This is a genomic window from Methylobacterium sp. E-046 (assembly GCF_022829625.1).
Classification (GTDB): Bacteria; Pseudomonadota; Alphaproteobacteria; order Rhizobiales; family Beijerinckiaceae; genus Methylobacterium; species Methylobacterium longum.
This window is the reverse complement of sequence record NZ_JAKSYP010000183.1, coordinates 224977-277433: the sequence shown is the minus strand read 5'-3', so window position 1 is coordinate 277433 and position 52457 is coordinate 224977. Positions and strand designations below refer to the sequence as shown.

The following is a 52457-nucleotide window of genomic DNA, read 5'->3' as shown; positions in this document are numbered from 1 at the left end:
GGCCGCTCCGACACCACCTACGCCGAGCGCGTCGCCCTCGACCTCGACTACGCCACCCGCTGGAGCCTGCGCCGGGATCTCGCCATCCTCCTGCGCACAATCCCCGCCGTCCTCGCCCAGCGCGGAAGCCGCTGAGCCGGGGTCGCGCCGCGACAGCATGCGGCGCGATCCGGTGAACCGGCCTCGGCCTTACGGATCGACAGATCACCCGCCCTCCCGCTGTTCAGCCGGCATCGAGTCTGGGGTGGATCGGCTCGATGCCTCGCCGTCAACGCGCGTCGAGGATGGTGTTCCGACATGCCTGCGCCGCCCGCAACCGTCGGCGGTGCCCTCGGCTTGAGCCCGCGCCATCTTCTGGGGCGACCCGAAGGCCACCTTTCGGGCGGTCGGTGCTCATTTCTGAGTCAGTCGTCAGAGCAGGTCAGTTCCGCTTCGACACCCTCGTTCGCCGTACCGGTAGTTTGCGCGTCGACGACCCGGTGCACGGCCCTGTGCCATGGCGTGACAGTGCGGGTGGTAAATGATTTGCTAAGATCGGGTGTCGCGTTCGTTGACGGCGGCGGAGAGGATCCTGACTTTGGAAGAGGGTGATCCGAACGGGGGTTCCGACCCACTTTGGTACGATTGTGCCGAGGTCGATACGCCCCCGGGTCTGGTGCTGAATACCGCAGCCTACCTGTTCCTATGGGCGGTGGCCGGTCTCATGCTGTTACCGCGCCTCTACTGGCTTCCGGACCGTCTGTGGTGTCGGGTCGCCAGCCACGTTCAGCGCCGTCGTGAGATGGGGGACAAGCGTCTCTGAACCGAGCGCGACGCCGGCGTCACACGGATCCTCGCACAGATCGCCCTGTTCGCGCGGTCTCTCAAGCGCATCGCGTTCCAGAGCCACAGGTTCCAGACCTTCGTCGATCATGAGTGGTGCCGTGCGACACAGGCGCCAGAACTCGACGAACCCGGCAACAAAGACGGCGATGATCACGACTGACCAGGACATGATCGTCAGTTCCCAGTGCCGAAGGCGTATTCAAGATCGCACGAAAGCTTGACGTTTCCACAATACGTTCAGCATTCGGCGCGCAGGTGCTGATGTAGTGTCACGAAGCACCGGCGTCAGCGGCGCGGACGTTAGATTCTTCGGCTGAACGGTATCCGCGACGATCTGGCTCCTTGGAGCCGAGCCTGCAGGTCCCAGGGTCGAGAGATCTTCGCATCGTCACTGGACGGCGAGATCCCCGCATCGGCTTCGCGGCGCCAATAGAGAATCGACATTTCGACTGAGCTTGACCGACACGATTGGCGGGCCGGACACGAGTGTACGCTGCTCGATCGGAGCAGTGCGAGCGTCCCGAAAGCTTTCTCCGGCACGAATGATCGCTCCTCCCTTGCGGGAGAAGCGATCATGATACGTCAGGATTGCGGGCGATCGGCGCGCCGCGCGCGAGTTCCTGGACGGTCAGTGAAACGCGCCGAAGAACCACCACGGCACGATGATTGGCAGCGGGAAGCCGAGCAGCCGGAGCAATCCACTGCGCAGCATTACACCCTCACTCTGCCAATATTTGCACGACTGTTGCCGGTTCTCGACAAGTCGATCGCGCTGCTTTCGGAAACTGATGCGTCGATCAGCGAAGAAACATGAAGCAATGCAGCAGAGTAGGTGCGCCGGCGCGCGTGTACCGGTCCGGAGGTGGCGCCGATAGGGCCGGACCTACGCGGTTCTGGGACCCGGTCGCGGGACACGTACCTCGACCATCTGCCCGGTAAGCGGGTTGAGGATCAGCATGACTGCGCGTCTCCGATGGGTGCACCTGGAGAACGCGGTCGTCTCGCTGAAGGATCACTGCGTTCCGTGCAATTGCGCACAAGTGGTGAACGATTTGTTTACCCTGCGGTCCTTCGCCTGAAGCACGCGGTCTTGGAAGAGGGCCAGCCCGCCACCGGTGGTCGCGCGGGGCTGAGCGGACTACGGCGGATACCCTCGGCTCGCCTTGATCGGCGCCGGGTTCGAACAAGTGTCAAGCGGCTGGGACCGGGCGGGGACGCTGAGGATCCAGCCGGCATCCCCGGTGTTTCTCCATATACGGCTTCCAGCAGGAGCATCGCCATGGGTCTGACCGCCTTCCTCGTCTTCATCGTTCCCTGGGCACTTCTGGCCCTCTGGCTGACGCGCACGCCGACCGCTCTGCGTCTGGGCGCACCCGCGGCTCCGTGGCGGGTTATCCCGACCCATCGGGATCTCGCCCGCGCGCAGCGCAGCGAGACCAACCCGCACGGCAAGCGAGCGGCCGATAGCTCGGGGTCCACGAACGGGGGCAGGCTCGACCGAACTGAAATGTCGGACGGTGGCGCCCTACACACCAGCGTCGAACCCACCGAGCCTACCGCTTAGGACAATCATTCGCGCCGGCCGCTCGAACCGGCCACATTGCGGCCGGTAGAATTGTGGGGCTCCGTTCTGCTACCGGCGAGGCTCGTCGCGCGACGCAGATCCCTTTCCGGCGCGGATGAATTTTCCGATGAACAAGCCGACGGGAAGCGAGATCAGGAACCACGTCCGTACAAACCGAAATGCCTTGTGCATGGCTCGCTCCTGATGGCCGCGCGTGGTCCGGTGGCGCCCGCCGGACGTGAGACAGGGTATCCCGCAAGGTCTGCCATCGTGGTGCGGTGACTGCCATCGCGGAATGGCGGGTTTGGTGCGCGGCGGGCGCTCTCCCTCGCCGAACCGCCGGAGCGTTGCCCGCACGCGATAGGGAATACCGCTGCGATCTCGATGATCCCGGCGGTCGGCAGCGCGAAAGGCTTACCGGCCGCGGGTATGGTCAGATGGGGGAATGCGCGCGGTGGCCGGACATATCTCACCGGTGCCGGTGACGCGCGATCCGCTCCCGCGCCGGCCCGTTGTTGCGGTCGCACCCGATGCAGACGCGCGGATCCCAGCGCAGATCGACACCCAGGGGCTTCACGCTGAGCGTTCCGAGCGTGACGGTCCCGGCGCGCTCCACGGGCGCGCGGGCAAAATGCGTCCCGGCGGCGACGGCAGGCACTTCGAGCGCGTGAGCACTGCCGCAGGCCGCGAGCATCAACAGGCTGCACGCCGACCATCGCATCATCGTTCGCCGAGCCGACATCGTTCTCCTTCCCAAGGGGCACGTCTCGTCCGACAACGTCCGGCGAATGGATCGGGTCGCTAAGCAGTGTCTGCGCACGCACAGCCTGATACGCCCATCCGGCAACAGAGTGGTCATGTCTCTCAGCCGGAACTGCCGGCCTTCCGCGACGGATCAGATTTAAGACAGCTGGCGGGTCCGGCGCGGATCGTCCGCCATCGTCCCCGACATCTCCGCGCCGGTCGGCGCACGTCGACCCGCAGGCGGGACCAAAGCGGCCCTGAAGCGCGTGGAACGTAGGATGTCCGGAGGCCGTCGAGAAATCGTCGCCCACGGACCAACGGCCGTTCTGCGATCCCGATCAGCTGGCTGGTCGTTTGTAAGCCGTCAGCCCGTCACGAGGTACGGAGGGACTAAGTCTTGGTGGGCGCACTAGGGTTCGAACCTAGGACCCGCTGATTAAGAGAAAGCGAGATAGTGCCGCCCCTGTCCACTACTGTCCGCTAAAGGCCCAGGGATCACTTCGGTAACATACTGCATTATATAGAATATTTTTCGAGACCACATTTATTATGCGGTCAGGTGGAGCCAGCTGATGCCACTAGCGGAAGCGTGTGCTAGCGTTCTCTGCACCCCTATTGCACCCCAGACGCCATGCCCCGCCGCGCTGCAACTGAGAACTTGGTCCGCCTAACGAAGGCGCTCATCCCCACGCTGTGCGTCGCCGAAGGGCAGAGCGAGCGCGTGGTATGGGATAGCGAGACTGTCGGCCTTGGGCTGCGCCTGCGACATTCTGGCAACGCTGCCTGGATCGTCCGGCCGCCTCGCAAAGGAGGCGCCTCTCGGATCATCACGCTCGGATCGCTCGCGTCCGTGCCGCTCGCCGACGCCCGCAAGGCTGCCGCTGATCGGATGGCGACCGCAATGCTCGGGGTCGACCACCATGCCGAGCGCGAGGCGTCTAAGGCTCGTGCGGCCGTCACCTTTGGCAATGTCCTGGTACGCTACCTAACGAGACAGGAAGCGCGTCTTAGGCCGTCAAGCTTCCGCGATACCCGGCGCTACCTCGACGTACACGCCAAGCGGTTGCACAGCCTGCCGCTGGCAGACATCCGCCGGGCCCAGGTAGCAGCGTTGTTGGGCGAGATCGCAGAGCGTTCCGGCCCGTTTGCGTCGAACCGCGCTCGCGCCGCTCTCTCAGCCTTTTTTGCATGGGCGGTCGGCGAGGGACTGGTGGAGCTGAACCCGGTCGTGGGGTCGAACAAACATGCCTCAGAGACTGCGCGGGACCGCGTGCTGACCGAAGGCGAGCTGGTAGCGGTCTGGCGAGCCGCGGACGGTGATGCCTTCGGCCCAATTGTCCGGCTGCTCTTGTTGACCGGCCAGCGGCGAGAGGAAGTGGCTGCGATGCGGTGGCCCGAATTGGACCTTCAGGCTGCGCTCTGGCGACTGCCTGGGGAGCGAACCAAGAATGGTCGGCCCCATGACGTGCCTCTGTCGGTTGCCGCGTTGAAAATCCTCGCCGCCGTGCCAATGCGTGATGGGCGAGACCACGTCTTCGGTGTTCGTGGCGGTGGCTTCTCTGGTTTTTCTAAGGCGAAACGCGAGCTGGACGAGCGTGCCGGGATCGAAGTCGCATGGCGTCTCCATGATCTCCGAAGAACGACAGCTACGACAATGGCCGATAAGCTGAACATTCAACCGCACATTGTTGAGGCGATACTCAATCATATCTCGGGTCATAAGGCGGGCGTGGCCGGTATCTACAATCGGGCGGCATACGCTGCAGAGAAGAGAGCCGCTCTTGATGCTTGGGGTGCCCATGTCCTGGCCTTATTAGAGGCTCAAACGGACTGCTCTCTCTGACCGCTTGCGGCTGCCCAGGTCGCTTCTCAGCACCCAGCGGCCTTGTACGTTTCGTACCGAATAGCTAAGTCACCACTGGCACCACCCCACCAGGGATGCGCTCGTAGCGACATCCTCGGTCAGCCCTCTGCGGATGAGCCCTATTGTCGAACGCTGTGCCGGCGTTCGTCGCGCTCCTGCGGAGGCATACAGTGCTGGAGCCACCACCCTCCCCTGACTACAAGGTCCTGCGTCTCGCTGAGGCGTGCGCCGTAGCGCGCATGTCCGTCCGCACCATGCGTCGGTTGCGTGAGGCCGGCCGCGGGCCGCGCGTCGTCCGCCTAAGCGACCGCCTGATCGGCGTGCGCCACGCCGACCTACACGCTTGGCTAGAGAGCCGTGTCGACAAGATGTCCGAGTGTGACTGCTAGTACTTCCTGATCTTGTTGAACGATAGGAAGCCGCTGAACTTCATGCCTATTGTGAATGGTGCGGGTGTTCCTATCTAATAATCTGCTAGTCTGGATACTAGCGAAGATCAACGGGTCTACATCATGAACAGTCCAAACGAGACGCTCATCAGCGTCGCGAAGGCGGCTCTGCGTCTGGGCGTCAACCGCAACACCATCGCTCGACACTTCCCGATCGTCCGGATTGGCGGCCGGATGCTCGTCCGAACCTCGGATGTCGAGGCCAAGATCTTGGAGGGCCGCACCGATGTCGCCGCGTGAGCCATTCATCATCGGAGAAATGGTTCATCACACCCCCGAAGGGGACGTTGTGGAGCCCATGGCCCCGGTGATCCAACGTCGCAAAGCTAGACGCGGAACGTACACCTTCGTAGTGGTCGGCTGCCCGCTCTGTGGAGAGATGCACGAGCATAGTGATGGTGATGGTTCCAGAGTGCCTCACTGCGTAAACCGTGAGCCGTTCTCCAAAGAATACTGCATAGTCGGCGCCGATCAGCCTGCCGTACCGGCAACTACGCCTTACCCAAAGCTGAAAAAGCGGCCACAGACGAAGAAATAACCATACAAACAAAAGGGGTCAGGTGCGACCAACACCTGACCCCGGATAGCACTTCAACAGAATTTCATAGGACGACTACAGCCATGAATATGACCATTCCGACCCTCGAAAGCAACGATACCAAGGGCTTCCTCAACGAATTTTTCCAGGGTGCTGAGGCGGGCTTCATCACGATGTGGCTCAAGCTCAGCAAGACCGAGAGCGAGACCTATACGTTCCCCGTGACCGACCTGGAGGGCGCTGCCGCGAAGCACGACGAGCTGCGCGTGCGCGGTGATGTCTATGTCTGCCGGGGCCTCCAGGAGAAGGCGCCGGCAGCCCGCGAGCGCGGGAAGGAGGCGGGCATCATCTTCGTCGGTGGCCTGTTCGCCGACATCGACACCCGCGAGGGCCCGCACTCGACCCGGGCGGCCGAGCTGCCGGCCGACGCCAACGAGGCCCTGAAGCTCATCGCGGAGGCCAAGCTGCCCCCGCCGACGCTCCTGATCCACACGGGTGGCGGTTGTCACCCGCACTGGCTCTACGCCAACCCGGCCATGATCCTCACCCCGGAGGAACGGGCGGCGGAGAAGATGCTGTCCAAGGCCCTCCAGAAGCGCCTGCGCGACACGTTCAAGGCCAACGGCTACGTCCTGGACGGCACCGCCGATCTGACCCGTGTCTGCAAGGCGCCGGGCTCGCTGAACCACAAGACGGCTCAGCACCCCAAGCCGGTGACCCTCATCCACCAGGGTGAGCGGTACGACCGGGTCGAGCTGGCCGAGATGCTGGCGCCGGACCTCGCCATGGCGTCGCGTGGCGTCCCCGGCGCCGGTAAGGGCACCGTCGCGGAGATGATCCGCGCGGAGGCGACGAAGGCGCACCTGGCCTCTGGCAGGGCCAAGCCCGACGAGTTCGCCCCCGTCCTGGCCGGCTGTGCCTTCATCCAGCACTGCGATGCATTGCAGGAGAAGCTGATCGAGCCCTGGTGGTACAAGATGGTCGGTGTCGTGGCCCGCACCGTGAACGGTCGCCGCTGGGTCCACGAGATGTCCAAGCGCCACCCCGACTACGCCTTCGAGGAGACCGAGAAGAAGATCGATCAGGCACTGGAGGCCGCGACCGGGCCGACCTGGTGCAGCACCGTGGCAGATGGCGACGCCACCTCCCCGCCCTTCGAGGGCTGCGCGAGCTGCCCCTTCCGGGCCGCCATCCGCACCCCGCTGGCGTTGGCCAACCAGGGCCGCGCCATGGTCGCCATCCAGCAGGGCGCGGTGTTTGTGGTGAAGGGCCGTAGCTACCTGCACCTCGCCAGTGGCGAGAAGCTGGACCCGGAGGAGTTCGGCGACAGCGTGAAGTCCAAGATCGGGAACGCCCCGCACAGCGCCCTGATGCTGTCCCCGACCATGCCGAAGGTGATGCACCGGGACTACCGGGCCGGAGTGGCGCAGCTCATCCTGCCCGAGCCGGACGGCACTTTCTCAGTGAACCTCTGGCAGCGCGGCGGCGTGATCCCGGCGGCTGGTGACTACCAGCTGATCCTGGATTTCTTCGCACGGTTCCTCCCGGACACGCGCTCGCGTGAGCACGTGACCCAGTACCTGGCGCACCTGATCCAGTACCCCGGCGAGAAGATCGAGCACGGCATCATCGTCACGGGTGGTTTCGGCACCGGCAAGGGCACCCTGCACCGGATCGTCGCGACCATGTTTGGCGACAAGAACGCGCGCAAGATCGAGGGCGTCGAGCTGGGCCAGCAGTGGACGGCTCGCCTGGTGGACGCGCAGGTGCTGATGATCGAGGAGGCCCACCACGGTGAGCGCCTGGAGGTGTTCGAGAAGACGAAGGAGTTGCTGACGGCGGAGTTCTTCTACGCGGAGGACAAGAACGTGCGCCGCTTTCGGGGCCGGACACCGCGCGGCATGTTCCTGGCGTCGAACGACGCTGCCCCGATCGTTCTGCCCCGCGGTGACCGCCGCTGGTTCGTCTGCGCCACCCCCGAGACCCCCGAGACGGAGGAGGAGAAGAAGGCCAACCGGACCTTCTTCAAGCGGCTCCACGACCAGCTGGACCAAGACGATGGCACGGTGGCGGCCTTCGCCGAGTACCTGCGCACCCTCTCGCTGAACGGCTTCAACGCCAAGGGGGCTCCGCCCATGACGAAGGCGAAGGAGGTGGCAACGGAGGAGAGCCGCACACCCGTCGCGCAGATGCTGGCTGAGCTGATCCAGGCCGGCGGCATCCCCTTCCACCGGGATGTGATGTCGGTGCCGGAGGTGATCCACGCCCTCAAGACCTCGACCTGGGCGGACAACCTGGAGCGGCTGAGCCCGAAGAAGGTTGCTCGGGCGATGCAGGATCTCGGCGCGCGCAAGGTGAATGTGGATGGTGAGGATCACCTGGAGCTGGTCATTGGTGGCGGGAAGCGGCTTTACCCCTGGGCCATCCGCAACACCGCCCACTGGCGCACTGCGACCCGTGAGGAGCTGAAGGCTGAGGCTACCCGTCCGGTCACCGAGCAGATCGTGGCCGACTTCAACGAGACCCGGCTCAGGAAGATGATGGAGGAGGCGGCCCGGAAAGCCCACGCCTAATCGCACATCGCAGATCGCAGTACATTCAGAAAAGGATCTGATGTCTGCGCTGCCTCATCACCAGGAAGGAGGGCCAGGGCGGCAAGTGCTCTGGACCTCATAAAGATAAGAATAACGTCCGGAGAATTTAAAATGTACTGCGATCTGCGATCTGCGATTTCGGAGGGCGCTACTATCATTAAGCCCCCCGCCGCCTTGAACCGGCTACCGCAGGCCTCCGAGGTGGCCTTCCCGGGCCAGTTCGCGTGGTCGCCGATCTCCACCGGCTCCCTGACCGCCGCCCTCCGCCTGGACCGCGGCCTGTGGGCGACTTGGAAGTGCCGCGGTATCTGTCCGGCCGAGATGCCTTCCACCTGGTTCCGGCCTGCACCGGGGCGGCCGGTCTATTACCGCGTGGACCAGGTCCTCAGCTGGATTGCGGCCCGCCGCGGAGAACAGCTCGACCCCCTCACAACCTGGCAGCTCAGCCTCCAGCGCGACTTCGAGACCGAGACCGATGACCCGGACCAGGTGCGGAAGTGGGCGCACCTCTACGCCCAGGCAGTCGGGCCCCACCTCCCTGGTGGTGGGAGTTTCACCGTACCAGGGTTCCGAGACTACCTCGCTTCCTTGTTGTCATGCAAGTAAATCCCGAAATTCCCGGAATTATAAATGACAGATAGTATTGAGTAAGCCACGCTTTTCCGCTAAAAAAAGTACCCACTCCCCCTTAAGCTTCTCAGTGTCAAACAATTTATCTTAGTTATTCATGTAAATATTTGGTTGGCCATTGCGGCCAAGCTCTGCCATCTCTGTCACGGACCAATCAACGAGCGTCGATCGGTCCGTGACAGAGGTTTGGTCCATGGCGCTAGGTAGGTTCGTGGTCTACCTTCGGGTCTCCACTCAAAAGCAGGGTCGTTCTGGCCTCGGGCTGGAGGCGCAGCAGCGGGCGGTCACCGACTACCTGAACGGCGGGTCGTAGTCTGTGGTGGCCGAGTTCACCGAGATCGAGAGCGGTAAGTCCGACACGAACCGGCCTCGGCTCCAGCGCGCGATCCAGGCGTGTTGGGTCTACGGAGCCAAGCTCCTCATCGCGAAGTTCGACCGGCTCAGCCGTGACGCTCACTCCTGCTGGGCTTGGAGAAGGCCGGCATCGAGTTCGTCGCCACCGACGACCCGCATGTCAACCGGCTCCCGGTGGGGATCATGGCTCTGGTCGCGGATGAGGAGCGGCGCGCGACCTTGGCGGCACCAAGGCCGTGCTCGCGGTGGCCAAAGTGCGCGGTGTGAAGCTAGGGGGCGACCGGGGTGCCACCCTCTCCCAGGAGTTCGAGGCCCACAGGCGAGCCGCCGACCTCGCCCCCATCATTGCCGAGATGCACGCGACCGGGGCTACCAGCCTCCGCTACCTGGCGGCTGGCCTCAGCAAAGCCGGCATCGCCCCGCCTCGGGGAACCACCTAATCACCGATGGCGATGAGCCGCACGCTTACAAGGTTCGAGGTCATAAGGTGAAAAGCAAGAGTAACTCGCCGGCGGTTAGCTAATCTGCGTCGGCCCGTAGAAGGTACGTTTCGTACAATAGAAAAAACGAAGGCTTATTGAGCACCAATCGTGCTCGATGAAAAGAGCATTTTCCGATCGTCTGCCGTGTCAAAAATGCGCGGCCGAAATACAAATTTTACATTATGAGAACGCCGCAGCGGAAACATGGTCGTTAATTTCAGGTGCGAAATTTATGCTTGAGAACACTGAAGAACTCGATGCTTTCAACATCACAATAACTGACAAGATGCAGATCACGATTAATCCAGAGCGAGGTTTGCTGCACAAGACGAGAGCTATGAAAAACTTTAACGGTGTTGATCCGGTAAGCTATATTGCCCGCGCCCTGCCTCGGCATATCAAACAGAACAAGGCTTGAGCGATGGACAAGGTCGCGGTCCCCCACGAGATTGATGAGTTCCTCCTCGAGCGTCTCGAAGCTCGCGCCCGGCAGTTGGGCCTTAGCCGCGATCAGCTAATGGAGAAGTATATTAGAGAATGGATTGACGCGAAGCGGCGGGAGGTCCGGCAGATAAACTTGACCCGGGATCAGATCCTGGATCGGATCATCGAAAAGGGCCTCAATAGGCTCAACTAACCCCTACAAAGCTGCACACCTCAAGCTTCTGGAGACTGCAATCCGATCTTGATTGCGGCGTCGTCGGGGCGAAGGTGTCGCCCCCTTGGTGCTGCACCTCTATTCCGCCCTGGCCCAGAAGGAATAGGCTTTGGTCGCGGCGTGCATGCCTGAGAGGCCTGACGTGTCGCTGGAATTTTTAGGGCGGAGAAAGGCAGAACGCGCTGGAGCACAGGTCGGCTTTAGTAGGCCAGCATTCCTGTTGTGTGATTGACCGGCAACACTGTGAACTAAGATGTTACCAAATGTTTCGTGGCCATTGACCCATCGGCTACCGACAGCGAGTGTGCGGCCGCCAAGGTTCTCACGTTCCTGTGATCGTGAGCTAAGAGGGAAGCCGGTAGGCCCTGACGGGCGATGCCGGCGCTGCCCCCGCAACTGTGAGCGGCGAGCCGCTGCCGACGACGGTCACTGGTGCCTCGCACCGGGAAGGCCAGGCAGAGGTGTTGACCCGCGAGCCAGGAGACCTGCCTCGGCGGTGGTTTTCGTCTCGCGGGCGGGGTGTCCGGTGGGTCGCTGGTCGACACGGGCAAACCTCGCCTTCTGTCGCGCTCGCGCTCCATCGACACGCGGCCCCGGCAAGCGGTGGGGCTCGCCAAGTGGCAACGCGTTCGTCTACTACCACGCACCTAAGGTGCCGTCGCCCGAGACGCATCTTCATCAGCACCGGCATATTAGCGCTCGCGGTGCTGGGTACGCCGGCACTGGCGCAGGACAGATCAATCACGCTGGAAACGCTCTCGGTAGAGGGAGGAGCTGGTAGCCCGATCGATGGCGACGTTCTCGGCCGCTCCGTTGATGCCATCAGCTTGATCGGGCCGACCCCGGGCTTCCGATCTGACCGGGCGGTCAGCGCTACCAAGACGAACACACCTCAGCGCGACGTCCCTCAGGTGGTCACCGTCGTACCGCGTGAACTCATCACGGATATCAACGCGACCCGCGTCGACCGCGCATTCGACTATGTCCCCGGCCTCACGCAGACCAACAATTTCGGCGGGCTTGGCACCTTCGCCTACGCCATCCGCGGCGTAACCACCGCCGAGATCTACCGCAACGGCTTGGCCGCCAACCGCGGCGGGCCGCCACCACTCATAGACACGCAGAATATCGAGCGCATCGAGGTTCTCAGGGGCGCCGGCGGAGCCCTGTTCGGACGAAGCGATCCAGGCGGCCTCGTCAACATCATCACCAAGCAGCCCACCACCACCCGCTTCGTCGAGATGGGCGGCCTGTGGGGCTCGTTCGAGCAGTTCCGCGGGACCGTCGACGCAGGCGGCGCACTCAACGACGAGGGGACGCTGCTCTACCGCTTCAACTTCGCGGCCGGCCGCGAGAACAGCTACCGCGACTTTGTCGGCTCCGACCGGCTGTTCGTGGCGCCGGTCCTGAGCTGGCAGATCACCCCCGACACCAGGCTGACGGTCGAGACCTCAGTCACGCGCAACAACGTCATCGTCGACCGCGGTGTGGTCGCGGTGAACAAGCAGCTCGGTTTCGTGCCGGTCACTCGCTTCCTCGGCGAGCCCAGGCAACTAACCCGTCAGAGCGATGAGGTACTGCCGGTGCGCCTCGACCACCGCTTCGACGCCGACTGGCAGATGCGGCTCGCTGCGCAGTTCAACACCGGCACGCTTAAGGGCGAGAGCGCCGAGGGGCGTGGCCTCCTATCCGACAACCGCACGGTGCTTCGCGACCGGAACTACCGCGACTACAGCTACGACACGGCCATCGGGCAGGCCGAGATCGTCGGCCGCTTCCGGACCGGCGATATCGGTCACACCGTCCTGTTCGGCTTCGATCACGAGAACTTCGACAACCGTCAGCTCTACCTGCGCTCGAACTTCAACGCGTACCCCTACGCAATCGACATCTACGCGCCGCGCTATGGCCAGCCCCTGCCACCGCTGACGCGGGCCTCCAACACCCTGGAGAGCGTGTCCGATACCGGGTTCTACGCCCAGGATCTCGTCGACCTTGCCCCTCAGTGGAAGGCGCTCGCTGGCGTGCGCTTCGACGTGTTCGAGCGCTTCTTCCGGCAGCGCGTCACGGGGATCAATGCCGAGGACACGCGAGCCGCCGCATCGCCCAGGGCGGGGCTCGTCTACCAGCCGATCCCGGAGGTCTCGCTTTACACCAACGTCAGCACCAGCTTCCGGCCCAACATCGGCACCGATGCCGGGCTTGGTGCCCAGTCGCGGCCTTTCGCGCCCGAGACTGGGCTGGGCTACGAGGGTGGCGTCAAGGTCGAGCCGTTCGGCGGCGCGCTCGTCCTGACAGCGGCGGCGTTCCGGATCGACCGCCAGAACGTGCTCACAGCCGACCCCAGCAACAGCGGCTTTCAAATCGCCGCAGGTGGCGTGCGCAGCCAGGGGTTCGAATTCACCGCGGCCGGCCAGCTCACGCCGGAGCTGAAGGTTATCGGCGGCTACACCTTCACCGACGCATTCATCACCAAAGACAACGTCCTGCCGGTCGGTGCTCCGCTGCTCAACATCCCCGAGCACAGCGGCACGATGCTGGCCGTTTACGAGGTGCAGGGCGGCCTACTGCGCGGGCTAGGCATCGGCGGCGGTGTGCGCGCGGCCGGCGAACGGGCGGGAGATGCCGCGAATTCCGGCTTCAAGCTGCCGCCCTATGTCGTCGCCGACGCGCTGGTCTACTACAAGACCGACAACTTTCGCTTCGGGTTCAACGTCGAGAACGTGTTCGACACCGTCTATTATACCGGCTCGGTAAGCCAATTCCGGGTCGACACCGGCTCGCCACGTCGCTTCACCGGCAGCCTGCTCGTGCGGTTCTGAGGGTCTGATGCGACGCGGACGCCGGATGAGACACCTCGCTGCCGCGGCGATCGAGCGGAGCGTGCCAGGACATGCCTTGCCCGGGCTGCACTCAGGTATCGCGGGACTGGCACTCCTGGCCGCTGTGTCGGCCGCGGGCGCGGAGCCGACGCGCTACCCACTAACCATCGAGAACTGCGGGGCCCGTCTGACCTTCGCCTGGGCGCCCCGCCGCGTGGTCTCTATCGGCCAAACTCAGACCGAGTTCCTCTTCGCGCTCGGCCTCGCCGACCGCGTCGTCGGCACCGCGGTGTGGTTCGGGCCGGTTGCCAAGGGCTTCGAGACCGCGAACGTGACGGTGAAGCGCCTCGCCGAAAACAATCCGAGCTTCGAGGCGGTGCTCGGCCAGGACCCCGACCTCGTTACGGCGATGTTCGCGTGGCACATCGGTCCTCACGGCTCCGTCGCCCGGCGCGAGCAGTTCACCGCCCTCGGTGTGCCGGTCTACGTCGCTCCCGCAGATTGCGTCGGCAAGGACAATAGCGCTCCCGGAGATGGCGTGCGCGCGCAGCCCTTCAGCACCGAGCTTGTCTATCGCAACATCCGCGAGTTCGGGCGCATCTTCGACGTGGTTGAGCGGGCGGAGGTCCTGGCCGACGACCTGAAGGCGCGCGAGGACACGGCGGCCGCCTCGGCACGCGTGCAATCCGAGCGAGACTTGCCGGTCGTGGTCTGGTTCTCAAGCCGTACCCTGACGGGTGACGCCTTCGTGGCGGGGAGCAAGGGCGTCCCGGCCTACATCCTCGGCAAGGTCGGCGCCCGCAACGCGGTCACGGCTGACGAGGAGTGGCCGCTCGTCAGCTGGGAGCGCATCGCCGCCCTCGACCCCGAGGTCATCGTGGTGGTGCGAATGGATCGGCGCATGTTCCCCGCCGACGACGTAGAGGCCAAGCTGACCTTCCTGCGGACCGACCCGGTCGCGAGCCACCTGAGGGCTGTGCGCCAGGGGCGTATCATCGTCATGGAAGCGGCTGCGACCCGGCCTGGTCTAGGCGTGACCGACGGCATCGTCGCCCTCGCCGACGATCTACGAAAGATCGGGCTCGGGCAGTGAAGGGAGCCCTGGGGCCTGCCCTCAGCTCGCTCTCGCTGCCGCTCGCGGTGCTGGTCTCGGCCGCGACGCTCCTTCTGGCGATGGCTTCGGCGGTGACGGTCGGGGAGATGGCGATCCCGCTCCCGACGGCCTTGCGCGCGCTCGGCAACGGTGTGTTCGGCCTCGGCCTCGACGTGAGCCCCATCCAGCAGGGCGTGATCCTCGACTATCGATTGAGCCGCGCCCTGTTCGCGGCCCTCGCCGGGAGCGCACTGGCGGTCTCGGGGGCGATCCTCCAGGCATTGCTGCGCAACCCGCTCGCCGAGCCCTACCTGCTGGGCATCTCGGCCGGTGCCTCGACGGGTGCCGTGACCGTGATGGTCCTCGGTCTCGGGGCCGCCGCACTCGGGGTCTCCGGTGGGGCGTTCGTCGGCGCACTCCTGGCATTGGCGACCGTCGCGCTCCTCTCGATGGGTGCAGGCGGATCGAGCGAGCGCGTGATCCTGGCCGGGGTCGCCGCCTCACAGCTGTTCAACGCCGCGACGGCGGTCGTCGTGACGACCTTCGCCAGTGCCGAGCAGGCCCGGGGCGTGATGTTCTGGCTGCTCGGGAGCCTCGGCGGCGTGCGCTGGCCGGACGTTTGGATCGCGGGCCCAGTCCTGCTCGTCGGCTGCGCGGTAAGCCTCCTTCACGCCCGCGTCCTCGATGCCTTCGCCTTCGGTGAGGATGCCGCCGCCGCGCTTGGGGTGTCAGTGACACGGGTACGCATCGTGCTGTTCGTGATCACAGCCGCGATGACCGCGACAGTGGTCGCCATCGTCGGCTCCATCGGCTTCGTCGGCCTCCTTATCCCCCATGCCGTACGCTTCGTTGTCGGCCCACGGCACGCCCGCTTGCTGCCAGTCGCGGCGGTGGCCGGCGCGGTGTTCTTGATCCTCGCTGATATCTTGTCCCGGGTCCTGGTTCCGCAGCAAGTCCTCCCCATCGGCGTGGTCACGGCTCTGTTCGGGGCGCCGGCCTTCGCCCTACTCCTCGCCCGCGCTCGGCGGCCGGCATGACACTGGCGGCGCGCGAGCTGCGCTGGGCCGCCGGTGGCCGGATGATCCTCGACGGCGTGACGCTCGCGGCAGAACCCGGGCGGCTCCTCGGCATCGTGGGCCCTAACGGCTCGGGCAAGTCGAGCCTGCTGCGGCTGATCTGCGGCTTGCGCAAGCCGCGCAGTGGCGTCGTCACGCTGGATGGCGGCGCCCTCGCCCATCTGACGCGTCGGTGCGTCGCCCGACGTGTCGCCTTCGTCGAGCAGCAGGCCGGCACTCAGGTGCAGCTCACGGTGGACGACGTGGTCCGCCTCGGCCGGACCCCGCATCGCGGCGCGCTCTCACCCTGGGCCGCGGCCGACGAGACTGCCGTGGTGACGGCTCTAGGACAGGTGGGCCTCGAAGGTCTCCGCTGGCAAGCCTGGGCAACGCTCTCGGGCGGCGAGCGCCAGCGCGCCCTGATAGCACGCGCGCTCGCCCAGGAACCGAGCGAGCTGATCCTCGACGAGCCGACGAACCACCTCGACGTGCGCCACCAACTCGACGTCCTCTCGCTCGTCCGCAGGCTGGAGGTGACGTGCATCGTCGCCCTGCACGATCTCAACCTCGCTGCCCTGTTCTGCGACGAGGTCGCCGTCCTGAGCCGGGGCATCCTGGTCTGCGCCGGGGCACCCTCCGACATCCTGACAGCCGCGATGATCCGCGACGTGTTCGCAGTGCGGGCCGAGGTGAGGATCTCGGCGCACAGCGGCCGCCCGCACATCGAGTATCGTCCCGACTGACACGAGAGGAGCTTACCGTGGCCACATCGGCGACTGAGGCGGCCGTGACCGCCTACTGGGATGCTCGGGCTCCGCACTTCGATGGGGTCGCCTCGCACGTGCGTCTGCAGGAGGTTTGGCGCGAGGTCCTGGCTGCCGCCTTTGCCGTGGATACGCCCTGCGACGTCGTCGATCTCGGGACCGGGACGGGCGCGTGCGCGATCATCGCCGCTGCGCTCGGGCATCGGGTGCGCGCCTTCGACGGGTCGACGGCCATGCTCGCCGTCGCCCGTGCGGCCGCGGAGCGAGCAGGACATCAAGTCACCTTCGTGCAGAGCCGGATCGCGGATGCGCCGATTGCCCCCGCGAGCGCCGATATCGTGACGCTCCGCAACGTGCTGTGGACGCTGGAGCGGCCCGCCGAAGCCTTAGAGGTGGCGCGGCGAGCTCTGCGACTGGGCGGTCGGGTCGTCGTCTCGGATGGCCTATGGTCCCACGCGCCCGACGACCGCTCCGACTACACGCCGGATGTCGCTGCACGGCTCCCACTTCATGCCGGCCTTTCCGAGGCTGACGCCAGACGCCTCCTGCACGATACCGGGTTCGACGGCATAAGTTCGTGGCAGCATCTTTTCCGCTCCGAACCTTATCCGGGCGGCGTTCCGGCCTTCGTCCTCTCGGCACAGCCCCGCGATGCGGCGTCGCACGACGCGGGAGGTCGTGCCATCGGGTGGGACAATCGCATCGATACCGACCCTCATCCATCCGAAGACGGCGCGCCGTGGCGTCAGGACACCGCCTGATCACACTTCCGCCTATCAGGACGATGTGCCTGTCTGCCGACAATCGATCGGCGCAGAAGTCTCTGCGCATCCGCCGATGTCCAAATCACCCCGCCGCGCGGTTTGCGCACGGCGCGGCGCGTCAACTCCGTCGCGACGGCGCGAGCGGTGCGACCCCGATCGCGTATGATCTCTCTCAGTAGCGGTTCCATATCGACGACATAGCGCCGTGCCCGGTCAGCCGCAGCGCGCCGGCCAGCGTCACCGCAGCGCTCGCGGTGGACGACATCGCCGCTCAGGCCCAGCGTCGCGTACGGGCCCGGATCGTTCAGCACAGGTTCTGACAGCGATCGCCACATCAGAACTTCCCGGCGATGGTCAGGCGCACCGCCGTGGGCTCGACGGGGTGGAACACCCGGTCGATCAGGCCCTCGGTGGGCTCGCCGGGCAGCCGCGAGACATACGCGTAGGTGATCTGGTCCGACTTGCTGTTGGTCAGGTTCAGCACGTCCAGCGAGACGCTGACCCCGCTCTCAAAGTTGTACCCGACGCGACCGTTGAAGAGCGCGGTCGCCTTTGAGCGGATCGAGTTATCCTCGATGAGCGGCCGCGGCCCGAAATAGCGCAGCCGCAACGATCCGAACCACCCCAGCGGCTCGCCGAAGGTGACGCCGGCCGAGGCGATCGTCGTGGGCGCCTCCGGCACCCGGTTACCTACCGGGTCGTAGTCCGAGAAGCGGGCGTTGGTGATGGTTAGATCGCCCTCCAGCGAGAGCCAGGGCGTCACCGCGTAGCGGTTCGTCCACTCGACGCCGAAGCGCCGGGTCGGCCGGCTCGGTTCGGTCGTGCCGGTATCCCCCTGGAACAGGTTCTCCGAAGCGAAGTCAAGCCGGAACAGGGCGAGGCTCGTCTCCAGTCCGGCGATCGAGCGGTTGCGGATACCCACCTCGTAGCCCGTAGACGGCACCAGGAAGGGCGAGCGGGTGGTGTTGAACAGCGCGCTCTGCGGATCGACCGTGGCGGTCACACCGCGCACGTCGTTTGAGTGAAAGCCGCCGCCGTAGTTCACGTAGAATTCGGTGTCGAACCAGGGCCCGAGAACGAGGCCGAGCTTCGGGTTGACGATGCCGTCGCGCGCCTTGCCCGAGTTGGCCGGCGTGTCAGAGGCGACGCTGGCGTAGTAGCCGTCGGCGCGGAAACCGAGGCTGGTGCGCAGCCACTCGGTCCAGCGCACCCGGTTGTCGAAGTAGAACGCGCCGCTCGTCTCGAGCACGCGGTCGTCCAGCACGCCGGAGCGGTACTGCCGGTTCGTGGTGTTGAACAGGCCGACCCGGATGCTATCGGTGCGGGTCTGGACGCCGATCTCGTTCTCCATCGGCAGCCCGAACAGGTCGCCCTGGAAGATGTGCAGGGCCTCGCCGCCGCCGAGGATGCGCTGGTCGAGCTGGTGGAACTGGTCGCCGTTGACCGGATCGTTCAGGAAGTAGGTGAAGTCGTTGAACAGATTAAGCTGTGACCGGATCACGTAGGCCGATGCTCGCGTCACGCCGGTCCCGTCTGTCGCGCTGAACTTGCCTGAGAGCGAGAACCGCGACGTGTCCCCGCCGTCGGTCGGGTTGATCGTACCGTAGCGGCCGATCAGCCCCTCGGTGACTGCCCGCTCGGGGATCTGGTTGGTGGCCGTCCAGCGGGCCGCATAGGCCATGCCGGTGACCGAGAAGCCGTCCAGCGGCGTGCCCTGACTGTAGCGCGCGACCCCGTTGATCTTGCGCAGGGCGTCCGGAACCACCCAGGGCCCATCGTAGACCTGGGCTTCGCCTGCCAGGAGGAGGTTGCCTTCCCCGAGCGGCACGGTCGTGATCGACAGGGCCCGCTTGTAGCCGAACGAGCCGATCGAGGTCAGGGCGAGGTTCTTGGCGGTCGTGTCGAGGTAGTCGATCCGCACCGAGCCCGCCGAGGCGAAGTCGCCGTCGCGCACGAAGTACGGCCCCTTGTGGAACTCCACTGCGCCGACGAGTTCCGGGATCAGGAAGTTGATGTCGGCGTAGCCCTGGGCATGGGCATTGGTGCGCATGTTGAGCGGCATGCCGTCAAGGAACAGGGCCAAGTCGGTGCCGTGGTCGAGGTTGAAGCCGCGCAGGAAGAACTGATTGGCCTTCCCCTCACCGGAGTGCTGCGTGACGATCAGGCCCGGCACCGCTTCCAGCACCTCGCCAGGCCGGGTCACCGGGCGGCTGTTGAGCTGAGCGCCTGTGATCACGCCGGAACTGGCGGAGGCCACAGGTGTGCTGATCCCGCCGATGCCGGTCACGCCGCCTACGTAACCCGCGCTGGCGGCCGGACCGACTTGGGGGGATGCAGCTGCGGCGGTCTCGGAGGTGACCGAGATCTCCTCTAGCGTCGTCTCAGTGATCGCCGCACTCGGCGCGGAGCGGTCCTGGGCTACGGCAGCTGACGCAAGGGCGGCGAGGCCCACGCCCGACAGGGTCGAGAGCGTTCGGGCGGTGGGACAGAAGGGCACGGGACCTCGGGCGACGGCAGTGGCACGTCACCGCGAATGAAGTCTCGCCGACCGCGTGAGTGCACGGCCGTCTCGACACCCCCCAGGACACCCCGCCCGGCGCGGTTCGCGTGTGACCACGGCTGACGGCAGGTCTCCTGGCTCGCGGGTCGTCGCCCTCGCACCGTCTTCCCGGGATGACCCAGTGACGTGGTGGTGAAGGGCTCGCCGCTCACAGTTGCGGGGGCAGCCGCGGCATCGGGGCAAGCCCTTCACCGCGTTCCCTTTTGATCCCCGAGGGGAACCGTCACGGCTACGCTAGGTGATTAATTCATGCCTCGTCAACGCGACGAGACATCTTCTTGTGAGGTGTGCCTTCTGGGCTGCATTCCGGCTGCGCTGTTCCACAGCGCTTACCCAATCGGAGCGGTCACGTCCCCGCCTAATAGCTCTATTCCTCGAGGCCTATCGGAACGCTGCCGCTTCTATCTGCCTTCAGGAACAGCGTGAACCAGCTCCAATCGGGGCGCCAACCTCGCGGAGCTGATCGATACGGCGCGCCGCGGAGACGAGATGGTCGTTGTACCGCGGGCAGGCTGGGGGCCTTCGTTGCAGGAGAATGACCGAGACCCTCGGCTACATAGTCGAAGTGACCGGCTTTCTCCGGGAGACACAGCCTTGAGCCAGACATTCGAGGGCGCGTCCGATGCCGCCCGAAAAGTGATGCGTGCCAACAAGGGCCGGGACACCAAGCCCGAGTTGATCGTCCGCCGCCTCCTGCACAGCATGGGGTACCGCTTCCGGCTGCATCGGCGGGACCTTCCGGGCACGCCGGACATCGTGCTGCCGCGCCATCGGGCGGCCATCCAGGTGCATGGCTGCTTCTGGCACCAGCACCAGGGATGCCGACATGCCAACCTGCCTCGATCCCGATCGGCCTACTGGCATCCCAAGCTTGCGCGAAATGTCGAGCGAGACGCGCATGCCATTTCGGCTCTCGAAGCTCTTGGCTGGCGCGTTTTAGTGCTGTGGGAGTGCGAGCTGCGAGACCCCGAGAGCACGCGCGCCCGGCTCAGCTCGTTCCTATTCGGCTGCGATCAGCTTGCCTGAGCTTCGCAGTCGAGCTGCCACCCCGTAGCCCAAGCCGGTGCCCGGATGCGCTTCATGCTGGCCGCGCAGGGCATGATAGGCCTTCGGGACCTTCGCGACACGTGCCGGAGGAGGCGTGGGCACGGATGCCGCCCGCACCGACAGCCTTGGCTCTTCGGTCTCCACGGCAAGACGCAGAAGCTGCTCGCGCATCGCCCGGGCAATAGTCTCCGCCAGTAGCGATGGCACCGCGTTGCCTAGCTGTCGCTGGGCGTCTGCGAGCGAGCCGGTGATCAGCACATCGTCTGGGAAGGTCTGAAGGCGAGCCATCTCGCGGGCCGAGAGCCTGCGGCCGGACCAGTGAAAAGGCCCGGTCGCCGGTCCGGGCTGCGCCGCGAGCGTCCAGGACGGCTGATCCTTGGCAAGCTTGAGAAGGAAGGACCAGTACCGGCGCCTCCACCCGAATAGCGGCTCGCCCCCTCCCCGCGCGGTGTGCCAGAGATAGTTCTGACCTTCAGGGATGGAGGGCATCAGAGCCGCCCATTTGCCCCTCATCTGCAATGCCGGATCGTCGTCGTTAGGCAGGTCGTGGAGCGCGTCCCATGTCGTTCGCCACCGTTGACCATTGGTGGCCCAATCGAGGGATGTCGGATCGGCATGCGTAGGCGCTGGGAAGTGCAGCTTGCTGCCATTGCGAGCCCCCACGATGAAGAGCCGCCGCCTTAGCTGCGGGACGCCGTAATCGGCGGCGTTGAGCACGGCCATGGACGCCGAGTAGCGGGAGCCGGTGGCGGCATTGATAGAGGCCAGCGCCTCGGTGATGAGTTTCAGCCCCTCGTCCTTGCCTCGGAAGCCGAGACCTTCCACGTTCTCCAGGAGGAAGGTGCGAGGCTGAGCCTCAGCGAGCACCCGCAAATACTGCCCAAGCGTCGAAGCACGCGGATCATCGAGACGCCGCGCCTGTCCAGTCGCCCAGAAGCCGGCCTTGCTGAACGGCTGGCACGGCGGCCCCCCAATCAGGGCGTCGGCCTGTCCGATCTTGATGCCCGCGACGCGAAGAAGCTCGCTTGTAGGCACCTCCGCGATGTCCCGCTCGATCACCGGCCACGGCCGGCTCGCACGTAGGGTCTCGGCGCAGCAGGGGTCGACTTCGAGCGCAGCCGCGATCCGGAACCCGGCCGCCTCGAACCCGTGGTCCAGGCCGCCGGCACCGCTGAACAGGCTGATCGCGACAGGCGTCCTCATCGGCCACTCATACTCTGCCGTAGGCGGCCTCGAACACGGGGCCGGGATCATCGCTCCACAGCGTATCTACCACAACATTGCTACCAATCCGTCCTGGGCATCTCGCGTGCCCGGGGAGTTGTCGAGGCAGGACGTAACGGAAGACCCATCGCTCCTCCACGGCGTGGAGGCAGCCCGCCACCACGTCGAAGTCGCCTGGGGTGTAGTAGCGCGAACAGGGGTCGGCCTTGGAGGCCCGCGTTCGCTGGAAGTCGATGCGCGCAAGGCCCGCAGCGTTCCGCTTGCGAAGGACGTTCTTGCACTCGATCGTGAGAGGCGGGCCGCCCTGCCAGCGCAGCCTGAGATCAGGCCCTCCCTCCTCGTCCAACCGCTCGCAATCGGTGACACCCACGGTGGCGGCTAGCCTGTCGCGTAGCTTCTCTTCCGCGACCCAGCCGCGCACTGCCATCTTGAGCCGGCGAGCGCCCGCGATCAGCTCTAGGATCTGATCGGGCGCCAGCTCGAACTCCGCAGCAAGCGGGTGCAGCGCAGCCATCTCGGCCGCTGCCGGCGGCTCGCCCGGCAACGGGGCCTCCGAGAACAGCTCGTGACGCTCCGCGAGCAACTCACGGTCGCCTTGCGCCAAGCCGTGGGCGCTGCGCTCGAAGCGAACGAGATTGAGCATGCGCTCGCGAACGCCGCCGATCAGCACCTCGGTCGGCTCTGCGAGCGGCCCGTGATGCGCTCGCTCCCAGGCGTGCCAGCCTGCGTGCTGGATGGCCTCGGCATGATGGTCCTTGAACTCGACGCGAATGAAGAATTTCGTCGGGTTGTGCATCTCTGGATCAAGCGAGACGAAGTAGCCTCGCTCCGGATCGATGCCGACCAGGAGGGTCGTGAAGAGGCCAAGCGGATCCTGCCAAAGCTCATGCAGGACCGGCAGCCCATGCGCATCTAGCTCCCTCGCCCCATACTTGATCTGAAAGCTGCGCTCGTCAGGCGGCCGGCCCTTGGTGGGGGTCCTGGTGGAGAGGAAGGCGTAGGCCACGACACCCATGCGCTCGCCAGCGGGCGTCTCGAACGTGATGACGAAGGGTGCCCTATCTGGAGGCGACGCGAAGATGATGCGGCAGCCAGCGTCTCGCAAGCCGTCGACCATGAACCTGACGAGCGGCTCGCGGTCCGCGGGTTGGACCCGGTATTGACGAAGGCCGAGGATCATACCCGACGCAAATCGCTAGATTTCATAGGCTAATGCAGTAAAATTGTCGCGCGGCCCGGACGCGATGGCCATCTCTCTTAGCTTAGACAGAAATCCGTCGAGATCCGTCTCGTTCTTTGATAGTTCAGCTATCTGCATTTTGTGTACACGAGTGTAAACGCCATCCGATACGAGAAGGACACGATCTCGCTCTCTTACTGTCGCGGAAGAGCTGTAGATCTCGTACTCATTCTGTGGTGACAGCGCATAAAGTAATACGTTCTTCCGAGAATACTTTTCAGCCTGCCTTCGCGATAATATACCTTTGCGTACCAGCTCGGCTAATTCAGTTTGATCTTGGGACAGTGTTGCTAGTCCACCGTCTCTCAGATGGTAAACTCTGGTATCGCCAACATGACAGACCGATAGCTCGTCGCCCTTCAACGTTGCTGCAGAAAGCGTCGTAGCCATCTTGGCGTATCGGCCATCCTGGCTCGATGCTGCCTGCATCCTTTTCACGGCCTCTGCGAAGAGGGTGGGTAGCTCTGCATCGCCGCTGAACAGTTCCGAGAGGGTTCCTATCGCGATCTCTGCCGCCAGCTCGCCTCCCGCTGCGCCCCCCACTCCATCTGCTATGGCCAATAGGACCCTTCCATCTCTCTCGATGGGCAGCAGCAGGCGATCCTCGTTCGATTGACGGGGCCCAACCTCTGTGAATGATGCAAACCTAGGCATCGGAAGATAGTTTGCCTCTAAGGATTTCGTGAAGGTCGGCGGGTGTAGCGCTGATTGACCGACAAACATGTGCAATCTCGCGGTCGAAATCTATCTTCAAGACATCAAGCTCAACTGATATCCGTTCAGCTAGGTGCCTCTCTATGTCGTTCCCTGCCATAGTTAGGAACTTTCGCTCAACAAACCACCTATTGTGATTTGTCCCCAGCTGCAGCATCGCAACCGCTATGCTAGATTTCAGTTGTATGTCTCCAAGATCATAAAACATCTGGGCTTTACTCGCCAGAATGTCGCAGTAATCAAAATCGAACGAGAATTTTCGGCAATAATCGGCGAAATGCTTTCCGAGAGGCAGGAGCAGATCAGAATGATCTGCGTTGATGTGAAGTATGTGTTCTCGCTGAAGCGCACGGAAAACGTTGGCGCAGCTGGTAAGGTTGTTCTCCCGCGCGTCGATAAATTCCAGTATGTGATCCCATTCCTCGGCGTTGGGAAACTGCGCGCTTGTGAGAAGCTTGGTGACAGCTTCTTCTTCGCCTGAGGAAAACGTAAATTCGAATGTGGTGAGAGCGGCAAAGAGAGCGTCTCTCAGCTCCTCAACGTTCTTGTAACGCCTATGGCCGCTTCTTTTTGTACACTTCTCAATAACAGGACCGACCTCTCCAGGAAGAGTGAGTTCATCATGGGGAAGTCGACGCGGGTTCGACGAGAAAATATCATATAGCAGAGCGCCGAAGGAATATATATCTGAACGATTGGTGGCTCTCTTAAAATTAGTCGCGCACTCTGGAGCTTGGTAAAGGGGCGTTCCTCCGCCCATGCCGCTCGGCGTAAGCGTAGAGACGCCGTCCTCACCTACAGCCATCAACCCGAAATCAGACAGAGCATAGCGTGTGGCGCCTGCTTCGTCGGTTATCTGGAGGACATTGGCGGGCTTCAGGTCGCGATGCAGATACCCACGACGATGTATCTCTTCGAGGCCTGATAGGATGTCGAACAAGGCCTTGCGCGGATCGCCACCGAGCGATCTGTCGAGGCTCATCTCGTCTTGGAGGCTGCCTTGGGCGAAGGGCATCACGAACCACGGCGGATCTGCATCCAAGTCGTGATCGATGATCCGGACGACGTTCTCGTGGGCGATGGCGCTTTGGTACTTCACCTCACGATGGAACCTCGCCACGAGAGGTGCGGGCTCCATGTGGGTTGGCACGGATAGCGTCTTCTTGGCGTACAGCGAACCGTCATCGGCGCGGACCAGCTCGACAACGCCGAACCCTCCCCGGCCGAGTTGGCGGATGGTCGTGTAAGTCATCCCGTGAGGCCCCATGGCAGGGTGAACGGCTCGTGTGTAAACTATCGCGCAGCAGGCTGCCACGAGCCTCACGCACCCTCGGAGACCTCCACCCTCCCCATCAATGGCCCACCGAAGATTGGGCGGATCGCGTTGTCTGTGCGGCTCCGCGATCCCAGCGCGCTGGGGTGCAGTCGAGTGTGGCCACAAGAAGCAGGGGGATCGTCAAGCCCTATCGCGAGGCGTCGCGAGGGTGGTAGATGCACCGCTGCACCCCCATTGCACCCCCAATCGAGAGGGCTGGGGTGCACAAGCGGTCTAAGTCTCTGGAAAGCTTGGTGGGCGCACTAGGGTTCGAACCTAGGACCCGCTGATTAAGAGTCAGCTGCTCTACCAACTGAGCTATGCGCCCGATCGCGTCTGCGACCGCCCGGTGGCCACCAAGTCCGTCCGGGGTGGCGGGCTAGTACCAACGTGGCCGGAGGCTGTCCACCCCCGGCCGGTGATTTTCTCATTCGGCAGCCGCATGCTGTGCATGCACGCGCACGGAATGAGCCGAGAGCTTGTTCAGCGCCGAGAGATAGGCCTTCGCGGAGGCAACCAGCGTGTCCGGGTCGGCACCGCGCGCGGTGACGCTGCGCTCGCCGTCACGCAGGCGCACCGAGACTTCAGCCTGCGCATCGGTGCCGCCGGTCACGGCGTGCACCTGATAGAGCTCCAGCTGCGCCTGATGGGGCACCAGCGCCGAGATCGCGTTGAACACCGCGTCCACCGGCCCGTTCCCGTCCGCTTCCTCGATCCGCGTCCCGGTCTCGTCGGCGATGCGGAGGGTCGCGCGCTGCGGCCCCCGGGTGCCGGCGATCACCGAGAGGGAGACCAGCCGGATCCGGTCGTGGGCCGTGGCGAGGTTCTCGTCGACCAGTGCCTCGATGTCCTCGTCGTAGACGTGCTTCTTGCGGTCGGCGAGCGCCTTGAACCGCTCGAACGCGTCCTGGAACTGGTTGTCGGACAGGTGCAGGCCGAGATCCTCCAGCTTGGAGCGGAACGCCGCCCTGCCGGAGTGCTTACCCATCACCAGGGAGGTCTTGGTCAGGCCTACCGAGGCCGGCGTCATGATCTCGTAGGTCTCGGAATTCTTGAGCATGCCGTCCTGATGGATGCCGCTCTCGTGCGCGAAGGCGTTGCGGCCGACGATCGCCTTGTTGAACTGCACCGGGAAGTTCGTGGCGTGGCTCACGAGCTTCGAGGCGCGGGTCAGCATCGTCGACTCGACGCCGGTCTCGTAGGGCAGCACGTCCGCGCGGGTGCGCAACGCCATCACGATCTCTTCCAGAGCCGCGTTGCCGGCCCGTTCCCCGATGCCGTTGATCGTGCACTCGACCTGCCGGGCCCCACCCTCGATTCCCGCCAACGAGTTGGCGATCGCGAGGCCGAGGTCGTTGTGGCAATGGACCGAGAACACCGCCTTGTCGGCGTTCGGCACCCGTTCGCGCACGTTCGCGAACATGTCGCGATATTCCGTGGGCGTGGCGTAGCCCACGGTGTCGGGCAGGTTGATCGTCGTGGCGCCGGCCTTGATCGCCGCCTCGACGCAGCGGCACAGGTAGTCCAGCGGCGTCCGCGTCGCGTCCATCGCCGACCATTCCACGTCCTCGACGAGGTCGCGCGCCTGCGCCACGGTCTTCAGGATGATCGCGATCACCTCGTCCTGGCTCTTGCGCATCTGGTGTGCGAGGTGGATCGGCGAGGTGGACACGAAGGTGTGGATCCGCGCGCGGTTGGCGTGGCGCACGGCCTCGCCGGCCCGGGCGATGTCGGCCGGGATGGCGCGGGCGAGGCCCGCGATGGTCGCGCGCTTGGTCCGCCGGGCGATTTCCGAGACCGCCTCGAAATCGCCGTTCGACGCAATGGGGAAACCCGCCTCGATGATGTCGACGCCCATCGTGTCGAGCAGTTCGGCCACCGCGAGCTTCTCGTCGAAGGTCATGGTTGCGCCGGGGCACTGCTCGCCGTCGCGGAGCGTGGTATCGAAGATCAGGATGCGGTCGCGGGCGGTGGTGCTGGTCGTGGTCATGGCGTTACCCTGTCGCGGGCCGCCCGGCTCCGATTGGCGCGGCGCGGCGTAATGCCCTCACGGGCGGATTCGCGAATGAAAGGCATCCCCTGAAGGCCCAGGCGCGCGCCCGGACGGCCCTCAGGGGCGGGTAAGCAGAAGCGGGAGGGCAAGCCCGACGCGGCGCGCACGCGACCGCGACGCCGTCATGACGGCGCGGGCGATCTTAGGCGCTGAGCCGGCTCTGGCCAAGGCTCGTCTCTCCTGTCGGCGGCCCGCGCGGAGTGGTCTCACGGCGCGGTGCTGCCCGTAGGTAGCCTCGGAGCGGTCGGAACACAAGCGAGACCCGCGCCTCCGGCCGCACCGTCAGGCGCAGTCGGGAACGGCGGCGTCTGGTGGGTCCGCCAGGACCACCGCCGCGAGATCGTCGTAGAACAGCATCTGGCCGGCGGCCCAGCGCTCGAATTCCAGCAGTAGCGTCGGGTCGAAGGCGGTCAGGCGGCCATCGGCGATCCGGATCCATCCGGCGGCGTCCACCTCGCCGAGCAGATTTCCGACATGCGCCCGCGATACGTCCAGCCGCTCGGCGAGGCCGCGCAGGCTCAGCGGTGCCGCCGCCGGCGCCCGCGGTATCGTGGCGGCGTAGTGGGCACCGACCAGGGCAACGAGCAGGGGGTAGCCGCAGTCCCGGCGGGCGAAATGGAGGATCCGCGGAAACGGTGCGATGAGCGCCCCGTGCCGCAGCACATGGGCCGCCGCCCGGCGGACAAGTTCGCCGAGCCGGTCGGGAGCGGCGAACCCCGCGGCACGGCCCGGATCGCGCTGCGCGACGGCGTCCATGGCGGCGACGAAGAGGCGCCCGGATCGTCCGATCTCGGTCACCAGGGCCGGCGAGGCCCGCAGGCACTTCACGCGCCCATCGCACCGATCCGCGAACGCGGTGACGAACCGCCCGGCCTTCAGGGCCGACACGAAGCCGGCCGTCTGCCGGGGGCTCAGTCCGACCATCGCCTGGAGGGCCGTCAGTGTCGGGCGTGGGCCTCCCCGGTGGCGCCACGCGTAGTCGTTGTGGATCAGCATGAACGAGACCAAGTAGCGTTCGAACTGATTGAGCAATTTGTGGCTGGACCAAACGATCTGCGATGGATCGATCATGGCCTGACAGTAACCGGCGAGCGCCTCGCGGAAATCTCGCTCGGATCGAAGGAGATCGATCCGCTCCCGGAAGTGATCGTCCAACATTCGTGCCCCGCAGCCGCCGGACCCATGACCCCGGGATGCCCCGCGCACGGGATCCGGTCCAGTCTTTCCTGCAAAGTTTGGACTCGATGATGAAGAACCGTCGGGATTACGACTGGGTCTGCTCGGCCCATCCCCGCCGGGACGAGCGGTCCGCCGGGCCATGCCGGCATGGAATGCGAAGGGATCATCGATCGTGTGCGCGCGGCATCGAGCCTTCCTCTCACGGCGCGGCCTGCTCACGGCCGTCGCGGCCGGCACCCTGGCGGCCGCTTCCGCCCGGATCCGGTGCGCCGAAGCGGCCCCCGACGGGGCGGGGTCTCGCGCCATCACGCCCGAGGAGGCCCTGGCACGGCTGCAAGACGGCAACGGCCGCTACGCCGCCAACGCGCCCGCCAACCGGGACTTCTCGGCCGGTCGCGCCGCCCGGGCCGGCGCGCAGTATCCGATCGCCTGCATCGTCGGCTGTGCCGATGCCCGGGTCGCCCCGGACTTCATCTTCGACCAGGGACCGGGCGATCTCTTCGTCGTCCGTGTCGCCGGCAACTTCATGAACACCGACGGCCTCGCCAGCCTCGAATACGGCGTGTCGGTTCTGGGCGCCCCGCTGATCCTCGTCCTCGGCCATTCCGATTGTGGGGCCGTGAAGGCCACGATCGACGTCATGAAGACCAACGCCGTGCTTCCCGGCCATCTGCCGGCGCTGATCGATGCGATCCGCCCGGCGGTCGATCTGGCCGAGAAGGCGCGGGCGCCGGATCCCCTCGCCGAGGCCATCGCCCAGAACGTCCGTCACAGCGTCAGGCGGCTGGAGCAGGCGGGGCCGATCCTCGCGGAGGCCGTCGCCGCCGGGCGGGTGAAGGTCGTGGGCGGCTACTACGAGATCGCCACCGGCAAGGTCGCGTTCCTCTGATCCGGGGCGCGGCCCGCCCCAGCGGTCTCGCGGGCGCCTTGGCCCAAGCGCCTTGCCAAAGCCTCTTGCCCAAGCGGCTTGCCCGGGCGCCTTGCCAACGACGGTCTGCCCTCGATAAAGCCCGCCGGCACGTCGAGACAAACCCGCGAGACCGTCATGGCCAGCTACAAGCTCCTGCTCCTCCCCGGCGACGGGATCGGCCCGGAAGTCGCCGGCGGCATGCAGGTCGTGCTCGATACGCTCAAGGAGACCGGCCTCGCCGCCTTCGAGATCGAGACCGACCTCGTCGGCGGCTGCGCGATCGACGCCCACGGGCGCCCCCTGGCGGACGAGACGCTGGCGCGCGCCAAGGATGCCGACGCGATCCTTCTCGGCGCCGTCGGCGGTCCGAAATGGGCGAGCGTCGCCTACGAGAACCGCCCCGAGGCCGGCCTGCTGCGCCTGCGCAAAGAACTCGACCTGTTCGCCAACCTGCGCCCGGCAATCTGCTACCCGGCGCTCGCCGAGGCCTCGGCGCTGAAGCGCGAGCTGGTCGAGGGCCTCGACATCATGATCGTCCGCGAACTCACCGGCGGCGTCTACTTCGGCGAGCCGAAGGAGATCACCACCCTGGAGGACGGCTCCAAGCGCGCGGTCGACACCCAGGTCTACACGACGGCCGAGATCGAGCGGATCGCCCACGTGGCCTTCGACCTCGCCGGCAAGCGCTCGGGCCGGGTCGCCTCGGCCGAGAAGCACAACGTGATGAAGTCCGGCGTCCTCTGGAAGGAGGTCGTCACCAAGGTCCACGCCGAGCACTATGCGCAGATCGAGCTGGAGCACATCCTGGCCGACAACTGCGCCATGCAGCTGGTGCGCCGGCCGAAGCAGTTCGACGTGCTGGTGACCGACAACCTGTTCGGCGACGTCCTGTCGGATATCGCCGCCATGCTCACAGGCTCGCTCGGCATGCTCCCGTCGGCCTCGCTCGGCGCGGTCGACGCGAGCGGCCTGCGCCGCGCCCTCTACGAGCCCGTCCACGGGTCCGCCCCCGACATCGCCGGCCAGGACAAGGCCAACCCGATCGCGATGATCGGCTCGCTCGCCATGTGCCTGCGCTACTCCTTCGGCCTCGGCGATGCCGCCGACGCGCTCGACGGCGCCATCACCGACGCCCTGGCGGGCGGGGCGCGCACCGCCGACATCGCCGGCGAGGGCACGAACCCCATGGGAACCCGCGCAATGGCGTCGGCGGTGGCCGACGCGCTGCGGGCGCGCGCCCGCTGAGCCGCATCGGGAACGCACCGCGCCCTGCCGCCGTGGTGCCATCCGCGACCTCATCCTGAGGTGGCCGCGTCAGCGGGCTTCGAAGGACGGCTCCGGGGATCAACAGATGGCTGAAGGGCTCCGTCGAGGCCTCCGCTGCGCTCCGGCACCTCGGGCCGGGGACTCGAGCGGCCCTGTCGGACGGGCGGAGAGCCCGCTTTCGGCGCGTCGATGCATCGGGATCGATCCCCAGCCGCCCGTTTCGACGCATGGCGGTCGGGCTCGACCTTCGCTATGACGCGCCCATCGAGGAACGGGAGCGTCATGAAGGCCGGAGACGGGGCGTCTGAGCGCGCGAGCGCGGATTTCGGCTTCGAGCGCGTTGCGCTCGACGAGAAGCAGGGACGGGTCGACAGCGTCTTTCACTCGGTCGCCCGCCGCTACGACATCATGAACGACCTGATGTCGGCGGGCCTGCACCGGGCCTGGAAGGCGCAGCTCGTCTCGATGCTGCGGCCGCCGCAGAATCGCGCCTTCGCGCATCTCGACGTGGCCGGCGGCACCGGCGACGTGGCCTTCCGGGTGCTGGCAGCGGGCGGGCCGCGTACCCGGGTCACGGTGCTCGACATCAACGAGTCGATGCTGCGCGTCGGCGCGGAGCGGGCACGGGAGCGCAACATCGACGAGGCCGGCGACCGGATCGCCTTCGTCACCGGCAACGCCGAGACACTGCCGCTTCCCGACGCGTCCTTCGACGCCTACACGATCGCGTTCGGGATCCGGAACGTGCCGCGGATCGAGACGGCGCTCGCCGAGGCGCGGCGGGTGCTGAAGCCCGGCGGGCGCTTCCTCTGCCTGGAGTTTTCCGCCGTCGACATTCCGCTGCTCGACCGGATCTACGACGCCTATTCCTTCAACGTGATCCCGCGCATCGGGGCCCGGGTGGCGGGGGATGCCGAGTCGTACCGCTACCTCGTGGAGTCGATCCGGAAGTTCCCGACGCGCGGCGCCTTCGCCGGCATGATCGAGCGCGCGGGCTTCCGCCACGTCACCGACCGTCCGCTGACGGGCGGGATCGTGGCGATTCATTCGGGCTGGAAGGTCTCTTGACCGCCACCGCGCGCGACGGGGACCAGCACCGGTGATCGGCGCCGCCATCAACCTATTCCGCGGCGCGCGGGTCGGCTTCGTGCTGGCCCGCGAGGGCGCGCTGGCCTTCGCCGATCCGTCCGAGATGCCGCCGCACCTCCGGCTCGCCCTGCGGCTCGGACGCTGCCTCGAGCGGCCCGGCATCGGCGACGGCGCCGCGCGCCTGTCCGTTGCGATGACCCGCCTCGGCCCGTCCTACGTCAAGTTCGGCCAATTCCTGGCGACCCGGCCCGACATCGTCGGCATGCGGGCGGCCTTCGATCTGGAGACGCTGCAGGACCGGGTGCCGCCCTTCCCACAGGCAATCGCGCTGCGCACCGTCGAGGCCGCTCTGGGCAAGCCGGTGAGCGCGCTGTTCGTGTCGTTCAGCGAGCCTATCGCCGCCGCGTCGATCGCGCAGGTCCACAAGGCAGTGGTGCAGGACGCCGACGGCACCCAGCGCACGCTCGCCGTCAAGGTGATGCGGCCGGGCGTCCGCGAGCGCTTCATGCGCGACCTCGAGGTCATGCGCTTCATGGCCCGGGTGGTGCATGCGCTGTCCCCGCAGGCGGAGCGGCTGCGCCCCCGCGAGGTGGTCGAGATCCTCGCCCGCTCCGTGCTAATGGAGATGGACTTCCGCCTGGAGGCGGCGGCCGCCTCTGAATTTGCGGAAAACACCAGGGACGACCCTGACTTCCGCGTGCCGAAGCCCGAATGGGAGCTGACCGCCCGCGAGGTGCTCTCGGCGGAATGGATCGAAGGCACCCGGCTCCACAGCGCGGCGGAACTCGCCGCAAGCGGGCATGATCCGCAGATCATCGGGCGGACCGTCATCCAGAGCTTCCTGCGGCACGCGATCCGGGACGGCTTCTTCCACGCCGACATGCACCAGGGCAACCTGATGGTCGATGCCGAGGGCCGGCTGGTGGCCGTGGATTTCGGCATCATGGGCCGGCTCGGCGCGAACGAGCGCCGGTTCCTCGCCGAGATCCTGCTCGGCTTCATCCTGCGCGACTATCGCCGGGTGGCGAAGGTCCATTTCGAGGCGGGCTACGTGCCGGCGCATCATTCCGTCGAGGATTTCGCACAGGCGATCCGTGCGATCGGCGAGCCGATCCATCAGCGCCGGGCCGACGAGATCTCGATGGCCAAGGTGCTCACGCTCCTGTTCGACGTGACCGCGCTGTTCGACATGAGCACCCGGACGGAGCTGGTCATGCTCCAGAAGACCATGGTGGTCGTGGAGGGCGTCGCCCGATCCCTCGATCCGCGCCTCGACATGTGGACCACCGCCGAGCCGGTGGTGCGCGCCTGGATCGCCCGCAACATGGGGCCGATCGGCCGGGCGCAGAGCGGCCTGGATGCGCTGCGGGTCATGTCCGACGTGGTCGGCGACATCCCCGACCTCGCCATGCGGCTCAAGCGGGTGCTGATCCGGCTGGACGAGACCGGCAACGACGAAGCGCTCCGCCTGGAGCGCTTGGCACGCACCGAAGGGACCCGGGCGATCTGGTCGACGCTGGCCCTGTGGGGCATCGCAGCCGGCGCGCTGATGCTGGCGTTCCGGGGACTCTGATCCTGCGTCCGGTCATAGCCCGGGGGCGACGAACCCTATCGCCCCGCGCGTGCGGCGGACAGGTGCGGAGCGGTGCTCGGGTGTCGACCGGAGGGCTCGCGTTGATCGCGAAGGCTGACGACGCTCATCCCGGATCCACGGCCGCCGGCATCAGCGCGCGCAGCTCCCGCGCCAGCTCGCCGAGGCCTGTCTCACCTTTGGCCAGCACCCGGTCGGCCTGACCGGCCAAGCGGCGCCGATCGTCGGCGGTAATGTCCTTGGCGGTGAGCACCACCACCGGCACGTCGCGCCAATCCGGTCGAGCGCGCAGTGCGCGCAGGAAGCCGAAGCCGTCCAGCTCCGGCATCATCAGGTCGAGAAGAATCAGGCTGGGCCGCTCGGCCTCCACGCGTTCGAGGGCGCGGACGCCGTTCTCCGCCTCGCGGACCGGGAATCCCTCGCGCCGCAAATAGGCGCAGACGTGCCCGCGCGCGTCGGCCTCGTCCTCGACTACGAGAATCGGTCCGTCGCGGGTCGCGGGCTGGAACCGCTCCACGATCTGGCGCAGGCTGACCCAGTCGATCGGCTTCTGCAGATAGTCAGTCGCGCCCAGCGAGAAGGCGAGGTGCTGCTCGTCGAGGATCGACACCATCACGATCGGGGTCGCGCCGATCTCGGTGTCGGCCCGGATCGCCCGCAAGACCGCCCAGCCGTCCATCTGCGGCATCGTCACGTCGAGGAGGACGGCACGGGGGCGCAGGCTGCGGGCGAGTTCCAGGCCGCGCCGGCCATCCTCAGCCACCGCCACGGCGAAGCCCTCCCGCTCCAGGAAGCGGGCGAGCAGGTCCCGTGTCGCGGCGTCATCATCCACGACCAGGATGGTGACCCTGCCGTTCCGCACCGTCTCCGCCTGCTCTGCCTCCGCTCCGCGGAAGCGGGCCGGCAGCGTCAGCGTGAAGGTCGTACCTTCTCCGTCCCGGCTCTCGACCGCGATGGCGCCACCGAGCATCTCGGCGAAGGCGCGGGTGATGGCAAGGCCGAGGCCGGTCCCGCCGAACCGCCGCGTTGTCGAGGCGTCGGCCTGGGTGAACCGCTCGAACAGCTTGCCGACCTGCTCGTGCGTCATGCCGATGCCGGTATCGGCGATGCGGATGCGCAGATCCGCGCCGACGCGGTCGGCCGCCAGGCTGATCCGGCCGTTTTCGGTGAACTTCGCCGCGTTGCTCAGGAGATTGATCAGGCACTGGCGCAGCTTCGTAACGTCGGTGTGCGCCGTGCCGAGATCGTCCCCGAGGTCCAGAGCCAGCGTGTTGTTCTTCTTCGCGATGAGGCCCTCGACGGTGGCGGCGACGTCCTGAATGACCGCGGCGACGTCGAAATCCTCGGCGTGGATTTCGACCCGGTCCGCCTCGATCTTCGAGATGTCGAGCACGTCGTTGATCAGGCCGAGGAGGTGCCGCGCGTTGGCCTCGATCTTCTTCATGTCGGCGATCAGGTCGGGCTGGCCCAGATCCTCCAGCTCCTCCTGCACCATCTCGGAATAGCCGATCACCGCCGAGAGGGGCGTGCGCAGTTCGTGGCTCATGTTCGCCAGAAACTGGCTCTTGGCGGCGTTGGCCGCCTCCGCGGCCGCCCGCGCCGCCTCGATGGCCGCCTCCGCCTCCTTGCGCTCGGTGATGTCGGTGTGGGTGCCGACCCATTCGCGCAGCGTTCCGTCGGATTCGAGGATCGGGACGGCGCGCACGCTCATGTGCCGGTACGCGTTGGACGCGGTTCGGATCCGGTGCTCGGTGGCATAGGGTTCCAGGGTCGTCACCGCCCGTGACCATGCGGCCCTCGTATGCGGTCGATCCTCGGGATGAACCGCATCGAGGAAGCCGAGCCCCGCATAGGCCGCCTCGTCCTGGCCGGTGAAGCGGCTCCAGGCGACCTGCCGCCGGTGCAGGCTACCCTCCGGATTGGCCGTCCAGACGATGGCGGCGCTGGCCTCGATCAGCGAGCGAAAGCGTTCCTCGCTGCGGCGCAGGCGAGCCTCGGCGAGGTGGCGGATGGTCTCGTCGACCACCACGAGGCCGACGCCCTCGACCTCCTGGCCGGGGCCGTCGGCGGGGCCGCGGAGCGGGTAGAAGCTCATCGAGAACTGGCGCACGCCCCCCGGAGCCGAAGGGGCCGGGACCGCCACCGGGACGTCGGGCGAGACCAAGCCCTCCCGAAGCGCCGCGGCGAGCTTGGCAGCCAGCGCGTCCTGGAGGGTCGGCAGCATCGCCCAAATGGGCGCGCCGAGATCGGCACCGAACCCCCGCTCGCTCATCGTGGCCAGCGACCGGTTCATGTGCCGGATCTTCAGATCGCGGTCGAGAAAGCCGAGGCCGACGGGCGCGTTGGCCAGCACGCCGTCGAGGAGCCGCGACATGCGCAGCGACTCCTGACGTCGGACCAGGGCGAGGCGCGCCAGCAAGACGATGGCGCCCAGGGCCGCCGCTCCGGTGAGCAGGAACAGGATCAGCCCGCGCCGGTACTCCCGGACCTGCAGGGCAGCGAGCTCCTGCGCGGCGGTCTCCTGGCGCGCGGCCGCCTCGATGCGGATCGCGTCCATCAGGCGCTTGCCATCGCCGGTCCGGACGAGGTCGGTCGCCGCGTCGAACCCCTGCTGACGGCGGGCCGCGACCACCCGAGCCGCGAAGTCGCGCTTCTGCGCGATCAATCCCGCCAGCGACGGGCCGCCGGCGCGGACAGGCTCCTGCGCGGCCGAGCCGAGACTCGACAGCTCCGTCTCGATACGCGTCAGCGCGCTGGTGTACGGCGCGAGGTAATCTTCGCTGCCGACCAGCACGAAGCCCCGCTCCCCGGTTTCCAGGTCCTTGACCTCGGAGATCAGGCGTTCGACGCCCGCGATGGTGGCGTTCGTCCGCGCGGTTGCCGCGCGGTCCGCTTCGCCCGCCAGATAGTTCGCCATCCCGGCCGCCAGCGACACGACGACGAGCAGGAACGCGGAGGGCGATCCGAGCAACGGTCCGAGCGGATTGGCGCCGCGCCAGTTCCTGCGGCGCAATCCGAAGATCGATCCGCCGCCGGGCGCGCCGCTCACGTCTCCACCAGCCCGGTGCTGGTACCGGACGCCTCTGAATCGGGTCGGCCATGCGGCAGGGCCAGGTATTCCCGGGACCGCATCTCGATCAGGCGCGAGACGGTCCGGTCGAACTCGAAGGCCTCCCGGCCGGTCTCGGCGGTGTAGAGATCCTGCGCCTCTGCGGCCGCGGAGGCGACGAGCTTCACGTGGCGGTCGTAGAGCGTGTCGACCAGCGTGATGAAGCGTTTGGCTTCGTTCCGCTCGGCTTCCCGCATCACCGGGATCCCGTCGAGGATCACCGTGTGGAAGGTCCTGGCCAAAGCCATGTAGTCGGAGGCGCCGAGGGGCTTGCGGCAGAGGTCATCGAAGTGGAAGCGGGCTACGCCGCTCGCCTCCTCGGGGATTTCGACGTCCCGCCCGTGCACCTTGACGATGGCGGTGCGGCCCCGGGCCTTGCCGGTGAGCCCCCTGAAGGCGGCATCGAGGGCCGCGCGTGCGGTGTCGTCCGCCGGCACGTGATAGACGGCCGCGCCGCCGAGCTTCTCCAGGCGGAAGTCGGTCCTTGCGTCGAGGCGCACCATCTCGACCCGCTCCTTCAGCGTCGCGATGAAGGGCAGGAACAACGCCCGGTTCAGTCCGCCTTCGTAGAGCCGGTCCGGCTCGACATTCGAGGTCGCCACCACGGTGACGCCGCGCCGGAACAGGTGTCCGAACAGCCGGCCCAGGATCATCGCGTCGGCGATATCGGTGACGGTGAACTCGTCGAAGCACAGCAGGGTCGCCTCGTCGGCGAGCTGGTCGGCCACGGGGCCGATCGGGTCGTCGCCCTTGACGCTACCGGCCTTCAGCGCCTGCCGGTAGGCGTGGATCCGCTCGTGAGCGTCCGCCAGGAAGCCGTGGAAGTGGACGCGCCGCTTCGGCTCCGGCGCCGCCTCGTGGAACAGGTCCATCAGCATGGTCTTGCCGCGCCCGACCGAACCCCAGACGTACAGGCCCCGGGGCTGTTCGACCTCGTCCTTGCGCCGGAACAGCCAGCCGAGGGCGCTGGTCTTGCTGGCGCGCTTTTGACGCTGGAGATCCTGGATCAGCCGGTCCAGGGCCCGCACCAGCCGCGTCTGGGCAGGATCGCGCTCGATAGCGCCGCCGGCGACCAGCGCCTCGTACCGCTCGTGGACCGGGCCCGGGGAGACCGCACTGGCCCGCGCCTCGGCAGAGGGTGCCTGTTGGTTGCCGGATCTCTCGCTCACGCCGCCGGTCCCTCGCAGCTCGCCGCGGCGCCAGCCCGGCACCGCCCGCGTCAGCATTCATCGACCCGGACCTTCCCTGTGACGCGCAAGCTGAACGTGAATCAAGTCCGGGCTCGAACAGCGGACGGGAAGCGTCCCATCGGCTCCGTGGATGGCTGCCACGTTCATGGACCCTTCGTAGTCCTGCTGCATTGCACAATGAACGGGGAGCTGCGAAATCGGCGGCGTCTCTTGGGAGGAACGTCCGGATCACCCTGCGCGCACGTGCGCACCAGACCGGAGACCTTTCATGGCCGCTCACGCGCGAAACGACGTGCTGGCCCACAACATCCGGCGCCTCTGGCCTGCCGACCGCAACGCAGTCCTCGACTATTTCATGCGACTGGACCCCGAAACCCGGGCGAGCCGCTTCATGGGCAACGTCAGCGAGGCCGGCGTGCGGGCCTATGCCGCGCAGGCGGTCACGGCCGAGGGCGTCCTGTACGGTGCCTTCGTCGACGGCGCGCTGCGCGGGCTCGGCGAGCTCCGGCCCATGGGAGCCAGTCCATCTCGCTACGCCCTCGGCCCATGCGCGGAAGCCGCCTTCGCGGTCGAGCTGGCTGTCCGCCGGCGCGGCATCGGCGCAAGCCTGTTCGCGCGCATCGCGCGCTCGGCACGGCACCGCGGCGTGATCGACCTGCACGTGCGCTGCCTGTCCGGAAACGGTCCGATGCTGCGGCTCGCCGCCAAGCACGGGGCTGCCCTGCAGCATGTCGGCAGCGAGATCGACGGCGCCCTGCACCTCGCGCGGCCCACCCCGTTCTCGCTCTGGTACGAGGGCATCGCGGAGGCCTTCGACTTCACCGTGGCGGTCAGCTTCCCGAACCGGGAGATCGCCGCTGTCTGACTGGCGAGCGCGTCTCACCCCGCGGCGTCGCCCACCAGCGCGAAGGTCAGGAAATCGACGGAGGTGGCTCCGGCGCGCAACAGGGCCCGGGTCGCTGCATTGCCGGTGGCGCCGGTCGTGGTTACGTCATCGACGAGAAGGATCCGCCGCCCGCGGATCCGATGTGCCTCGGGTTCGGGCACCCGGAATGCGCCGCTGAGGTTCTCGGCTCGGGCCGCGCGGCTGAGGCCGACCTGCGAGCGCGTCGCCCGCACCCGCACCAGCGCGGCCGGCATGCAGGGACGCCCGGCCTCCCGGGCGATGCGCCGGGCCAGAATCGCCGCTTGGTTGAACCGGCGGCGCCACAGGCGCCCGCGATGGAGCGGAACCGGGACGAGGCAGTGCGCCTCCGCGATCAGGGTTCGGCCGCTCGCGGCCATCATCCGTGCCATGACGCCGGCGAGATCGAGGCGATCCTCGTATTTCAGCCGGTGGACGAGCTGGCGGGCGACGCCGTCGTAGAGCGCCACCGCTCGGCCGCGCCCGAAGGCCGGCGGATCGGCACTGGCTCGGGGCGAGAGCAACGGTCCGACGCCGAGATCGACGGCGAAAGGCGTTCCGTAGCGCTGGCAGACGGGCTCCTCGATCAGGCGCATCCCCGACCAGCAGGCCGGACAGAGGGCACCGGGATCGGCCGTCGCCGCGCCGCATCCCACGCAGGTCGGCGGGTAGATCAGCGACAGAACCCCGCGCGGCACGCCGCGCAGGGCCGAGGCGACGACGTCGAGGGTCGTCACCGGGAAGCGGACCTGTGTTCGGCCGGGCGTTAGCGGGCCGAGACCGGCTGGGCTTGGGAACCCATCTGCTGCTGGTCCATCTGCCGAGACCGGGAATTGGCGCGGTGACGGCCGATGGCGCAGCCCGCCGCGGCGCCCATCAATCCGTGATGCCCGGCATAGTGCCCCGCGATGCCGCCGACGATCGCGCCCTTGATGCAGCCCTTCGCCTCGGCGGCGCCGGCGGCGGTAAGGGCGGCGAGGGCGATCGTGGCCCCGAGGAACATGCGCTTCATGGTGGGTGCTCCAAGCTCAATCTCGGCCGTGCGGCCAGTTGCAGCAGGAACAGCGACGCTGCCGAGTCGTTCCACGGTCCTAGACCACATCACGACTCCGTGCACGCGCCACCCCTCCCGGCACAGCGACGCTGGCGGTGGGCCGTGTCGGATGCCATCTCCCCGCGATGGATGCACCCGCCGCCCTGTTCGACACCGCCCTCGCCCGCCGCCGCCTCGCCCGAGCGGATCGCGGCGGTTACGCCGGTTTCCTGCTCGACAGGCTCGCGGAGGATCTGGATGACCGGCTCGGAGCCGTGCTGCGCGGCTTCAGCGCGGTGCTCGACCTTGCCACGCCGACGGCGGCAGCCGAGCGGATCCTCGCGGGCCGCTATCCCGAGGCACTGCGCTTCCGCCTCGCACCGTTGGCGGGGCCCGGGGGGGGCCTGATCGTCGGCGATCCGGAGCTGCTCCCCCTGGCCGCTGGAAGCCTCGATCTCGCTGTGTCGCTGCTGTCCTTGCATGCGGTCAACGACCTTCCGGGCACCCTGATCCAGCTCCGCCGCGCGCTTCGGCCCGACGGCCTGTTCGTCGGATGCCTGCTGGGCGGCGCGACGCTCACGGAACTGCGCCAGAGTTTCGGCCAAGCCGAGAGCGAGGTCGAGGGCGGGATCAGCCCGCGGGTCGCCCCCTTCGCGAACGTGCGCGAAGCCGGTGCCCTTCTCCAGCGGGCGGGTTTCGCGCTGCCGGTGGCCGACACCGACACGCTCACGGTGCGCTATGCCGATCCGTTCGCGCTCATGCGCGACCTGCGCGCCATGGGCATGACCAACGTACTCACCGACCGCCGCCGCACGCCGCTGCGTCGGGCGACGCTCCTGCGGACCGCGGAGATCTATGCCGCGCGCTTCGCGGATCCGGACGGGCGGGTGCGTGCAACCTTCGAGCTCCTGTGGCTCTCGGGTTGGGTGCCGCACGAGAGCCAGCAGAAGCCGCTCCGCCCCGGAAGCGCGCGGTCCCGGCTCGCCGACGCCCTCGGGACCGTCGAGTTGAAGCCCCAGACCGGAGGAGCACCATGAAAGAGCCCGGAGCGGATCATCCCATCACGATCGTGCCCGAACCGCGTCGCGTCCGCGTGCTCGCGGCCGGCGTGGCCGTTGCGGACACGCGCAACGCCCTGCGCCTGGAGGAGGCCCAGTACCCAGCCGTGTTCTACGTTCCGCGTGCGGACATCCGCGCCGCCAGCTTCGTCGCGTCGACGCGGACGAGTCACTGCCCCTACAAGGGCGACGCATGCTACTTCGACCTCGCGGTCGACGGGACCCTGCGCCACGATGCCGTGTGGAGCTACGAGGCCCCTTATCCGGCCGTCAAGGCCATCCGGGGGCACGTGGCGTTCTATCCGGAGCGCGTCGACGCGATCGAGGTCACGGATTGAGGGCCGTTCGACGAGGCAGGGCTCGGGGCACGGCCACGCTGTGCGCCGGGCGGCCAGCCCGGGTCGCAAATGGAGATTGCCGGCTTCCGGCTGGGCGGCCGGTATTCACACCGTTCAATCCCGCACGAGGCTCCAGAACGCGTGCTTGCGGCCGTGCTCGCGCCGCAGCTTGGCGCGATACGCATCCGGCGCTGGGCTGATCGCGCTCGCATCCAGCCGTCCGGCCAGTCCCTCAAGCTCCGCGAGGTAGCGCGCCCCATGGGGGTAGGCGGCGCTGCGAGCGCCTTCGAGGATGCCGTCCAGCAGGCGGCGATAGAGAATTGTCGCGGCGAGCGGGTGGTTCAGGGCGAGGGCGTCGGCCGCCGGGCCCAGCACGGCGTATTGGTCGCCCTGCCAGATCGCCGGTCGGGCGATGACCAGCCGCGCCGCGCGGTTCAGCGCCGGCCAATTTACCAGGAAGGCCAGCGCGCGATGCGGCTGCGGGAAGGCCTCGGCATGGTCGAGTCCACGCTGGAGCGCCTCTTCGTCCTCGAAGTCCGGAAGCCTCGTGAGGTGGTTGCGCAGCATCGGCGCGTCGAGTTCGCGCTCGAACCGTGACCAGCGCAGCGTCTGCGCCTCGCTGGTTCGACCGAGGGCGTCGAGGATCTCGATCTCCAGGGCCTGCCGCTCGCGCTCTGGGCCGCGCAGATCGAAGCCTGCGATCAGGTCGGCCCGTGTGGCGACCCGCAATCCCGGATCCTGCATGCGCCGGATCCACTCCAGCGCCTCCCCGGGCCGGCCGGCGCCGAGGAGCCGCCGGGCGATCTCGACGCGGTTCTCGCGCCCCGGCAGCATCGCGCGCTCCAGCGCGATGAAGATGTCCGGGTCGCCGCGCCGGTCCGCGATCGCCTGCCGGAGCCGCAGGATCTGGATCCGGCCAGCCTCCCGGTGCTGGGTGGCGGGCTTACGGGGATCTCCGCCCTTCAGTGTCGCTGCGTCGGCCTCGGCCAGCCGGCCGTCGATGTCGCCGAGCGCGTCTTCCTGCAGAGACGGGATCATCGCGCCGAGGATCGGTCCGATCGGACCGAACGGGTCGGCCGCGAAGGCTGCGACGAGGCCGGCCGCGACCCGTCCCGCCTCCGAGGATGGCAGCGAGCCTGCAATCTCCACGAAGGCGTCCGAGGCTCTCTCGAAGATCGCCTGCACCGTGCCGTTCCCGTCATCGACCCGGCTCAGCACGTCGTCGGCGCCGTTGAGGAACCGCCGCAGACGGTCGAGGGCCGCGCCCGGATCGAGGGGGCGCATCTCACTGAGGATCACCGTCACGATCGTGTTGAGATCGGCCACGAAAGCCCGGCGCTTCTGCCAGTTGATGTATCCCTGAGCCCCTTCCAGAGCTGTCAGCCGCCGGTCGATGATCGCCGCCACGGCATCCGGGCCCTGAAGCGCGGCCAGAGCGGCGCTCACCAGTTTCTTGAAGCCGGGATTGCGAGCCGTCTCACCGAGGATCAGCGCGATAAGCCGGTCCGGTCCGAGGGCCGCGAGGGTCTCGGGCGACGGCGTCGTGCGCCGCGCGCCTTTTGGGAGGACGGGCGCCTTCGGGCCCGCCACCGTCACGCGCCGCGCGCGCGCCACGGTAGCCCCCATCGATGAGCCTGATGCGGCACGATCGTCAGAGCGGCGCGGCTAATCCACGACCTTCGCGCGGGGTCGGTCGTTCCCCTGCGCGGTCTCGTCGTGCCAGCCGCCGGCCTGATCCTGGTAGCGGATGCCCTCCGTCGAGCCCGGCACCTGCTGCTCCGCCGCCGCCGCTTGGGCCGCCTGGAGCGCGTCCTCGCGGCTCGGAAAGGTCTCGGAGAAGACGTCACCGACCTTGTAGGCGAAGCCGCCGTCGTGCTCGACGATGCGATAGGTAACCTCGGACATCACGCCTCCTGTACACGCCCATCGTTGTTGAGCGCGAACCCGCCGGATGCGCCGCGGTTCCAGGGAACGCCGTCCCCGGCCTCCGATCCGCCGGAAAGTTCGGCTAGCGGCGGCAGATCCCGGCATGCAGGCGACCACGATGCAGCTTCGACCGATACTCGCCCTGGCGCTCCTCCTGTCCTCGATTCCGGCCCGCGCCGAGGATGGATTCCTGGACAAGCTCTTCGGTGGATCGGGTCGCGGCGCGCCGCCCAATCCCTTCGCGTCGAACTATCCGTCGGCGGCACCCACCGCCGAGGATGTGCGCGCCGAGCGGCAGGGGCGGTTCGACCGCCGCGAGCGCGGCGCCGGACAGGGCGCTCCCCGCCCTCCGGGCCGCATCCCGGAGGAGTGAGGCCGGCTCAGGGATCGCCGACGACGCCGGCCTCGTCCTGTGCCTGAAGCACGTCCGGACGCGGCATCGAGATAATGTTGTAGCCGGCATCCACGAAATGCACCTCGCCGGTGACGCCCCCCGAGAGCGGCGACAGCAGGTAGAGGGCTGAGCCGCCCACTTCCTCCAAGCTGACCGTGCGCCGCAGCGGCGCGTGCGCCCGCTGGTGGTTGAACATCAGCCGCGCATCCGCGATCCCCGCCCCGGCCAGCGTCCGCATCGGACCGGCCGAGAGGGCATTGACCCGGATACCGTCCGGACCCAGATCGCCGGCGAGATAGCGGACCGACGCCTCCAGTGCCGCCTTGGCAACGCCCATCACGTTGTAATTGGGCATTACCCGGGTTGCGCCGCCGTAGGTGAGTGTCAGCAGCGAGCCGCCCGGCCTCATGCGCTTGGCCGCGCGCTGCGCGATCTCCGTGAACGAGAAGCATGAGATCGTCATCGTGCGCACGAAGTTCTCGCGCGTCGTCACGTCGACGTAGCGGCCCTTGAGTTGCGCCTTGTCGGAAAAGCCGATGGCATGAACGACGAAGTCGAGTCCGCCGTCAAAGCGCGCGTCGAGCGCTTCGAAGGTTGCGTCGACGGAGGCAAGATCCTCCACGTCGCAGGGCAGGACGATGTCGGAGCCGAGCTTGGCGGCGAGCGGCGCCACCCGCCGGCCCAGCGCCTCGCCCTGATAGGTGAATGCGAGGCGGGCACCCTCGGCGTGAAGCGCCTTTGCGATGCCCCAGGCGATCGAGTGATCGTTGGCGACCCCCATGATCAGGCCGCGCCGGCCCGCCATCAAACCTGTCATGCCGACCCTATCCTGAACGAGCCCGCGACCTCGGAGCGAGGGCGAGCCGCCGTGCGAGCGACCGAAGTCCCGATGATCGGGAGTTTAGCGAGGTGCTCTTAACGCGGCTCGACGCACGCGCCAAACGGACCTGCGGTCTTCGCGGGGCAAAAAAAAGCCCCGCCGATCGGCGGGGCGTTCCCGGTGCGTGGTCCGAGGTCAGAAATAGCCGTCCGTGCGAGAACGGGCCTCCTCAATCAGCACCTGCTTGGCATAGATGGCAGCACAACCGGCGATCATCAGGCCGCTCAGCGTGCCGAGTATGAATGTACCCATCGCCATCACCAGATCTCAACGTCGGGTAAACGCCGCCCGTGGGCGGCGGTTCCAGATGAGGTCAGGTCAGGCGTCCACGTGTTTCAGAACCAGCGTGGCATTGGTGCCGCCGAAACCGAAGGAATTGGTCAGGACGTGACCGAGCTTCGCATCATCGCGACGTTTCCGGAGGATCGGCATGTCGGCGAAGGCGGGATCCAGCTCGTCGATATGCGCACTTTCGCAGATGAAGCCGTTGTTCATCATCAGGAGGCTGTAGATTGCCTCCTGAACACCAGTGGCACCGAGCGAGTGGCCGGTCAGCGACTTCGTTGCCGAGATTGGCGGACAGGCCTCGCCCCGGCCGAACACCTCGCGGATCGCCTCGATCTCCTTGTCATCGCCGACAGGCGTCGAGGTGGCGTGCGGGTTGATGTAGTCAATCTTGGCCCCCTTCAGCCCGTCGAGCGCCTGACGCATGCAGCGCACGGCACCCTCGCCGGAGGGCGCGACCATGTCGTGCCCGTCCGAGGTGGCACCGTAGCCCGCGACCTCGCCGTAAATCCGCGCGCCGCGCGCCTTGGCGTGCTCCAACTCTTCGAGCACGAGCACGCCCGCCCCGCCCGCGATGACGAAGCCGTCGCGATTGGCGTCGTAGGCGCGGGAGGCGCGCGACGGCGTATCGTTGTACTTGGACGACATCGCGCCCATGGCGTCGAACAGCACCGACAGCGTCCAGTCGAGATCCTCGCATCCGCCCGCGAAGATGATGTCCTGACGGCCGCCCTGGATGATCTCGGCAGCGTTGCCGATGCAGTGATTCGACGTCGCGCAGGCGGACGAGATCGAGTAGTTCACGCCGCGGATCTTGAACCATGTCGCCAGGGTCGCCGAGGCGGTCGACGACATCGCCTTCGGCACGGCAAACGGGCCGACGCGCTTCGGTCCCTTGTCGCGGGCGATGGCAGCCGATTCGACGATCACCCGGGTCGAGGGGCCGCCCGAGCCCATGATGATGCCGGTGCGCTCGTTCGAGATGTCGCCCTGCTCCAGGCCGGAATCCTGGATCGCCTGATCCATGGCGACGTGGTTCCAGGCGGTGCCGCCGCCGTGGAAGCGCATGGCGCGCCGATCGACGACGCCCTCCGGATCGAGGGAGGGCGCGCCGGAGACCTGGCTTCGGAAGCCGTGCTCCGCGTAGCTGGCATCGCGCGCGATGCCCGAGCGGGCCTCGCGAAGGGAGGCGAGCACCTCCTGCGTGTTGTTGCCGATGGACGAGACGATGCCCATCCCGGTGATGACGACACGGCGCATGATGGTGACATTACCTCCGTCGCGGCTTCGGTCGCCCGCGCCGCGTTCCGGTCAGGTAAGGTGACGCGGACACAATCTCAACAGCCGAAAACGTCCGGCGTTGCAGACCAGCCTCGAACATCAGTCGCGCGAATCCGGCTCAGCTCTGGAACAGGCCTACCCGCATGTCCTGGACTTGGTAGACGCGCTCGCCGTCGGCCTCCAGCCAGCCGTCGCCGATGCCGAGGACGAGCTTGCCCTGGCGGACGCGCTTCACATCGACGTTGTACACGACCTTCTTGATCGACGGCAGCACTTGGCCGGCGAGCTTCACTTCGCCCACCCCGAGAGCACGGCCGCGTCCCGGCGAGCCGAGCCATCCGAGGTGGAAACCGAGCATCTGCCACAGGGCGTCGAGGCCGAGACAGCCCGGCATCACCGGGTCGCCCTGGAAGTGGCAGGGGAAGAACCAGAGATCCGGCCTGATGTCGAGCTCAGCCGTCACGTGCCCTTTGCCGTGGGCGCCTCCGTCGGCGGCGATCGACGTGATCCGGTCGAACATCAGCATGGGCGGCAGTGGCAGCTGCGCGTTGCCGGGCCCGAACAGTTCGCCGCGCCCGCAGGCCAGAAGGTCTTCGTAGGTGTAATGCGACCTGCGGCTCGTGCCCTGCGCGGGTGTCTCGGCGTCTGGCGGCATTGCGGTGGCTGTTTCCTCGGTGATGCGCGCAGGGCGCGTTCTCGGGCGGCGTCGCTCGCCCTTGCGGAGGCGCGCGGGTTAGCACGGGGCGCAGCGCCTTCAAAGCCATTGCCACCCATCGCGGCCGTGCGGGCGTCGGGTTGCGACAGCCGGGCCCGTCTCATATACTAGAGGTAAGTCCGTTCCCCCGGCCCCTTTGTCGAGCGTTCAGTCCAGCAATGTCCGAACCGGTGCCATTCCAGGCCGTCTTCAACGGGCGGGTCCCCCTCCCTCAGCTGGAGGCCAACGGGACCCCGCGCCGCGGCTGCCCGCTCTCCGACCTGCGCGATCGCCTGCGCCGGGCTGGCCTGCGGCCGACGCGGCAGCGTCTGTCCCTCGGCTGGCTGCTGTTCGGTCGGGGCGACCGGCATCTGACGGCCGAGATGCTCTACGACGAGGCCATGCGCGCGAAGGTGCCGGTCTCCCTGGCGACGGTCTACAACACGTTGCACCAGTTCACCGAGGCGGGTCTGCTTCGCCAGCTCGCCCTAGATGGCTCGAAGGCATACTTCGACACCAACCCGAGCGAGCACCACCACTTTTATCTCGAGGATGAGAGTCAGGTGATCGACATGCCCGATTGCGGCATTACGGTCGATTCGCTGCCCGAGGCGCCCGAAGGTATGGAGATCGCGGGTGTCGAGGTGATCGTCCGCCTGCGCCGCAGCCGACCGGCGGGTCGCCGCTAGGGCTGAAGCCGTCGTCCCCACGACGCGAAATGTTCAAGATCGGCATGAGGCCCGGCATAGTCCGGGCCTTTCGCGTTCTAGAACGAGGACTGCGCCACAGTCGGGCCGGGGAATCGAAAACGCCGTTGGTGCTGATCCTGTGAGGTTCAGCGGTTTCCAATCCTAGGCTCCGCTGTGCGGCCCGCGACGATGGAGCGACTGGCGTCAGGGCCTCGGAAAAACCAGCGGCCTTGCTCCCCAGCCTGATCGTGCCACTTCACGCGCACCCCGGAAGGTGTTGCCGAATGGGTGGTCGGGGCTTGCCGAACCCTCGGTGATACGTCCATCACAGGGAGGCACTGCACGAACAGCTACTCCACGACCTCGTTCGGGTAGACGCCCCAGAGCCGGTTCTGCCGGATGTAACCATCCACATCCCGCTTGTTCGGTAATGCCACGATCAGGCGGCACCACGTTCCGGTGCAGCTCTTGACGTTGCCGATCACGCCCGTCTGCAGTCGCGCTTCGTCCGGCGCCCCGTCATCGGCCTTGGCCCGAAGCGATACGGCGGATTTCTCGACGCCCTTGTCGGGGCCCGCATTCACGAGGGCCGTGCGGCGCCCCGAGAGAAGTGAATGCAGCACCCAACCCTCCGTCCCTTCCGAATCGCGGATTCGGCGCCAGGTCTCGAACTCGCCGACGATTTCCACCGGCAGGCCGGCGCGCTGGAAGACCCAGAGGGTCCGGTGATCCTTCGATGGACCCTCCCGGAGATTGACGCGATCGGTCTTCAGGCTGGCATAGCGCGGTAGCGGCAGCTTGGTCACCGGACCGACGCCCGTTTCCGGTCCCGCGGGGGCCGCCACGGCTCCGGTCGCGAGGCCGCCGGCCACCAGCGCCCCGATGGCGAAGCGGAGGCGTGACACGCGCATGGTCCTCTCCCATTTTCGGACGTGACGGGTTCGAGTGCCGGGCCATTCAGAAGCGGGCCGGGCCGGCTTCCGATTGTGTTCCGGCCCACCTCTGGTAGAGAGGCCAGTGGGTCGGAACAGGCTCCGAAACCGGCGCCTCGTACCCGATCCTGTCTGGCCGAGTTCGGTTAACGGACGCTTGCGGGAAGCGGTCCGGACGGAAGTCACCGGACACGCGCTGCAACCAGGGCCGTGGGGCGACGGGGGAGAGAGACGTGTCGAAGCGCAAGCCGCTGGTGGTCGTGACGCGGCGCCTTCCGGATGCCGTCGAGACGCGGATGCGCGAGCTGTTCGACGTCCGGCTCAATTCCGATGATGCTCCCATGGGCGCGGACGCCATGGCGGTAGCCCTGCGCGAAGCCGACGTGCTCGTCCCCACGGTAACCGACGAGATCGATGCCGGGCTGATCGCGCAGGCCGGTCCAAACCTGCGGCTGATCGCCAATTTCGGCAACGGCGTCGATCACATCGACGTGGCGGCGGCGCTGGAGCGGGGCATCACGGTCACCAACACGCCCGGCGTGCTGACCGAGGACACCGCCGACATGACGATGGCTCTGATCCTGGCGGTGGCCCGCCGGGTCACCGAGGGCGCGCGCATCATCCCGGACGACGAGTGGACCACCGGCTGGTCGCCGACTTGGATGCTCGGCCGGCGGATCACCGGCAAGCGGCTCGGTATCGTCGGTATGGGGCGAATCGGTCAGGCGCTGGCCAAGCGCGCTCGCGCCTTTGGACTGCAGGTGCATTACCACAACCGCCGCCGGGTGCCCGCCGCCATCGAGAGCGCGCTCGACGCGACCTACTGGGAATCCCTCGACCAGATGCTGGCGCGGGTCGATATCGTGTCGGTGAACTGCCCCCACACGCCGGCCACCTATCACCTGCTCTCGGCGCGGCGCTTGAAGCTCCTCAAGCCCGAGGCCGTCGTCGTGAACACCGCCCGCGGCGAGGTCATCGACGAGAATGCCCTCGCGCGCTTGATCGAGGGCGGGGAGATCTCGGCGGCCGGCCTCGACGTGTTCGAGCAGGAGCCCGCGGTCAGCCCGCGGCTGGTGAAGCTCGCCCGTCAGGGAAAGGTGGTTCTCCTGCCCCACATGGGCTCGGCGACCTACGAGAGCCGCACCGACATGGGCGAGAAGGTCATCATCAACATCAAGACCTTCATGGACGGCCACCGGCCGCCGGACCGGATCCTGCCGAGCATGCTCTGAAGCGCCGTTCGACGTGGAGAACTCCCATCGGCGGTTGTCCTGAGCGGGCGACCGCTTAATCCCGATTCCTGCCGGTAGTCCCGCGTCGAATCCTAGGCCTGTGGGAAGCAGACCTCCGGGGCGGCTTCGCCATAGCTCGGGATCAGGGCGTCGGTGGGAATGGCCGGGTCAAACGGGCGGTAAGCGATTCCGGCCGACGTCTCACAGGGCGTCCCCCGCCACAACCTGCGGTTTCGCCATGCCCTGCACGCCTTGGAAGAGGCGCTCACTGGTCAGCTTGAGGAAATAGAATCCGAATTCCGGGTTCTGGTAGTAGAGCTGCTTGACGTCCGAATACGACACGCACAACGCGTGTCCGGCCTCGATACAGACCAGCGAAGCGGTGCGCGCATTTCCGGGGGACAGGAGGCCGAGCTCGCCGACGATGGCCCCTTTACGGACTTCGATCCCGACTTCTGTGATCCGGAATACGCCGCTCTCGATGTAGTACATCTCGTCGGCAGTATCACCTTTGCTGAAGACCACCTCGCCGACGCCGAACGGCCGGCGCGAGCCGAAGGGGCGCAGCCATTCGAGGGACAGGTCTCCGTCGGCCGCGGTCTCCACGTCCCGGACGAGACGCAGCATCTGCCAGAGCCGGTAGGCGTTGAACGGCATCTGGATGACTTCGGTGAGCACCACCGGCATGCTCCCGATGAGGATGCCGTACGTGATCACCGCGCAGCTTGCGCAGAGCGAGATGATCCGCAGTGGGATCATCGTGCTCATCGCGGTGGCCGAGATCGTCAGCGCGGTGCCGAGGTATCCGATGCCTTCGATCCAATCCATTGCGGCCCCCTCAAGCTCTTGGCCCGGGGGATGCCCGTCTTGTCCGAGCCCGGCAAGCTGGCCCAATGCCTGCGCGGTGCGCGTGCCTCAACCTGTGCTCGCGCGGGCACGCTCCGGGAGAGTGCCGGCGACGGCCTCGGCGACCGACCCCGCAGCCCGCGTTCCCTCCTCGTAGGCGCCGCCCACCGTCCCCCACTGCTCCCGCGAGAGCGCCTCCCCCGCGAACCAGACGGTGCCCGCGAGCGGCTCCCGCAGGAACTGGCGGGCGGGCGCGTGGCCGGGCGGTACGACCGCCCAGGATCCCAGCGACCAACGATCGTGGCGCCACGCGCTCACCGCCGGGATGGTCAGGTCACGTAACCGCGCCCGGCCGAAGAAAGCGCCGAGGACTGCGCGGACGTGGCGGCGCACGCCGTCGGGCCCCGAGCCGGCGGCATCGATCGCCGCGGCCTCGTGGAGGTCGAGTTCGTAGTAGTGGAACGGCGTGCTGTCGATACGGGTGAGCAGGCCCGCCGGGGCTCGCCGCCCGCCATGGATCGCCGCCAGCCGGTCGCGGCCCCGGAACGGGCTCGACGGCCAGTGGAGCACGGCGTGCTCGTAGATGCCCGTGGAGAAGCCGCTGATCGCGGCCTGAACCGCGTTCGGAAGCGGCGGTGAGAAGGTCGGGCCATCGCGCAGCACCATCAGGGGCACGGTGACGATCACCGCTCGGGCACGGTATTCCGCGCCGCTCTCCGCAGTGACCCGGACGCGCTCGCCTGACCAGTCGATCCGCGTCACCGGGGTGGACAGCGCCACCGGTAGTCCGTCGGCGAGGCGGGCGAGGTAGCTGCCGTAGCCGTCGGCAAGGAAGAAATTCTCACTATACTCGAGGCTGGGGAAGTCTTGCAGAGAGACCTCACTCAGAGGTCTGCCGGACACGAGGCCGTGGACCTGAACAACCCGTCGGCCCCACGGACCCAACCCAGGCGGCAGGGCACTGGAGGCGGGGCGGTCCGAACCGGGTTGCGCGGCGCCGCGTGTCATGGCCCGATCGGCGCGTTCGAAGGCGCGAGCATTAGCGCGAACCGCATCCGGCCCGCCGGGGTGGCGATCGACCCAGACGTGGCTGTCCTGTGGAGCTCGGCGCAGCCGCTCGCCGCGGGCGCGCCCGAGGGCGACCAGGGGATTGATCGGTCCGGCATGGAGCCAGTGCGCACCCAGATCCAGGGCATGGCCGCGCAGGGCGACCGTGTGAGCGCGTCCCCCCACGCGATCCCGCGCCTCCAGCACTGCCACCCTGACGCCCCGCGCCAACAGTGTCCGCGCCGCGCCGATGCCGGCCGCGCCGGCCCCGATCACCAGGACCTCCGGCGCATCCGGAAGCGCCGCGAGACGCGATACGTAGGCAGGCCGATGCGGCGGATCGGCGCTCCTGAAGCCGTGAGCCTGAACCGCCGGGGTGTCCGTCCCTCTGTCCTGCACGTGTCCTCCCCGTCATCCATCCGAGCCACCGCGACGACCTTGCGCCACCGGTCGCATCGCTTCACAACGCAGCCGCGCCGCGCCTGGCGCGGGCCGGAACCTTCGCCCGATGCTCGTCGAGTCCGCCACGGCGGCTTTGCGCCAGACCTTTTCCCCGCCGCTGCGGGCGATCCTCTGGAAATCCCTCGGCCTGACGCTGGGGCTCCTGGCGCTGATCTGGCTTGCTTTGACCCGCCTGATCCAGGCGTTCCAGGCGAGCCACCACATCTCCGCTCAGTACCCGATCCTCGACAGCCTCGCCTATTATCTCGCAGGGTTCGGCCTCGTCGTCGTGCTGGCCTACCTGATGCCGGCGATCTCGATTCTGGTGGCTGGCTTCTTCCTCGACGACGCGGCCGCCATCGTGGAGCGGACCGACTTTCCCGAGGATCCGCCGGGCCGCGCCATGCCGTTCGGGACCGCCATGCTGTACGCGGCCCGGTTCGCCGGTGTGACGTTGCTGGTAAACCTCGCCGCGTTGGTAATCTTCTTCGTCCCGGTGATCGGGATCGCGGCCTTCTTTGCCGCCAACGCTTACCTGCTCGCCCGCGAGTATTTCGAGATGGCGGCCGCGCGGTTTCGCCCCCTTCCCGAGGCCGCCGAGATGCGCCGGGCCTTCTCGGGCCGGACGCTGGCAGCCGGATGCCTCCTCGCGGGCCTGATGGTGGTGCCGATCCTCAACCTGCTCACGCCGCTCTTCGGGATCGCCCTGATGGTCCATCTGCACAAGCGCCTGAGCGGACGCCCGCGCTTGGCCGGTCCCCGTCCGGCCTAGGCGGCACTGATCCGGCAC

48 protein-coding genes, 1 tRNA gene and 2 riboswitches are annotated in these 52457 nt (G+C 67.1%); of the genes, 26 read left to right on the top strand and 23 right to left on the bottom strand.

Going from position 1 to position 52457, the window contains the following annotated elements; genetic code table 11:
* Window positions 1–135, top strand: a 135-nt coding sequence (locus tag MKK82_RS19615) for a sugar transferase (protein WP_243986516.1), incomplete at its 5' end; no start/stop codon positions are given.
* A gap of 574 nt (window positions 136–709) precedes the next feature.
* Here MKK82_RS19615 and MKK82_RS19610 read toward each other — a convergent pair.
* A complete protein-coding gene (locus tag MKK82_RS19610) occupies window positions 710–994 on the bottom strand; it encodes a hypothetical protein (RefSeq protein WP_238286577.1) in 285 nt (94 codons plus the stop codon).
* Between the two features lie 462 nt (window positions 995–1456).
* Here MKK82_RS19610 and MKK82_RS19605 point away from each other — a divergent pair, with 462 nt between their 5' ends.
* Both MKK82_RS19605 and MKK82_RS19600 read left to right on the top strand, forming a co-directional pair.
* On the top strand, window positions 1457–1639 hold the full coding sequence (locus MKK82_RS19605) for a hypothetical protein (RefSeq protein WP_238286575.1): 183 nt from the start codon (window positions 1457–1459) through the stop codon (window positions 1637–1639).
* 465 nt (window positions 1640–2104) lie between these two features.
* On the top strand, window positions 2105–2389 hold the full coding sequence (locus tag MKK82_RS19600) for a hypothetical protein (RefSeq protein WP_238286573.1): 285 nt from the start codon (window positions 2105–2107) through the stop codon (window positions 2387–2389).
* Between the two features lie 469 nt (window positions 2390–2858).
* Here the strand turns inward: MKK82_RS19600 and MKK82_RS19595 are convergent, their stop codons facing one another.
* A complete protein-coding gene (locus MKK82_RS19595; protein ID WP_238286571.1) occupies window positions 2859–3086 on the bottom strand; it encodes a hypothetical protein in 228 nt (75 codons plus the stop codon).
* A gap of 678 nt (window positions 3087–3764) precedes the next feature.
* Between MKK82_RS19595 and MKK82_RS19590 the strand changes: the two genes are divergently transcribed.
* The 11 genes from MKK82_RS19590 (at window position 3765) to MKK82_RS19540 (ending at window position 17197) form a co-directional block, all read left to right on the top strand.
* Complete coding sequence (locus MKK82_RS19590; RefSeq protein ID WP_243986500.1) at window positions 3765–4976, top strand: tyrosine-type recombinase/integrase; 1212 nt, start codon at window positions 3765–3767, stop codon at window positions 4974–4976.
* A gap of 155 nt (window positions 4977–5131) precedes the next feature.
* Window positions 5132–5386 (top strand): helix-turn-helix transcriptional regulator, encoded by a 255-nt coding sequence (locus MKK82_RS34445; RefSeq protein ID WP_409566830.1) that lies wholly within the window; start codon window positions 5132–5134, stop codon window positions 5384–5386.
* 123 nt (window positions 5387–5509) lie between these two features.
* The gene (locus tag MKK82_RS19585) at window positions 5510–5686 is read left to right on the top strand and encodes a helix-turn-helix transcriptional regulator (protein WP_243986498.1); all 177 of its coding nucleotides are present in this window, start codon (window positions 5510–5512) and stop codon (window positions 5684–5686) included.
* Between the two features lie 381 nt (window positions 5687–6067).
* Window positions 6068–8557: a DUF5906 domain-containing protein gene (locus tag MKK82_RS19580; protein ID WP_243986497.1), complete on the top strand. Its 2490-nt coding sequence runs from the start codon at window positions 6068–6070 to the stop codon at window positions 8555–8557.
* A 1602-nt stretch (window positions 8558–10159) separates the two neighbouring features.
* Window positions 10160–10462, top strand: coding sequence for a hypothetical protein (locus MKK82_RS19570; protein WP_243986496.1), 303 nt, complete (start codon window positions 10160–10162; stop codon window positions 10460–10462).
* Window positions 10463–10465: 3 nt separating this feature from the next.
* On the top strand, window positions 10466–10681 hold the full coding sequence (locus MKK82_RS19565) for a ribbon-helix-helix protein, CopG family (RefSeq protein ID WP_243986495.1): 216 nt from the start codon (window positions 10466–10468) through the stop codon (window positions 10679–10681).
* Window positions 10682–11001: 320 nt separating this feature from the next.
* A riboswitch (cobalamin riboswitch) is annotated at window positions 11002–11210 on the top strand.
* A 196-nt stretch (window positions 11211–11406) separates the two neighbouring features.
* On the top strand, window positions 11407–13524 hold the full coding sequence (locus MKK82_RS19560) for a TonB-dependent siderophore receptor (protein WP_409566829.1): 2118 nt from the start codon (window positions 11407–11409) through the stop codon (window positions 13522–13524).
* A 25-nt stretch (window positions 13525–13549) separates the two neighbouring features.
* On the top strand, window positions 13550–14617 hold the full coding sequence (locus MKK82_RS19555) for an ABC transporter substrate-binding protein (RefSeq protein WP_243986494.1): 1068 nt from the start codon (window positions 13550–13552) through the stop codon (window positions 14615–14617).
* An 80-nt stretch (window positions 14618–14697) separates the two neighbouring features.
* On the top strand, window positions 14698–15654 hold the full coding sequence (locus MKK82_RS19550) for a FecCD family ABC transporter permease (protein WP_243986514.1): 957 nt from the start codon (window positions 14698–14700) through the stop codon (window positions 15652–15654).
* Window positions 15651–16415 carry an ABC transporter ATP-binding protein gene (locus MKK82_RS19545; RefSeq protein ID WP_243986493.1) on the top strand — a complete coding sequence of 255 codons (765 nt, stop codon included), beginning with the start codon at window positions 15651–15653 and terminating at the stop codon, window positions 16413–16415. The genes MKK82_RS19550 and MKK82_RS19545 overlap by 4 nt, the downstream gene beginning before the upstream one ends.
* 44 nt (window positions 16416–16459) lie before the next feature.
* Window positions 16460–17197 carry a class I SAM-dependent methyltransferase gene (locus tag MKK82_RS19540; RefSeq protein ID WP_243986492.1) on the top strand — a complete coding sequence of 246 codons (738 nt, stop codon included), beginning with the start codon at window positions 16460–16462 and terminating at the stop codon, window positions 17195–17197.
* 337 nt (window positions 17198–17534) lie between these two features.
* On the opposite strand, the gene MKK82_RS19535 is transcribed toward MKK82_RS19540, so the two are convergent.
* Window positions 17535–19565, bottom strand: a complete 2031-nt coding sequence (locus MKK82_RS19535) for a TonB-dependent receptor (protein ID WP_409566828.1) — start codon at window positions 19563–19565, stop codon at window positions 17535–17537.
* A 241-nt stretch (window positions 19566–19806) separates the two neighbouring features.
* Window positions 19807–20000, bottom strand: a riboswitch (cobalamin riboswitch).
* A gap of 354 nt (window positions 20001–20354) precedes the next feature.
* Between MKK82_RS19535 and MKK82_RS19530 the strand changes: the two genes are divergently transcribed.
* Complete coding sequence (locus MKK82_RS19530) at window positions 20355–20786, top strand: very short patch repair endonuclease (protein ID WP_279603122.1); 432 nt, start codon at window positions 20355–20357, stop codon at window positions 20784–20786.
* Here MKK82_RS19530 and MKK82_RS19525 read toward each other — a convergent pair.
* The 7 genes from MKK82_RS19525 to MKK82_RS19495 form a co-directional block, all read right to left on the bottom strand.
* A complete protein-coding gene (locus MKK82_RS19525; RefSeq protein ID WP_243986491.1) occupies window positions 20760–22010 on the bottom strand; it encodes a DNA cytosine methyltransferase in 1251 nt (416 codons plus the stop codon). The two genes, MKK82_RS19530 and MKK82_RS19525, sit on opposite strands and share 27 nt — an antisense overlap.
* Before the next feature lie 7 nt (window positions 22011–22017).
* Window positions 22018–23211: a hypothetical protein gene (locus MKK82_RS19520; protein ID WP_243986490.1), complete on the bottom strand. Its 1194-nt coding sequence runs from the start codon at window positions 23209–23211 to the stop codon at window positions 22018–22020.
* Between the two features lie 15 nt (window positions 23212–23226).
* Window positions 23227–23994 carry a PP2C family protein-serine/threonine phosphatase gene (locus tag MKK82_RS19515; protein ID WP_243986488.1) on the bottom strand — a complete coding sequence of 256 codons (768 nt, stop codon included), beginning with the start codon at window positions 23992–23994 and terminating at the stop codon, window positions 23227–23229.
* Window positions 23918–25237: a serine/threonine-protein kinase gene (locus MKK82_RS19510; RefSeq protein ID WP_243986486.1), complete on the bottom strand. Its 1320-nt coding sequence runs from the start codon at window positions 25235–25237 to the stop codon at window positions 23918–23920. The genes MKK82_RS19515 and MKK82_RS19510 overlap by 77 nt, the downstream gene beginning before the upstream one ends.
* A gap of 315 nt (window positions 25238–25552) precedes the next feature.
* Window positions 25553–25628 (bottom strand) — tRNA-Lys (locus MKK82_RS19505).
* Between the two features lie 99 nt (window positions 25629–25727).
* On the bottom strand, window positions 25728–27290 hold the full coding sequence (locus tag MKK82_RS19500; RefSeq protein ID WP_238286569.1) for a 2-isopropylmalate synthase: 1563 nt from the start codon (window positions 27288–27290) through the stop codon (window positions 25728–25730).
* Between the two features lie 345 nt (window positions 27291–27635).
* Window positions 27636–28511 carry a hypothetical protein gene (locus tag MKK82_RS19495; RefSeq protein WP_243986485.1) on the bottom strand — a complete coding sequence of 292 codons (876 nt, stop codon included), beginning with the start codon at window positions 28509–28511 and terminating at the stop codon, window positions 27636–27638.
* 193 nt (window positions 28512–28704) lie between these two features.
* Between MKK82_RS19495 and MKK82_RS19490 the strand changes: the two genes are divergently transcribed.
* The 4 genes from MKK82_RS19490 to ubiB all read left to right on the top strand — a co-directional run bounded on the left by MKK82_RS19490 (window position 28705) and on the right by ubiB (window position 33370).
* The gene (locus MKK82_RS19490) at window positions 28705–29421 is read left to right on the top strand and encodes a carbonic anhydrase (RefSeq protein ID WP_238286565.1); all 717 of its coding nucleotides are present in this window, start codon (window positions 28705–28707) and stop codon (window positions 29419–29421) included.
* Between the two features lie 156 nt (window positions 29422–29577).
* On the top strand, window positions 29578–30687 hold the full coding sequence (gene leuB / locus MKK82_RS19485) for a 3-isopropylmalate dehydrogenase (RefSeq protein ID WP_238286564.1): 1110 nt from the start codon (window positions 29578–29580) through the stop codon (window positions 30685–30687).
* A 303-nt stretch (window positions 30688–30990) separates the two neighbouring features.
* Complete coding sequence (gene ubiE, locus MKK82_RS19480) at window positions 30991–31776, top strand: bifunctional demethylmenaquinone methyltransferase/2-methoxy-6-polyprenyl-1,4-benzoquinol methylase UbiE (RefSeq protein ID WP_238286563.1); 786 nt, start codon at window positions 30991–30993, stop codon at window positions 31774–31776.
* 31 nt (window positions 31777–31807) lie between these two features.
* Entirely contained in the window at window positions 31808–33370 is a 1563-nt protein-coding gene (ubiB, locus tag MKK82_RS19475) for a 2-polyprenylphenol 6-hydroxylase (protein ID WP_243986483.1), read from the top strand.
* A gap of 124 nt (window positions 33371–33494) precedes the next feature.
* On the opposite strand, the gene MKK82_RS19470 is transcribed toward ubiB, so the two are convergent.
* Both MKK82_RS19470 and zapE read right to left on the bottom strand, forming a co-directional pair.
* Entirely contained in the window at window positions 33495–36437 is a 2943-nt protein-coding gene (locus tag MKK82_RS19470) for a response regulator (protein ID WP_238286561.1), read from the bottom strand.
* Window positions 36434–37666 (bottom strand): cell division protein ZapE, encoded by a 1233-nt coding sequence (zapE, locus tag MKK82_RS19465; protein WP_238286560.1) that lies wholly within the window; start codon window positions 37664–37666, stop codon window positions 36434–36436. The genes MKK82_RS19470 and zapE overlap by 4 nt, the downstream gene beginning before the upstream one ends.
* A gap of 289 nt (window positions 37667–37955) precedes the next feature.
* Between zapE and MKK82_RS19460 the strand changes: the two genes are divergently transcribed.
* Entirely contained in the window at window positions 37956–38552 is a 597-nt protein-coding gene (locus MKK82_RS19460; protein WP_238286559.1) for a GNAT family N-acetyltransferase, read from the top strand.
* 14 nt (window positions 38553–38566) lie between these two features.
* Here the strand turns inward: MKK82_RS19460 and MKK82_RS19455 are convergent, their stop codons facing one another.
* Together MKK82_RS19455 and MKK82_RS19450 are read right to left on the bottom strand one after the other, a co-directional pair.
* Window positions 38567–39328 carry a ComF family protein gene (locus MKK82_RS19455; protein ID WP_243986481.1) on the bottom strand — a complete coding sequence of 254 codons (762 nt, stop codon included), beginning with the start codon at window positions 39326–39328 and terminating at the stop codon, window positions 38567–38569.
* 29 nt (window positions 39329–39357) lie between these two features.
* On the bottom strand, window positions 39358–39603 hold the full coding sequence (locus MKK82_RS19450) for a hypothetical protein (RefSeq protein ID WP_238286556.1): 246 nt from the start codon (window positions 39601–39603) through the stop codon (window positions 39358–39360).
* Window positions 39604–39770: 167 nt separating this feature from the next.
* On the opposite strand from MKK82_RS19450, the gene MKK82_RS19445 reads away from it, so the two are divergent.
* Together MKK82_RS19445 and MKK82_RS19440 are read left to right on the top strand one after the other, a co-directional pair.
* A complete protein-coding gene (locus tag MKK82_RS19445; RefSeq protein ID WP_243986479.1) occupies window positions 39771–40661 on the top strand; it encodes a class I SAM-dependent methyltransferase in 891 nt (296 codons plus the stop codon).
* Window positions 40658–41020, top strand: a complete 363-nt coding sequence (locus MKK82_RS19440; protein WP_238286553.1) for a DUF427 domain-containing protein — start codon at window positions 40658–40660, stop codon at window positions 41018–41020. The genes MKK82_RS19445 and MKK82_RS19440 overlap by 4 nt, the downstream gene beginning before the upstream one ends.
* Window positions 41021–41134: 114 nt before the next feature.
* Here MKK82_RS19440 and MKK82_RS19435 read toward each other — a convergent pair whose 3' ends face one another.
* Window positions 41135–42634, bottom strand: a complete 1500-nt coding sequence (locus MKK82_RS19435) for a DUF6880 family protein (RefSeq protein ID WP_238286552.1) — start codon at window positions 42632–42634, stop codon at window positions 41135–41137.
* A 51-nt stretch (window positions 42635–42685) separates the two neighbouring features.
* The gene (locus MKK82_RS19430) at window positions 42686–42925 is read right to left on the bottom strand and encodes a hypothetical protein (RefSeq protein WP_238286551.1); all 240 of its coding nucleotides are present in this window, start codon (window positions 42923–42925) and stop codon (window positions 42686–42688) included.
* Window positions 42926–43049: 124 nt separating this feature from the next.
* On the opposite strand from MKK82_RS19430, the gene MKK82_RS19425 reads away from it, so the two are divergent.
* Complete coding sequence (locus tag MKK82_RS19425) at window positions 43050–43319, top strand: hypothetical protein (RefSeq protein WP_238286550.1); 270 nt, start codon at window positions 43050–43052, stop codon at window positions 43317–43319.
* A 7-nt stretch (window positions 43320–43326) separates the two neighbouring features.
* Here MKK82_RS19425 and fabI read toward each other — a convergent pair whose 3' ends face one another.
* From fabI to fabA, 4 genes are all read right to left on the bottom strand, one after another.
* Window positions 43327–44157 (bottom strand): enoyl-ACP reductase FabI, encoded by an 831-nt coding sequence (fabI, locus tag MKK82_RS19420; RefSeq protein ID WP_238286549.1) that lies wholly within the window; start codon window positions 44155–44157, stop codon window positions 43327–43329.
* Window positions 44158–44355: 198 nt separating this feature from the next.
* On the bottom strand, window positions 44356–44478 hold the full coding sequence (locus MKK82_RS33990; protein WP_279603118.1) for a hypothetical protein: 123 nt from the start codon (window positions 44476–44478) through the stop codon (window positions 44356–44358).
* 60 nt (window positions 44479–44538) lie between these two features.
* Window positions 44539–45765 (bottom strand): beta-ketoacyl-ACP synthase I, encoded by a 1227-nt coding sequence (gene fabB, locus MKK82_RS19415; RefSeq protein ID WP_238286548.1) that lies wholly within the window; start codon window positions 45763–45765, stop codon window positions 44539–44541.
* A gap of 139 nt (window positions 45766–45904) precedes the next feature.
* Entirely contained in the window at window positions 45905–46441 is a 537-nt protein-coding gene (gene fabA / locus MKK82_RS19410) for a 3-hydroxyacyl-[acyl-carrier-protein] dehydratase FabA (RefSeq protein WP_238286547.1), read from the bottom strand.
* A 218-nt stretch (window positions 46442–46659) separates the two neighbouring features.
* On the opposite strand from fabA, the gene irr reads away from it, so the two are divergent.
* On the top strand, window positions 46660–47169 hold the full coding sequence (irr, locus tag MKK82_RS19405; protein ID WP_238286546.1) for a Fur family transcriptional regulator Irr: 510 nt from the start codon (window positions 46660–46662) through the stop codon (window positions 47167–47169).
* A 350-nt stretch (window positions 47170–47519) separates the two neighbouring features.
* Here the strand turns inward: irr and MKK82_RS19400 are convergent, their stop codons facing one another.
* A complete protein-coding gene (locus tag MKK82_RS19400) occupies window positions 47520–48080 on the bottom strand; it encodes an SH3 domain-containing protein (protein ID WP_238286545.1) in 561 nt (186 codons plus the stop codon).
* Between the two features lie 254 nt (window positions 48081–48334).
* Here MKK82_RS19400 and MKK82_RS19395 point away from each other — a divergent pair, with 254 nt between their 5' ends.
* Entirely contained in the window at window positions 48335–49333 is a 999-nt protein-coding gene (locus tag MKK82_RS19395; protein WP_238286544.1) for a 2-hydroxyacid dehydrogenase, read from the top strand.
* Window positions 49334–49534: 201 nt separating this feature from the next.
* Here the strand turns inward: MKK82_RS19395 and MKK82_RS19390 are convergent, their stop codons facing one another.
* Window positions 49535–50161 (bottom strand): Crp/Fnr family transcriptional regulator, encoded by a 627-nt coding sequence (locus tag MKK82_RS19390; RefSeq protein ID WP_238286543.1) that lies wholly within the window; start codon window positions 50159–50161, stop codon window positions 49535–49537.
* Window positions 50162–50248: 87 nt separating this feature from the next.
* On the bottom strand, window positions 50249–51625 hold the full coding sequence (locus MKK82_RS19385; RefSeq protein ID WP_243986477.1) for a flavin monoamine oxidase family protein: 1377 nt from the start codon (window positions 51623–51625) through the stop codon (window positions 50249–50251).
* 109 nt (window positions 51626–51734) lie between these two features.
* On the opposite strand from MKK82_RS19385, the gene MKK82_RS19380 reads away from it, so the two are divergent.
* Window positions 51735–52439, top strand: a complete 705-nt coding sequence (locus MKK82_RS19380; RefSeq protein ID WP_238286541.1) for a sulfate transporter family protein — start codon at window positions 51735–51737, stop codon at window positions 52437–52439.
* Window positions 52440–52457: the final 18 nt, after the last annotated feature.

Coding starts and splice junctions, on each gene's coding strand:
- MKK82_RS19460 (WP_238286559.1), top strand. CDS start 37,956: ATGGCCGCTCACGCGCGAAACGACGTGCTGGCCCACAACATCCGGCGC.
- MKK82_RS19425 (WP_238286550.1), top strand. CDS start 43,050: ATGCAGGCGACCACGATGCAGCTTCGACCGATACTCGCCCTGGCGCTC.
- MKK82_RS33990 (WP_279603118.1), bottom strand. CDS start 44,478: ATGGCGATGGGTACATTCATACTCGGCACGCTGAGCGGCCTGATGATC.
- MKK82_RS19440 (WP_238286553.1), top strand. CDS start 40,658: ATGAAAGAGCCCGGAGCGGATCATCCCATCACGATCGTGCCCGAACCG.
- fabI (WP_238286549.1), bottom strand. CDS start 44,157: ATGACAGGTTTGATGGCGGGCCGGCGCGGCCTGATCATGGGGGTCGCC.
- MKK82_RS19585 (WP_243986498.1), top strand. CDS start 5,510: ATGAACAGTCCAAACGAGACGCTCATCAGCGTCGCGAAGGCGGCTCTG.
- MKK82_RS19610 (WP_238286577.1), bottom strand. CDS start 994: ATGTCCTGGTCAGTCGTGATCATCGCCGTCTTTGTTGCCGGGTTCGTC.
- MKK82_RS19430 (WP_238286551.1), bottom strand. CDS start 42,925: ATGTCCGAGGTTACCTATCGCATCGTCGAGCACGACGGCGGCTTCGCC.
- MKK82_RS19390 (WP_238286543.1), bottom strand. CDS start 50,161: ATGGATTGGATCGAAGGCATCGGATACCTCGGCACCGCGCTGACGATC.
- MKK82_RS19555 (WP_243986494.1), top strand. CDS start 13,550: ATGAGACACCTCGCTGCCGCGGCGATCGAGCGGAGCGTGCCAGGACAT.
- MKK82_RS19380 (WP_238286541.1), top strand. CDS start 51,735: ATGCTCGTCGAGTCCGCCACGGCGGCTTTGCGCCAGACCTTTTCCCCG.
- MKK82_RS19600 (WP_238286573.1), top strand. CDS start 2,105: ATGGGTCTGACCGCCTTCCTCGTCTTCATCGTTCCCTGGGCACTTCTG.
- leuB (WP_238286564.1), top strand. CDS start 29,578: ATGGCCAGCTACAAGCTCCTGCTCCTCCCCGGCGACGGGATCGGCCCG.
- MKK82_RS19580 (WP_243986497.1), top strand. CDS start 6,068: ATGAATATGACCATTCCGACCCTCGAAAGCAACGATACCAAGGGCTTC.
- MKK82_RS19450 (WP_238286556.1), bottom strand. CDS start 39,603: ATGAAGCGCATGTTCCTCGGGGCCACGATCGCCCTCGCCGCCCTTACC.
- MKK82_RS19400 (WP_238286545.1), bottom strand. CDS start 48,080: ATGCGCGTGTCACGCCTCCGCTTCGCCATCGGGGCGCTGGTGGCCGGC.
- MKK82_RS19525 (WP_243986491.1), bottom strand. CDS start 22,010: ATGAGGACGCCTGTCGCGATCAGCCTGTTCAGCGGTGCCGGCGGCCTG.
- MKK82_RS19445 (WP_243986479.1), top strand. CDS start 39,771: ATGGATGCACCCGCCGCCCTGTTCGACACCGCCCTCGCCCGCCGCCGC.
- MKK82_RS19495 (WP_243986485.1), bottom strand. CDS start 28,511: ATGTTGGACGATCACTTCCGGGAGCGGATCGATCTCCTTCGATCCGAG.
- fabA (WP_238286547.1), bottom strand. CDS start 46,441: ATGCCGCCAGACGCCGAGACACCCGCGCAGGGCACGAGCCGCAGGTCG.
- MKK82_RS19590 (WP_243986500.1), top strand. CDS start 3,765: ATGCCCCGCCGCGCTGCAACTGAGAACTTGGTCCGCCTAACGAAGGCG.
- MKK82_RS19500 (WP_238286569.1), bottom strand. CDS start 27,290: ATGACCACGACCAGCACCACCGCCCGCGACCGCATCCTGATCTTCGAT.
- MKK82_RS19570 (WP_243986496.1), top strand. CDS start 10,160: ATGAAAAGAGCATTTTCCGATCGTCTGCCGTGTCAAAAATGCGCGGCC.
- MKK82_RS19565 (WP_243986495.1), top strand. CDS start 10,466: ATGGACAAGGTCGCGGTCCCCCACGAGATTGATGAGTTCCTCCTCGAG.
- MKK82_RS19520 (WP_243986490.1), bottom strand. CDS start 23,211: ATGATCCTCGGCCTTCGTCAATACCGGGTCCAACCCGCGGACCGCGAG.
- MKK82_RS19545 (WP_243986493.1), top strand. CDS start 15,651: ATGACACTGGCGGCGCGCGAGCTGCGCTGGGCCGCCGGTGGCCGGATG.
- irr (WP_238286546.1), top strand. CDS start 46,660: ATGTCCGAACCGGTGCCATTCCAGGCCGTCTTCAACGGGCGGGTCCCC.
- MKK82_RS19515 (WP_243986488.1), bottom strand. CDS start 23,994: ATGTTTGTCGGTCAATCAGCGCTACACCCGCCGACCTTCACGAAATCC.
- fabB (WP_238286548.1), bottom strand. CDS start 45,765: ATGCGCCGTGTCGTCATCACCGGGATGGGCATCGTCTCGTCCATCGGC.
- MKK82_RS19510 (WP_243986486.1), bottom strand. CDS start 25,237: ATGACTTACACGACCATCCGCCAACTCGGCCGGGGAGGGTTCGGCGTT.
- ubiE (WP_238286563.1), top strand. CDS start 30,991: ATGAAGGCCGGAGACGGGGCGTCTGAGCGCGCGAGCGCGGATTTCGGC.
- MKK82_RS19550 (WP_243986514.1), top strand. CDS start 14,698: ATGGCTTCGGCGGTGACGGTCGGGGAGATGGCGATCCCGCTCCCGACG.